At 70.7% G+C, this 57,671-nt stretch carries 52 protein-coding genes and 1 tRNA gene (1 of these 53 running past the window's edge); 24 read left to right on the plus strand and 29 right to left on the minus strand.

From position 1 onward, the window contains the following. The 11 genes from KSO97_RS10440 to KSO97_RS10490 form a co-directional block, all read right to left on the minus strand. Positions 1-645, minus strand: a 645-nt coding sequence (locus KSO97_RS10440) for a MerR family transcriptional regulator (protein ID WP_232678591.1), incomplete at its 3' end; no start/stop codon positions are given. A 184-nt stretch (positions 646-829) separates the two neighbouring features. After that, on the minus strand, positions 830-1,303 hold the full coding sequence (locus KSO97_RS10445; RefSeq protein WP_232678593.1) for a bifunctional nuclease family protein: 474 nt from the start codon (positions 1,301-1,303) through the stop codon (positions 830-832). 65 nt (positions 1,304-1,368) lie between these two features. Next, positions 1,369-2,160 carry a MerR family transcriptional regulator gene (locus KSO97_RS10450; RefSeq protein WP_374198494.1) on the minus strand — a complete coding sequence of 264 codons (792 nt, stop codon included), beginning with the start codon at positions 2,158-2,160 and terminating at the stop codon, positions 1,369-1,371. A 17-nt stretch (positions 2,161-2,177) separates the two neighbouring features. After that, positions 2,178-2,702: an FHA domain-containing protein gene (locus tag KSO97_RS10455; protein ID WP_232678595.1), complete on the minus strand. Its 525-nt coding sequence runs from the start codon at positions 2,700-2,702 to the stop codon at positions 2,178-2,180. 91 nt (positions 2,703-2,793) lie between these two features. Then, a complete protein-coding gene (gcvH, locus tag KSO97_RS10460) occupies positions 2,794-3,168 on the minus strand; it encodes a glycine cleavage system protein GcvH (protein WP_374198504.1) in 375 nt (124 codons plus the stop codon). Between the two features lie 168 nt (positions 3,169-3,336). After that, a complete protein-coding gene (locus tag KSO97_RS10465) occupies positions 3,337-4,128 on the minus strand; it encodes a DUF881 domain-containing protein (RefSeq protein ID WP_232678599.1) in 792 nt (263 codons plus the stop codon). Beyond that, positions 4,121-4,453 (minus strand): small basic family protein, encoded by a 333-nt coding sequence (locus KSO97_RS10470; RefSeq protein ID WP_232678601.1) that lies wholly within the window; start codon positions 4,451-4,453, stop codon positions 4,121-4,123. Before KSO97_RS10470 ends, KSO97_RS10465 begins: the two co-directional genes overlap by 8 nt. After that, positions 4,450-5,439 carry a DUF881 domain-containing protein gene (locus KSO97_RS10475; protein WP_232678603.1) on the minus strand — a complete coding sequence of 330 codons (990 nt, stop codon included), beginning with the start codon at positions 5,437-5,439 and terminating at the stop codon, positions 4,450-4,452. The genes KSO97_RS10470 and KSO97_RS10475 overlap by 4 nt, the downstream gene beginning before the upstream one ends. Then, positions 5,439-6,065 (minus strand): CDP-alcohol phosphatidyltransferase family protein, encoded by a 627-nt coding sequence (locus tag KSO97_RS10480; RefSeq protein ID WP_232678841.1) that lies wholly within the window; start codon positions 6,063-6,065, stop codon positions 5,439-5,441. Before KSO97_RS10480 ends, KSO97_RS10475 begins: the two co-directional genes overlap by 1 nt. A gap of 59 nt (positions 6,066-6,124) precedes the next feature. Then, positions 6,125-7,195, minus strand: coding sequence for a hemolysin family protein (locus KSO97_RS10485; RefSeq protein WP_232678605.1), 1,071 nt, complete (start codon positions 7,193-7,195; stop codon positions 6,125-6,127). Beyond that, the gene (locus KSO97_RS10490) at positions 7,192-8,601 is read right to left on the minus strand and encodes a hemolysin family protein (RefSeq protein ID WP_232678607.1); all 1,410 of its coding nucleotides are present in this window, start codon (positions 8,599-8,601) and stop codon (positions 7,192-7,194) included. The genes KSO97_RS10485 and KSO97_RS10490 overlap by 4 nt, the downstream gene beginning before the upstream one ends. Before the next feature lie 343 nt (positions 8,602-8,944). Between KSO97_RS10490 and KSO97_RS10495 the strand changes: the two genes are divergently transcribed. Both KSO97_RS10495 and KSO97_RS10500 read left to right on the plus strand, forming a co-directional pair. After that, the gene (locus KSO97_RS10495; RefSeq protein WP_232678609.1) at positions 8,945-10,432 is read left to right on the plus strand and encodes a DUF1800 domain-containing protein; all 1,488 of its coding nucleotides are present in this window, start codon (positions 8,945-8,947) and stop codon (positions 10,430-10,432) included. Between the two features lie 8 nt (positions 10,433-10,440). Beyond that, positions 10,441-11,721 carry a DUF1501 domain-containing protein gene (locus KSO97_RS10500; protein ID WP_232678611.1) on the plus strand — a complete coding sequence of 427 codons (1,281 nt, stop codon included), beginning with the start codon at positions 10,441-10,443 and terminating at the stop codon, positions 11,719-11,721. Between the two features lie 41 nt (positions 11,722-11,762). On the opposite strand, the gene KSO97_RS10505 is transcribed toward KSO97_RS10500, so the two are convergent. After that, a complete protein-coding gene (locus tag KSO97_RS10505; RefSeq protein ID WP_232678613.1) occupies positions 11,763-13,346 on the minus strand; it encodes a sulfatase in 1,584 nt (527 codons plus the stop codon). A gap of 169 nt (positions 13,347-13,515) precedes the next feature. Between KSO97_RS10505 and KSO97_RS10510 the strand changes: the two genes are divergently transcribed. The 5 genes from KSO97_RS10510 (at position 13,516) to KSO97_RS10530 (ending at position 18,565) form a co-directional block, all read left to right on the plus strand. Continuing rightward, the gene (locus KSO97_RS10510) at positions 13,516-14,568 is read left to right on the plus strand and encodes an SGNH hydrolase domain-containing protein (RefSeq protein WP_232678615.1); all 1,053 of its coding nucleotides are present in this window, start codon (positions 13,516-13,518) and stop codon (positions 14,566-14,568) included. A gap of 25 nt (positions 14,569-14,593) precedes the next feature. Beyond that, positions 14,594-15,550, plus strand: a complete 957-nt coding sequence (locus tag KSO97_RS10515) for an SGNH hydrolase domain-containing protein (protein WP_232678617.1) — start codon at positions 14,594-14,596, stop codon at positions 15,548-15,550. Between the two features lie 92 nt (positions 15,551-15,642). Beyond that, positions 15,643-16,017 carry a nuclear transport factor 2 family protein gene (locus KSO97_RS10520; RefSeq protein WP_232678620.1) on the plus strand — a complete coding sequence of 125 codons (375 nt, stop codon included), beginning with the start codon at positions 15,643-15,645 and terminating at the stop codon, positions 16,015-16,017. A 90-nt stretch (positions 16,018-16,107) separates the two neighbouring features. Continuing rightward, the gene (locus KSO97_RS10525) at positions 16,108-16,821 is read left to right on the plus strand and encodes an enoyl-CoA hydratase (RefSeq protein ID WP_232678622.1); all 714 of its coding nucleotides are present in this window, start codon (positions 16,108-16,110) and stop codon (positions 16,819-16,821) included. A 19-nt stretch (positions 16,822-16,840) separates the two neighbouring features. Then, a complete protein-coding gene (locus KSO97_RS10530) occupies positions 16,841-18,565 on the plus strand; it encodes a metallophosphoesterase (protein ID WP_232678624.1) in 1,725 nt (574 codons plus the stop codon). A 29-nt stretch (positions 18,566-18,594) separates the two neighbouring features. Here KSO97_RS10530 and KSO97_RS10535 read toward each other — a convergent pair whose 3' ends face one another. From KSO97_RS10535 to KSO97_RS10545, 3 genes are read right to left on the minus strand one after another with little or no spacing between them, the layout of a single operon-like run. Further along, entirely contained in the window at positions 18,595-19,353 is a 759-nt protein-coding gene (locus KSO97_RS10535) for a CPBP family intramembrane glutamic endopeptidase (RefSeq protein WP_232678626.1), read from the minus strand. A gap of 35 nt (positions 19,354-19,388) precedes the next feature. Continuing rightward, on the minus strand, positions 19,389-21,035 hold the full coding sequence (locus KSO97_RS10540) for a GAF domain-containing sensor histidine kinase (RefSeq protein WP_232678628.1): 1,647 nt from the start codon (positions 21,033-21,035) through the stop codon (positions 19,389-19,391). 12 nt (positions 21,036-21,047) lie between these two features. After that, positions 21,048-21,686, minus strand: coding sequence for a response regulator transcription factor (locus tag KSO97_RS10545; RefSeq protein WP_232678630.1), 639 nt, complete (start codon positions 21,684-21,686; stop codon positions 21,048-21,050). Positions 21,687-22,125: 439 nt separating this feature from the next. On the opposite strand from KSO97_RS10545, the gene KSO97_RS10550 reads away from it, so the two are divergent. The 3 genes from KSO97_RS10550 to cydD are packed head-to-tail and all read left to right on the plus strand — an operon-like array spanning position 22,126 to position 28,035. Beyond that, on the plus strand, positions 22,126-23,616 hold the full coding sequence (locus tag KSO97_RS10550) for a cytochrome ubiquinol oxidase subunit I (RefSeq protein ID WP_232678632.1): 1,491 nt from the start codon (positions 22,126-22,128) through the stop codon (positions 23,614-23,616). A gap of 31 nt (positions 23,617-23,647) precedes the next feature. Further along, complete coding sequence (cydB, locus tag KSO97_RS10555) at positions 23,648-24,664, plus strand: cytochrome d ubiquinol oxidase subunit II (RefSeq protein WP_232678634.1); 1,017 nt, start codon at positions 23,648-23,650, stop codon at positions 24,662-24,664. Continuing rightward, positions 24,661-28,035, plus strand: coding sequence for a thiol reductant ABC exporter subunit CydD (gene cydD / locus KSO97_RS10560; RefSeq protein ID WP_308188285.1), 3,375 nt, complete (start codon positions 24,661-24,663; stop codon positions 28,033-28,035). The genes cydB and cydD overlap by 4 nt, the downstream gene beginning before the upstream one ends. Positions 28,036-28,069: 34 nt before the next feature. On the opposite strand, the gene KSO97_RS10565 is transcribed toward cydD, so the two are convergent. Together KSO97_RS10565 and KSO97_RS10570 are read right to left on the minus strand one after the other, a co-directional pair. Then, entirely contained in the window at positions 28,070-28,816 is a 747-nt protein-coding gene (locus tag KSO97_RS10565; protein ID WP_232678638.1) for a glucose 1-dehydrogenase, read from the minus strand. A gap of 46 nt (positions 28,817-28,862) precedes the next feature. After that, positions 28,863-29,942: a diacylglycerol kinase gene (locus KSO97_RS10570; protein WP_232678639.1), complete on the minus strand. Its 1,080-nt coding sequence runs from the start codon at positions 29,940-29,942 to the stop codon at positions 28,863-28,865. Between the two features lie 322 nt (positions 29,943-30,264). Here KSO97_RS10570 and KSO97_RS10575 point away from each other — a divergent pair, with 322 nt between their 5' ends. Together KSO97_RS10575 and KSO97_RS10580 are read left to right on the plus strand one after the other, a co-directional pair. Further along, entirely contained in the window at positions 30,265-31,161 is an 897-nt protein-coding gene (locus KSO97_RS10575; protein WP_232678641.1) for a DUF1295 domain-containing protein, read from the plus strand. Then, a complete protein-coding gene (locus KSO97_RS10580) occupies positions 31,158-32,279 on the plus strand; it encodes an FAD-dependent oxidoreductase (protein ID WP_232678643.1) in 1,122 nt (373 codons plus the stop codon). Before KSO97_RS10575 ends, KSO97_RS10580 begins: the two co-directional genes overlap by 4 nt. 29 nt (positions 32,280-32,308) lie before the next feature. Here the strand turns inward: KSO97_RS10580 and KSO97_RS18300 are convergent, their stop codons facing one another. After that, entirely contained in the window at positions 32,309-33,526 is a 1,218-nt protein-coding gene (locus KSO97_RS18300; protein WP_232678646.1) for an MFS transporter, read from the minus strand. 293 nt (positions 33,527-33,819) lie between these two features. Further along, complete coding sequence (locus KSO97_RS10590; RefSeq protein WP_232678648.1) at positions 33,820-34,575, minus strand: SDR family NAD(P)-dependent oxidoreductase; 756 nt, start codon at positions 34,573-34,575, stop codon at positions 33,820-33,822. Positions 34,576-34,664: 89 nt separating this feature from the next. Between KSO97_RS10590 and KSO97_RS10595 the strand changes: the two genes are divergently transcribed. From KSO97_RS10595 to KSO97_RS10625, 7 genes are all read left to right on the plus strand, one after another. Continuing rightward, positions 34,665-35,513, plus strand: a complete 849-nt coding sequence (locus KSO97_RS10595) for a hypothetical protein (protein ID WP_232678650.1) — start codon at positions 34,665-34,667, stop codon at positions 35,511-35,513. Continuing rightward, positions 35,510-37,111, plus strand: a complete 1,602-nt coding sequence (locus tag KSO97_RS10600) for a DNA polymerase Y family protein (protein WP_232678652.1) — start codon at positions 35,510-35,512, stop codon at positions 37,109-37,111. Before KSO97_RS10595 ends, KSO97_RS10600 begins: the two co-directional genes overlap by 4 nt. Before the next feature lie 12 nt (positions 37,112-37,123). Then, positions 37,124-40,585, plus strand: coding sequence for an error-prone DNA polymerase (locus KSO97_RS10605; protein WP_232678654.1), 3,462 nt, complete (start codon positions 37,124-37,126; stop codon positions 40,583-40,585). An 80-nt stretch (positions 40,586-40,665) separates the two neighbouring features. Next, positions 40,666-41,538 (plus strand): ABC transporter permease, encoded by an 873-nt coding sequence (locus KSO97_RS10610; protein ID WP_232678656.1) that lies wholly within the window; start codon positions 40,666-40,668, stop codon positions 41,536-41,538. A 67-nt stretch (positions 41,539-41,605) separates the two neighbouring features. Further along, positions 41,606-42,331 (plus strand): ABC transporter ATP-binding protein, encoded by a 726-nt coding sequence (locus tag KSO97_RS10615; RefSeq protein ID WP_232678657.1) that lies wholly within the window; start codon positions 41,606-41,608, stop codon positions 42,329-42,331. A 104-nt stretch (positions 42,332-42,435) separates the two neighbouring features. Continuing rightward, complete coding sequence (locus KSO97_RS10620) at positions 42,436-43,425, plus strand: ABC transporter substrate-binding protein (RefSeq protein WP_232678659.1); 990 nt, start codon at positions 42,436-42,438, stop codon at positions 43,423-43,425. Between the two features lie 66 nt (positions 43,426-43,491). After that, positions 43,492-46,275 carry an FAD/NAD(P)-binding protein gene (locus KSO97_RS10625; protein ID WP_232678661.1) on the plus strand — a complete coding sequence of 928 codons (2,784 nt, stop codon included), beginning with the start codon at positions 43,492-43,494 and terminating at the stop codon, positions 46,273-46,275. A gap of 134 nt (positions 46,276-46,409) precedes the next feature. Here the strand turns inward: KSO97_RS10625 and KSO97_RS10630 are convergent, their stop codons facing one another. Beyond that, the gene (locus KSO97_RS10630) at positions 46,410-46,772 is read right to left on the minus strand and encodes a thiol-disulfide oxidoreductase DCC family protein (protein ID WP_232678663.1); all 363 of its coding nucleotides are present in this window, start codon (positions 46,770-46,772) and stop codon (positions 46,410-46,412) included. Positions 46,773-46,799: 27 nt separating this feature from the next. Between KSO97_RS10630 and KSO97_RS10635 the strand changes: the two genes are divergently transcribed. After that, positions 46,800-48,173: a hypothetical protein gene (locus KSO97_RS10635; protein ID WP_232678665.1), complete on the plus strand. Its 1,374-nt coding sequence runs from the start codon at positions 46,800-46,802 to the stop codon at positions 48,171-48,173. A gap of 23 nt (positions 48,174-48,196) precedes the next feature. On the opposite strand, the gene KSO97_RS17945 is transcribed toward KSO97_RS10635, so the two are convergent. After that, positions 48,197-48,331, minus strand: coding sequence for a hypothetical protein (locus KSO97_RS17945; RefSeq protein ID WP_269782325.1), 135 nt, complete (start codon positions 48,329-48,331; stop codon positions 48,197-48,199). A gap of 134 nt (positions 48,332-48,465) precedes the next feature. Between KSO97_RS17945 and KSO97_RS10640 the strand changes: the two genes are divergently transcribed. Continuing rightward, on the plus strand, positions 48,466-48,753 hold the full coding sequence (locus tag KSO97_RS10640; RefSeq protein WP_232678667.1) for a DUF1330 domain-containing protein: 288 nt from the start codon (positions 48,466-48,468) through the stop codon (positions 48,751-48,753). Between the two features lie 8 nt (positions 48,754-48,761). On the opposite strand, the gene KSO97_RS10645 is transcribed toward KSO97_RS10640, so the two are convergent. Beyond that, positions 48,762-50,003 carry an NADH:flavin oxidoreductase gene (locus KSO97_RS10645; protein ID WP_232678669.1) on the minus strand — a complete coding sequence of 414 codons (1,242 nt, stop codon included), beginning with the start codon at positions 50,001-50,003 and terminating at the stop codon, positions 48,762-48,764. A 135-nt stretch (positions 50,004-50,138) separates the two neighbouring features. Between KSO97_RS10645 and KSO97_RS10650 the strand changes: the two genes are divergently transcribed. Further along, positions 50,139-50,564, plus strand: coding sequence for a protease inhibitor I42 family protein (locus KSO97_RS10650; protein WP_232678672.1), 426 nt, complete (start codon positions 50,139-50,141; stop codon positions 50,562-50,564). A 75-nt stretch (positions 50,565-50,639) separates the two neighbouring features. On the opposite strand, the gene KSO97_RS10655 is transcribed toward KSO97_RS10650, so the two are convergent. Both KSO97_RS10655 and KSO97_RS18465 read right to left on the minus strand, forming a co-directional pair. Next, entirely contained in the window at positions 50,640-51,659 is a 1,020-nt protein-coding gene (locus KSO97_RS10655) for an NADP-dependent oxidoreductase (protein WP_232678674.1), read from the minus strand. 58 nt (positions 51,660-51,717) lie between these two features. Beyond that, positions 51,718-52,185, minus strand: a complete 468-nt coding sequence (locus tag KSO97_RS18465) for an HNH endonuclease signature motif containing protein (RefSeq protein WP_374198497.1) — start codon at positions 52,183-52,185, stop codon at positions 51,718-51,720. Between the two features lie 499 nt (positions 52,186-52,684). Here KSO97_RS18465 and KSO97_RS10660 point away from each other — a divergent pair, with 499 nt between their 5' ends. Then, positions 52,685-53,236, plus strand: a complete 552-nt coding sequence (locus KSO97_RS10660; protein WP_232678676.1) for a DUF6318 family protein — start codon at positions 52,685-52,687, stop codon at positions 53,234-53,236. Positions 53,237-53,484: 248 nt separating this feature from the next. Continuing rightward, a complete protein-coding gene (locus tag KSO97_RS10665; RefSeq protein ID WP_232678678.1) occupies positions 53,485-54,039 on the plus strand; it encodes a hypothetical protein in 555 nt (184 codons plus the stop codon). Positions 54,040-54,094: 55 nt separating this feature from the next. Here the strand turns inward: KSO97_RS10665 and KSO97_RS10670 are convergent. The 5 genes from KSO97_RS10670 to cmk form a co-directional block, all read right to left on the minus strand. After that, positions 54,095-54,168: transfer RNA gene (locus tag KSO97_RS10670), tRNA-Pro, on the minus strand. A 91-nt stretch (positions 54,169-54,259) separates the two neighbouring features. After that, positions 54,260-54,865: a hypothetical protein gene (locus tag KSO97_RS10675; protein WP_232678679.1), complete on the minus strand. Its 606-nt coding sequence runs from the start codon at positions 54,863-54,865 to the stop codon at positions 54,260-54,262. A 76-nt stretch (positions 54,866-54,941) separates the two neighbouring features. Continuing rightward, entirely contained in the window at positions 54,942-56,360 is a 1,419-nt protein-coding gene (gene der, locus KSO97_RS10680; RefSeq protein WP_232678681.1) for a ribosome biogenesis GTPase Der, read from the minus strand. After that, positions 56,357-57,142 (minus strand): 1-acyl-sn-glycerol-3-phosphate acyltransferase, encoded by a 786-nt coding sequence (locus KSO97_RS10685; protein ID WP_232678683.1) that lies wholly within the window; start codon positions 57,140-57,142, stop codon positions 56,357-56,359. The genes der and KSO97_RS10685 overlap by 4 nt, the downstream gene beginning before the upstream one ends. Beyond that, positions 57,139-57,671, minus strand: the 3' portion of a protein-coding gene (cmk, locus tag KSO97_RS10690) for a (d)CMP kinase (RefSeq protein ID WP_232678685.1). The gene runs 145 nt beyond the window's last position; the window shows 533 of its 678 coding nt (coding positions 146-678); its start codon lies beyond the right edge, outside the window — the gene reads right to left on this strand; it ends in the stop codon at positions 57,139-57,141. Before cmk ends, KSO97_RS10685 begins: the two co-directional genes overlap by 4 nt.

The raw sequence follows: 57,671 nt of genomic DNA on the forward strand, positions 1-57,671 counted from the left end.
ACCCGCAGGCGCGTACCACCGGGCGGCGTGGCGGGCCGCTCGCCTGGCGGCGAGCTCGTCGCCAGGTGAGAGCTGCCCGGCAGCGGCGACGTCATCGGCACGCTCGCTCGGCAGCTCGGCGAGCGTGCCCTCGATCTCGCGCCACACACCGCCGATGGCGATGCCGAAGACACCCTGACCGCCCTGGAGGAGGTCGATGACCTCGTCGTTGGAGGTGCACTCATAGACCGAGGCGCCGTCGCTCATCAGCGTCACACGGGTCAGGTCGTCGGTGCCGCGCTCGCGCAGGTGGGAGACGGCGGTGCGGATCTGCTGGAGGGAGATTCCCGCGTCGAGCAGCCGTTTGATCACCTTGAGGATCAGGATGTCGCGGAAGGAGTAGAGACGCTGCGAGCCCGACCCCTTGGCGCCGCGGACCTCGGGCTCGATCAGGCCCGTCCGGGCCCAGTAGTCGAGCTGGCGATAGGTGATGCCGGCGGCGTTGCACGCCGTCGGACCGCGGTAGCCGCGATCGTTCGGCAGCGGCGAGACGTCGTCGGTGAAGAGGAGGCCCTGCTCATCGGCTGCGACCTCGGCCTGCTCGTGCGCGGCGATGCCCTCGGCGTCGAGGCCGGTCTGGGTCTGCTGATCGTTCACGGAAGACATCTCCTGCTGCGGCTACTTCGCATGATCGTAGCTCCTGGGGAAGGACGAAGGCGGTGGAAACCGCATCCGTGGTGCTACTGCGAAGACGGGTTCAAGGTACGGCGCGGCATAGGGGCGGTCAAAGGTCTCCGCGGCGTGTCGCAGCCTCAACCTCAACTTGAGGGTTGGGGTTGAGGCTGAGCAGCTAGCTCTCCTCGGCGCCGAAGTCCTCGGGACTGACGTGATCGAGGAACTCGCGGAACTTCTCCACCTCGTCCTCCTGTTCGGCGGGCACGGCCAACCCGGCCTCGTCCAGGACTCCGTCGGCGCAGAGGATGCGTGAGCCCGTGCGTAGCGCCAGCGCGATCGAATCGGAGGGCCGCGCGGATACCTCGACACCGTCGGCAAGGAACAGCGTCGCGAAGAAGACACCGTCCTGGACGTCGGTGATGTGCACCTCGGACAACGGATTGCCTGTCGCGTCGAGCACGTTCTTCAACAGGTCGTGGGTCAGCGGCCGCGGGGGGATGACGCCCTGCTGGGCGAAGGCGATCGCCGTGGCCTCCACCGCGCCGATCCAGATCGGCAGATACCGCTCGCCGGTCACCTCACGCAGCAACACGATCGGCTGGTTCGAGGGCATCTCGACCCGGACTCCGAGGACCTCGACTTCGCGCACACCGCCACCCTACTCGGGGCGCGTCAACCGATGGATCCGCGTCGACCCTCCCCGCCCGCGATGCGTCAGCGGCGGCGGAGGCCGATCTTGACCAGCGTGGCGTGCAGACGGACGGCGAGCGCGGCGAGCTCTGCAGCGGTATCGTCGGCGCGCGCCGAGGCCGCCGCGTCGCGACCCCGACGCAGCGGCGCCACCACCTGGTCGACCAGGCCGACCTCGCGGTCGGCGGCCGCCCGGAACGCGCGCAGGTGTCGCGGTTCCAGACCGAAGGCGGCGAGTTCGCGCGCCGTCTGTGCCACGACGAGGGCGTCGGTGTCGAAATGCCCCGTGCCGGGCCGCGCCGCCACCAGCCCGAACTCCTCCAGCTGGGCGAGCACACTCTCCTCGATCTCGGCGATCTTGAGCAGTTCCCGGCGCGAGAGGCGCACGGAGTCCGTGCGGGAGAAGGAGTCGGCGCTCGGTGTGCCGTCGGCGGCGAGCGCGACGGCGGGGACCGTCGGCACGACCGGCTCGATCGGCGGCGGTTCCAGTCCCCGGTCGATCGCGTCCAGGTGCTCGCCGATCACCTTCAGCGGCAGATAGTGATCGCGCTGCATCGTCAGCACGTAGCGCAGCCGGGCGACGTCGTTCTCCGAGAACTTGCGGTAGCCCGCGGGGGTGCGCTCGGGCTTGATCAGCCCCTTGTCCTCGAGGAAGCGGATCTTGGGGATCGTGACCGCGGGGAAGTCGCGGCGCAGCAGGTCCAGCACCTGGCCGATGTTCATGAGGCCGAGCTCCGGCCCCTGGCCGATGTCGGCGCGCAGAGCCGCCACGGACCCGGTGGCGGGTCCGCTGCCCGAGGGAGTGTTCGCGGACATCGTGGTGCTCGGCCCGCTCAGCGCAGCTCGTGACCAGAGAAGAAGACGAGCCGGTACTTGCCGATCTGAACCTCGTCGCTGTCGTTGAGCCGGACCGACTCGATGCGATCGCGGTTGACGTAGGTGCCGTTCAGCGAGCCGGCATCACTGACAGTGAAGGCATCGCCCTCGCGCTGGAAGACCGCGTGCCGGCGCGAGACCGTCACGTCGTCGAGGAAGATCTCGCTGTCCGGGTGACGCCCGGCCTGGGTCACGTCGACGTCGAGCAGGAACCTGCTGCCGGCGCCGGGCCCCTTCTGCACCACGAGCAGCGCGCTGCCCACGGGCAGGGCGTCGACGGCGGCGGCGTCGACGACGCTCAGCGCACGGTCGGAGGTCTCGATCTTGTCGACCGAAGCGCCGATCTGGATCGTCGCCGTCGACTCCCCCACCGGGTCGGTGCCCTGGGGAGGCGTGCTCAGGTCGACCAACCGCGTGCCGCACTGCGCGCAGAAACGCGCGTCGTCGGGATTCTGCCTGCCACACGAGGTGCAGAACGGCATGAGGTGATCCTCCGGCTGAGGTTGACGGTTGAGGCGAACCTATCAGCAGACCAAGGCGTGCGTCCGGCCGATCAGCGCCGCCCGCACGCCGTCAGGAAGCGTCGATGGTGGCCGTGTAGTCGGCCGCCGCGAGCAACGTCGCCAGCTCCTCGGGGTTGCCCGGGACGATCTCGAAGAGCCACCCGCCGCCGTAGGGGTCGTTGTTGACCAGCTCCGGAGTGGCGTCCAGCGACTCGTTGCGGGCCACCACCTCGCCCGTGAGCGGGGCGTAGACGTCACTGACCGACTTGGTCGACTCCAACTCACCACAGGTCGAACCCGCCTCGAGACGAGTACCCAGCTCGGGCAGCGAGACGTAGACGATGTCTCCGAGCGCGTCCTGCGCATAGTGCGTGATGCCGACGCGGACCGAGCCGTCGTGCTCGCCGGGGGTTCGCACCCACTCGTGCTCAGCGGTGTACTGCAGGTCCTCTGGGTACAAGGGTCGCTCCTGGTGATGGCGTCGGTACGCGGATTCGCGGACGCGTGCAGGTTACAGGGAGCTCGACCTCGCTGCGGCCGTCGCCTCGCCCCGGCTGCAGTCGCTCGGTGCCGCGATCGGCGAGGTTGACGGACGGTCGGCGCCGAGATGGCGCTAGGACGTCGGCTGTGCGAACTCGGGCACCACCGGTTGGCGGACGGCATCGATGTCGAGCGAGGTCAGGACGTCGACGGCGATGTCGCCGCCGTCGCGGCGGATCTGCTGGCGCGGGCCCAACGGGAAGAGCACGGCACCCCTCAACGTGTTCGCGACGCCGATGGCGTCGACCACGTAGGGAGGTTCGACCAGGGTCCCGTCGACGACGAGCCCGCCGACACCGAGCTCGAACGAGGTCTGTGCGACCACCCGCACCGTGCCGTTGATCTGGATCGCCTCGGCGCCGACCGTGCGCAGTTCCTGGATCAGGTCGAGCATCGACCCGATCCGGACCGTGCCGGTCACCTCAGTGATGGTGACCCGCACCCCCGGCCCCGTGACCGGCACGAGCCCGGCGAGCACGTTGAGACTGTCGACCTCCTGCTGGGCCTGGTTCAGGGCCGCCTCGCGACGACTGCTCTCCGAACGCAGGTCGGAGCGGGTCTCGGTGAGTTGGTCGATCTCGGTCTGAGTGCGTTGGGTCGTCCCCGCCAACCCGTTGAGCACGTCGATGAGGTCCTGCTCGCGCAGGGAGGAGTAGGTGGAGTCGTCGCGCGTGGCCTGGACCTGGACGACGAAGGCGAAGCCGAGCACGGCCAGCAGGACGCCGACCACGGTCTGGGTGCGCGACGGCCGGAGCAGAGCCTGGCCGAGTCGCGACCGTCCCGACGTGACCGCCGAGGCGCGCTCGGACTCCGACCCCTGGTCCGGAACCGGGTCGGGAGTCTGGTCCGGCGTCGCGTCAGGCATGGAAGAGGTGGCGTCGGATCGCGGCGACGTTGGAGAAGATACGGATTCCCAGGACGACGATGACCCCGGTCGAGAGCTGACCGCCGACGCCGAGCCGGTCGCCGAGATAGACGATTCCGGCGGCGATGAACACGTTGCTGACGAACGACACGACGAAGACCTTGTCGTCGAAGATCCCGTCGAGATAGGCACGCAGGCCGCCGAAGACGGCGTCGAGTGCGGCCACCACCGCGATCGGCAGATACGGCTCCAGACCCAGGGGGACATCGGGTTGCAGCACGAGCCCGAGCGCCACACCCATGAGCAAACCGAGTGCGGCGATCATGAGATGAAAGGCTCCTCGCGGTCGGGGCCGGGGCGCTTCTCGCCCGGGACGTACACCTGCGCCGACCCTAGTCGTAGATAGGTCGCGGGGGCCGCAGGCAGGCTGAGACGCTCGACATTGTCGACGGAGTAGGTCATGCCGTAGTCGCGCGCGACGTCGGCGAAGGCGAGACCGGTCGTGGTGTCGAAGAAGCGTGCGGCCAACGTGCGCGTATCGCCGATCGCCTCGATCGTGAACGGCGGTGCGACGCCCACCTTGTTGACCAGGATCGCCGTGCCGGTCGCGCTGATCCCGCTCTGTGCGGTCATCCGCAGGCCGTTGACGGAGATCGCCTCGGCCCCGGCCTGCCACAGTCCGTTCACGACGAGGGTGAGGTCGGAGTCTCGGATCTGCTGGTTGAGGTCGGCGTCCTCGACCTGCTCGATCAGGACGCGCACGCCCGGACCGGTCACCGCGACGAAGCCTGTACGAGTCTGCAGGCGTCGGTTCCGCACCTGCGCCGCCTGCTCCTCACCGGTCAGCCTCGTCACCGAGCGCTGCAACGAGATGTTGCGGTCGCGCAGCGCCGCCACCCGCTCCTGCTGGCGAGCGACGCGGTCGCGCTGTGCCTCGATCCGTCGGATCAGCGTGTCGCGGCTCGCCGTGGCGACGTCGGCGTTGCGTGAGGTCTGCACGAACGCGATCGACACCATCAGCCCGAAGATCGCGATCACGACGGCCGCCACGCGGGGAGGCCGGCCGATGGGTGCGCGCGGAGCCCCGGCCGCGCGACGCTCCGCGGCGTCGAGGTAGTCCTGGTCCAGCGACTGCTGCGTGATCAGAGTCAGCAACGGCATCCGCACACGGGCCGGGACCTTGTCGTCGGCACCGTGCTCATCCGGGCGACCGGCCGGGAGGTGGCGGTCGGACAGGTCGACCTCCTCGGGCCCGTCGGTGACGAGCTCGGTGTCGGTACGGAGTTCGTCGCGGTCGGCCTCGGAGGACATCACACCTCGCCGGCGGCTCGACGGTCCGGACGGGGGCGGCGTTCGGTGCTCGCGAGCAGGCGCCGCACCTGCCAGGCGTAGAGCAGGCCCGCCCACCAATAGAGCCCGATGCCCCAGAGAGCGAACGCCCAACCGAAGACCTGAGCCAGGGTCGCGACCGTGCCCTCCCCGTCGCCGAGGAGCAGCAGCGGGAAGGCGTAGAGCAGGTTGAACGTGGCCGCCTTGCCGAGGAAGTGCACCGGCAACGAGCTGTAGCCACGGGTACGGAGGAGCGGTACGAGCCCCCACATGAGCAGGTCGCGCAGCGGCAGCGAGATCGCGATCCACCACGGGATGACGTCGCGCATCGCCAGGCCGACGACGACGGCCAAGATGTAGAGCCGGTCCGCGACCGGGTCGAGGATCTCCCCGATCACCGAGGTCTGACCGAGTCGTCGCGCCAGCCAGCCGTCGAGGAAGTCGGTGAAACCGGACACCACGAGCACGGCGAGAGCCCAGAGGTCGGCCTCGGGCCCGAGGACAAGCCACAGGAAGAGGGGGACACCGAGCAGGCGCAGGGCACTCAGCCCGTTCGGAATCGTCCAGACCAGCGACTGCCCTGCGTCGGTCGCCGACTCCGGGGAGATGTCGACGGACTCAGGCGCCTCCTCGGGCCCGGGGTCTGCCGCGTCGCTCACCACGGTCGTCAGGGTAGTGGCCCCGCCACGGCCTCGGCCGTCACCTCATGGTGCGCCGCGTCGCGGATCTCACCGACGAGCTCCTCGATCACGTCCTCCAGGGTCGCGAGTCCGATGGTGTTGCCCTCGCCGTCGACCACGCGCGCCAAGTGCGCGCCCCGGCGCTGGAGCATCTCGAGCGCCTCGTGCAGCGGCGCGTCGTCGCGCACCGTCGCGAACGGGCGGATCCACTTGTCCTCGATCGGACGCTCCCGACGCTCCTCGTCGGTCTCCAGCACGTCCTTGATGTGGAGGTAGCCGATCAACTGACCGTCGGCGGCGACCGGGAAGCGCGAGAACCCGGTGGACGCGCAGAGCCCCTCGATCTCGGCTCCGGTCGCTCCACGCGTCACCGTGCTGAGCTCGGACTCGGGCAGGATCACCGCGGCGACGCTCTTCTCGGTGAAGTCGAGCGCTCCCGCGAGCCGGTCGTACTCGTCGTCGGCGATCAGGCCCTCACCGCGGGACTCCTCGACCAACGCCGCGACCTCCTCGCGCGTGAAGGTGGAGTTGATCTCGTCCTTCGGCTCGATGCGGAGCATCCGCAGGATCGCGTTCGCGATCGCGTTGAGAGCGACGATCAGGGGACGCAGGATCGTGACGACGCCGAGCATGGGCGGGCCCAAGATCAACGCCGAGCGTTCGGGCCCGGCGATCGCGATGTTCTTCGGCACCATCTCGCCCAGCACGACGTGGAGGAACACCACGACGACGAGGGCGAGCGCGAAGGCGACGGGGTGCACGAAGTCGTCGGGCACCCCGAGATCCTCGAAGATCGGCTCGATCAGGTGGGCCAGGGCAGGTTCCCCGACCGCGCCCAGACCGAGGCTGCAGATCGTGATGCCGAGCTGGGCGCCGGCCATCATCAAGGAGACGTTCTCCATCGCGCGCAATGTGGTGCGCGCCATCCGCGACCCGGCTTGGGCCCGCGGTTCGATCTGGCTGCGGCGCGCGGAGATCAGGGCGAACTCGGCGCCCACGAAGAAGGCGTTGAACGCCAGCAGGAAGACCGCCAGGATCAGGGCCGAGGTGTCGCTCATCGGTGCCCTCCTCGGGCCGAGCCCTGCTCCGGGTGAGCGACCGGGGCCGATTCGGCAGGAGCGTCGACGTCCTCGAGGACGGGCAGGCTCAGGTGGAGTCGGTCGATCCGAAGACCGTCCATGTGCTCGACCGTCAGGAGGGCGAGTCGCTCCGTGGTCACCTCGGGATCGGTGCGATCAGGTACCGCGATCTCGGCGACGTCGCCGACCTCGGGAATCCGGCCGAGGACCTTCAACACCAAGCCCGCGACCGTGTCGTAGTCCTCGCTCTCGGGAAGCTCGATGCCACTGAGGTCCTCGACCTCGTCGGGGCGCAGCAACCCGGAGAGCGTCCAGCTGCCGTCGCGGCGCTGACGGCCACGGGCTCCGAGCCGATCGTGCTCGTCGGAGATGTCGCCGACGATCTCCTCGATCACGTCCTCGAGCGTGACGATGCCCGCGTAGCCGCCGTACTCGTCCAGGACGACGGCGAGCTGGAAGCCGTCGCCGCGGAGCAGCGACATCAACGGATCGAGACGGAGTGAGTCCGGCACGACGATCGGCTTGACCATCAGGTGCTTGACGCGCGTCGTGGTCCGCTCCTGCAGCGGCAACGCGACGGCGTGCTTGACGTGCACGGTGCCCACGACGGCGTCGTCGTCGCCGAGCACGGGGAACCGCGAATGTCCCGTCGAGCGAGCCAGCTCGATGACAGCGAGTGCACGGTCGGTCGCGTCGAGGGCGTGGGTGCGCACCCGAGGAGTCATGATCTCCCCCGCGGTGCGGGTCCCGAACTCCACCGAGCGCTCCATCAGCTCGGCGGTGTCGGCGTCGAGCGTGCCTTCGGTGGCCGAACGCTGGATCAAGGACGCCAGCTCAGCCGAGGTGCGGGCCGACCGGAGCTCCTCCTGCGGCTCGACCCCGAGCCGGCGGACGATCGCGTTCGCCGATCCGTTGAGGAGCCGGATCGGGCGGCTCATCACCGCGGTGAACAACCGCATCGGGCCCTGAGTCAGCCGCGCCGTCACGAGCGGGACGGCGATGGCGATGTTCTTGGGCACGAGCTCGCCGATGATCATCGTCGCGACGGTGCTGAGCACCAGCGCGATGATCAGCGCCGTCGGCGACACCGCCGATGCCGGCACGCCGACGTCGCCGAGTGGCCCGCGCAGCAGCGTGGAGATCGCCGGTTCGGCGAGGAAACCGATGCCGAGATTGGTCACGGTGATGCCGACCTGAGCGCCGGAGAGCTGCGTGGAGAGCGTGCGCAGCGCCGACTGGACCCCCTGAGCACGGACGTCGCCGGAGGCCGCGGCCCGCTCGACCGCGTTGCGGTCGACCGTGACGAAAGCGAACTCGGCGGCGACGAAGACGCCGCAGGCGGCCACGAGCAGCAGCGAGACCGCGAGCAGGATCCATTCGGTCATCGCGTCTCACCGCCGATCAGGAGGCGGATGCCGACCTTCGATGCGCCCGAAGGCGGGAGCAGACAGGGTGACGCGGGATGTTGAGAGCCGTCCATCGGGCGGTTCTGGTGTCCTTCACTCGAGGGGGATGCGAAGCCACAGCATAGCGGCCCTCCCCTGCGGGGACCCGGCCGTGGGCGGCCGGACAGTCCGGCACGCGGCGCGCCGCTCGTCGCGCTCGGCGCCGAGGCGCCGCTGCCCCATGGCCAGGTTCGCCTCAGTCGAGGCTCAGATCTCGCCGGAGGATGCCGATGACTCCAGATCCGGCATCCGCCGTCCCCCTTCGACTTGCCCGGAGCCTCGATTGACCGCACGGCCCACCTCGCGCCAGCGCCGGTACGCAGGCGCACCGCTGCTCGGAACCTCGGCGCTGCACCTGACCCGCCGCTTCTCCTACGGCGTCACTCCCGCCTTGTCGCGCGAGGTCCGTGCGGCGTCGGGTGCGCCTGCCTGGTTCGCCCGGCAGCTCCGGCCCGCGGCCATCGCCGATCCCGCGGCCGAGGCCCTGAGCACGTGGTGGCCCAGTCTCACGCTCCCACCGGGCGAGCTCTGGCAGCGCCAGATCGAGGAGATCGAGGGCGGCTGGGAGGTCATGGGCAACTACCAGCGATGGCTCTTGATGCGTCGGATCACGTCGCGGCGCCAGGTGCACGAGGTGATGACCGAGTTCTGGATGAACCACCTCCACGTCTCGGTGCACCACGACGCGGTGTTCACCTACCGCTTCGACTACGACCGCGTCGTGCGGAGCCACGCGCTCGGGCGCTACGTGGATCTCCTCCAAGCGGCGATCGTCCACCCGGCCATGGGGATGTACCTCGACAATGCGGTGTCCACGAAGACGCGGATCAACGAGAACCTCGGACGCGAGCTGCTCGAGCTCCACACCGTCGGCCGTGGGGCCTACACCGAGGACGACGTCAAGGCGTCAGCACGCATCCTCACCGGGCATGTCGTCGACATGTGGCGCACCTGGCAGGCGCGCTACTCCCCCGCAGACCACTGGACCGGCCCTGTTCGGGTCATGGGCTTCAGCCACGCGAACAGCGATCCCGACGGGCGACCCGTGCTGGCGGCCTACCTCGCCTATCTGGCTCGCCACCCGCGCACGGCGGAGAGACTGGCTCGCAAGCTCTGCCTCCGGTTCGTCAGCGACACGCCGTCGGCCCGCCTGGTCGCTCAGCTCGCGCAGGTCTACCTGGCACACGACACCGCGATCGGGCCGGTGCTCAGCGCACTGGTCGCCTCGCCGGAGTTCGCGGCCTCGGTCGGCACCAAGGTGCGCGATCCCGGCGAGGACATCGTGGCGACGTATCGCGCGCTCGGGGTGACCGTGGCCCCACCCCCGTCGGGCGAGAACGGCGCTGCGGCGACCGCGCTGCTGTGGCAGTGCGACGGACTCGGGGCCGTGCCGCACGCCTGGCCGCGCCCGGACGGCCAACCGGTCGACAACGCCTCGTGGGCGTCTCCGTCCAGGATGCTGGCCTCCTTCGAGATGCACTGGTCGATGAGTGGACGGTGGTGGCCGTCCGAGGGCATCACCTACCGCACCCCCCGCGCGTGGCTGCCGCGGGCGAGAGTGCGTTTCGACGTCCTGATCGACCACATGGCCCAGCAACTCCTGGGCACCCATGCCTCGCCGGCTCTGCTCAGCGCCTGCGTCATCGCCTGTCCCGACGACCTCGGCATCACGCCGTCCACGCTGATCGGCGCGGATCACCCGCTGATGCAGTGGTCCTTCCATCGCGTGATCGCGACGATCCTCGACTCCCCCGCCCACCTGACCCGATGAGGCCCACGATGACGTCGTCCACCGAGTCCCGGCAGACCTGTTGCGCCGAGTTCGCCACCCGGGCGCGAGCCCGGCACCTGGGCCGTCGAGCGGTGCTCGGCGGCGCTCTGGCAGGTGGCGTCACGGCAACCTTCGGGTCGGCCGTCCTCACAGCGTCGCCGGCACTCGCCGCGAGTCCGGTCAGCAGGTCCGGGGGCGGATCGGTGCTCGTGGTCCTCTCGCTGCGCGGGGCAGCCGACGGGCTCTCGCTCGTCGTCCCCTACACCGATCCCGTCTACTACGCCGCGCGACCGGCCATTGCGATCCCCCGCGAGCGACTCCTCGCGACCGACGGGACGTTCGGACTTCATCCCGAGCTGGCTCCCTTGCTGCCGCTGTGGCGTGCCGGTGAGCTCGCCGCCGTCCACGCCACGGGCCTGCCGGCACCCAACCGCTCGCACTTCTCCGCGATGGAGGAGGTCGAGGATGCCGATCCCGGCGGGGCGGCGCGGGTCGGCTGGCTCAACCGGCTCCTCGGCGGCCTGCCGGGAACGTCCGGCCTCGAGGGCTTCAACCTCGGCGGTGGGGTCCTGCCCACCTCACTCGTCGGTCCCGAGCCGGTGATGGCCGGCCGCGACGTCGACGCCGTCGGTTTCGCCGGTCAGGACGAGTGGGACGACGGGAGCCGGGTCGCCTCGCTCCGTCGGCTGTGGAGCGGACAGGGCGGCGCACTCGGGGCGGCGATGCGTTCGACCTTCGACTCGGTGGCCGCGTTCCAGCCCGCGAAGGACGCCGTCGACCGACGCGGGCAGTACCCGGACTCCGATCTCGGCCGAGCACTCGCCGGTGCTGCACGCATCATCCGCGGCGACGTCGGCGTCGGAGTCCTCACGGTCGACCACGGCTCGTGGGACATGCACGCCGGTCTCGGCACCCTCGAGTGGGGGGACATGCGCACCAACGCCCGTGAGCTCGCAGGCGCCGTGGCATCGTTCTTCACCGACCTCGGGTCCCGGCGCGACCGCGTCACACTCGTCGCGCTCAGCGAGTTCGGCCGACGTGTGGCCGAGAACGGCAACTACGGACTCGACCACGGCTACGGCAACGTGATGCTGCTGGCGGGCGCAGGGGTGCGAGGTGGGCGCTACTACGGCCGCATGCTGCCGCTCGCGCGTGGCGAGGACGCCGACGTGACGGTCACGACGGACTATCGCAGCGTGCTCAGCGAAGTCGTCACCCGACGCTTCGCCGTCTCGCGTGCCGCTGTCTTCCCCGGCTTCCAGCCCGAGGCGGTCGGCGTGATGGCCTGACCCCACCGCTGATCACGCTGCTCGCCGGAGTGGATCGAGGCTCAGGAGGTCGACGGAACCGGATCGGGCCCGAAGTCCCGACTGCACTCCGCGGGCCCGATGCAGTCGACGAGAGCGAGCGTGCGTTCGCGCATCTCGGCGACCACCGCGGCGTAGCGCGGATCCTCGGCCAGGTTCACGTTCTCCGCCGGGTCCGACTGACGGTCGTAGAGCTCCTCCAACCGATCGCCGTAGAAGTAGGCGTAGGTGTAACGAGGGGTGGTCACGCCGCGCCACCACCAGCCCGCGCCGCCGTCGTCGGTCTGCTTGGACGGCCCGGCCTGGATCAGCACCGTGGTGCGCAGCGGGGCGTCGCCCTCGATCGCGGGCAGCATCGACTCGCCGTCGACCTCCACCAGAGGTGTGGCCCCTGCGATGTCGGCGAACGTCGGCGCGAGGTCGATCATCAGGGCGCGTTGCTGGCGCACTACCCCGGCCGGCACGTCCGGACCGCGCACGATCATGGGCACGCGGATGGACTGGCGGTACGGCACGTTCTTGGTGACCAGGTGATGCTCTCCGACGAGGTAGCCGTTGTCGGAGGTGAAGAAAATGTAGGTGTTGTCGAGCTCGCCGGTGGACCGCAGCGTCTCGATCAGGTCGGCGATCCCGTCGTCGACCGCCTGCAGTGTGCGGATCCGCGAGCGGAAGATCTCATTGATCTTCTCGCGCGGCGTCTTGCTCTTCGACTGGACCAGCGAGTTGTTGTCGGAGACATCGTCGTCGGTGTAGCCCGGGTCGCTCAGCGACGGCGACTCCACGTTCGCGAAGTCGTTCTCATAGCGCTTCGGCGGGAGCGCGATCGCCGAGGAGGGGAACCCGTTCGCGGCGTCGAAGCGCCCGTGCGGCGCCACGTGCGACGCCCAGATGAAGAACGGCGCGTCCTGCCCCGCCCACTCCTCGACCAGCGAGGACGTGCGCTGGTTGATGTAGTCGATGTTGTTGATGTTGGGGTACCAACGCCGATCGCCGTCGTTGTACATCTGGAACGGGGTGTAGGCGTAGTGGCCGATCATCGTGGGGTCCCAGTACGTCCAGCCCTCCTGCCGAGGCCCGTCGGTGCCGAACCCGTTGAGGTACTTGCCGGTGAAGCCCGTCTTGTAGCCGGCGTTCTCCAGCCACACGGGCAGCGCCGTGGCGCTCTGCAGGGCCTGGAAGTTGTAGGGCGGTTGGTTCGACTTCACGCCGTTGTTCTGGGCGTACTGACCGGTCAGGATCGCCCCGCGTGCGGGACAGCAGAGCGGGTGCGGCGAGAGCGCACGATCGAAGGAGACACCCGCACGGGTCAGGAGGTCGCGGGCGACCGGCATCCACCGCAGGTCGGTGACCGTCATGTCGTCGGTGGTGATCAAGACGATGTTGGGGCGATCCACGACCTCGGCCGGGGCGGTCTCCTCGTCCGTCGCCTCGCCGGATGAGTCGCCGGACTCACTCGCCGACGGCGTCGCCGAGGCGAGCAGGCCACCGATGTTCGAGCCGTATCCACCCACCGTGGACAGGACGAGCGCGACGACGCACATCACGATCACGGCGACGGTGGCGAGAATGCGTTGCGACGGCCTCGGCAGAGGACGGGAGAACAGCATCGATCGCTTCCGGTCGGGGGCAGTCGGAGCGGTCAGAGTACGGGACCGCGCGACGCACCACGGCATCGGGGCGAGGCCCCCCGAGGCCCACCGGGGCTACGCGTCGTCGCCGCGTACTGGGTCGTGTTCGGCGGATCTGCGTGGCTCCCTATGCGAGAATCGCCGCATCATGCGCACGCTCCTGCCTTCCCTCTCGGTCCGCCTCGTCAGCCTCCTCCGACGCGAACCCGGTCGCGCGGGGGCTGTCGTCGCCGCTCTCGTGGCGACGCTGGCGCTGTTCGCGACGCTGGTCGCCGTCACCGCACCCGGCGCGGCGCGGGCCGACCAGACCTCGCCGGTGATCTCGGACGGCGGAGCCCGCGGCAGTGAGTTCGCCGCGCCGCGTCAACGGGCCGACGGCGAGCGCGACTACGCGCGGGTGCCGAAGAAGTGCTTCGCCCCGGGCCAGGAGATCCGCACCCCGGGTCCGTGCTACCTCACCAAGTACCAGAAGTCGCGTCGCACCCTGATCCTGTGGGGCGACTCCCACGCGTGGCAGTTCATTCCGGCACTGCGCCGCGCTGTGAAGGGCAAGCCGATCAACCTGATCTCCTTCGCCTCCGGCAGCTGCCCGCCGGCTCAGGTGCTGATCGCGCCGAAGTACGCCGGCAAGTGCGAGGAGAACGACGCGCTCGCGCTTCAGTTCATCAAGAAGCAGCGCCAGTCCAAGGCGCGTTTCAAGGTCATCCTCGCCTCGAACTGGGGCGGTTTCCGCCAGGGCTACCGCAAGGTCCTGCTGGACGAGGTCGTGTCGACGTCCGGCTACACCGACTTCGTCAAGCAGATGGTGCGCCTCTCCCACGACGGCACGCCGCGCCTGTTCACCACGTTGGGCAAGCTCCGGGTCGACGTCGACGTGATCGCGCAGGCGGCCACCGTCCCCGACCGCGTCCCCGCCTGCACCCCCGGCCAGGACCCCTATCTCTGCGAGATCCCGCGCTGGCGCGCGATCCCCGAGGAGTCGGAGACCAGGAGCTGGCTCAAGGGTCAGATGCGGAAGCTGGCGAACAACCCTCGCTACATCGACGCGTCGCCGTCCTACTGCGACGAGACGACCTGCTTCGGCCTCGTGAACGGCATCCAGACCTTCTACGACAACCTGCACCTGAGTGCCACGCGCACCCGCAACCTCGCTCAGTACTTCAACTGGTCGATCAACGACCTGCTGCGCAAGCGCGGTTGAGATGCGTGCTCCACGACGGCGGCCCGTGAGCCGCAGGATCCGCCTGGGTGCCCTCGGTGCCATGCTCGTGCTCGGCCTGCTCGCGACGCTGATGCCCGCAGCGAGCAGCGCAGCGGCGTCCGAGTCGCCCGTCTCCGGTGGGTCCGCCACAGCGCAGGCCGAACGCGGCGGCCAGGATCCCGCAGCCGACTTCCCGCTGCTACCGAGCCGCTGCTACGACTCGGCGAACTCGCGCCCGGTGACCCCCTGCCGGCTCGAGATCTACCCGCGGCGCCCCACGGTGTTCCTCTGGGGCGACTCCCACGCCTGGATGTACCTGCCGGCAGTGCGCAAGCTCGCCCAGCGCAACCAGCTCAACCTCACCATCATGTTCGCCGGAGGCTGCCCGCCTGCGCGCGGTGAGCGGGCCGACCGCACGCGTTACTGCGAGGCCCACAACGAGCGCGCCCTCGCGATGGTCACCGAGTATCAGCAGCTGGGCCGCGACTACACCGTCATCCTCGCCTCGTGGTGGGCCGGATACCGCCAGGCCTACCGACGCCTGGGGCGCCCCGGCTCGTCCTTCACCGCCTACGAGACCCACCAGATCATGTTGGCGCACAACGGGACCTCGCCGCTGTTCACCGCGTTGCGCAACCGCAAGATCAGGGTCAACGTCGTCGCTCCGTCGGCCTACGTGCCGCTCAACGCCCCCGCCTGCCCCGCCGGGGAGTCGCCGTACGCCTGCCCGCTCCCGCGATCGGCCGCGCTCAACGCCGAGGTCCGCAACCGGCAGTGGCTCAAGTCGTTGATCCGCCCGCTGGCCGGAAGCCCGCGCTACATCGACCCGACGTCGGTCTACTGCACGACGACGACATGCCTGCCGAGCGTCGGCCGCCACGCGACGTTCTTCGACGCGATCCATCTCGGTGCGGGACTGACGTCGACGATGACCTCGTACTTCGCGCCGGTCTTCCGCGACCTGATCCGTCGTAGTCGCTGAGCAAGTCCTCCCTCGCGCGTCGGCACCGGCCCCGGAGACACTCCGCGGGACGGCACGCGCGCCGCGGCACGCGGTGAGGTAGAACACGTTCTATGACGATCGACAACGACCGCGCTATCGCCACCGTCCGCCAGTACCTCGACCTGGTCGCGACCGGTACCGCCGCGGAGATCACCGCGCTCTTCGCCCCGGACGCCACGCTCGAGGACCCGGTCGGCTCCGAGGTGCGTTCGGGCATCGAGGCGATCTCTGCCTTCTACGAGACGGTCGCTCCGTTGGAGGCGACCACGGAGCTCCTGACCGTGCGCGCGTGCGGCGGCGAGGCCACCTTCCACTTCCGGATGATCACCAAGGCCGGCGATGCGAACCTCACGCTCGAGCCGATGGAGCACATGGTGTTCGACGACGAGGGCCGGATCCAGGCGATGCGCGCGTGGTGGAGCGACGCGGACATGACCTGGAGCTGACGGCGCTCGACCCGGGACGCGACCGCGTGGTCCACCGCGGAGCGGGTGGTCTCGGCACGACGCTGCCGCACGCCCCGCTAGCCTCGGCCCATGCTGGCTACCACTCGGCACGGCGCTGTCGCCGTCCTCGAACTGCAGCGCCCCGAGCGCCGCAACGCCCTCGACCTGACGTTGTGCCGCGAGATCGACGCGGCGGCGCGGGCAGCGGTACAGGACGGGGCACGGGTCCTGGTCGTCACTGGGCAGGGTTCCTCCTTCTGCTCCGGCGCGGACCTCACCGGGGTGTACGGCGATGAGTTCCTGCAAGCGCTCTACGGCATGTTGCACGGCCTGACCCGCCTGCCGGTACCGATCATCGCCGCGGTCAACGGGCCGGCGATCGGTGCAGGGACCCAGCTGGCCCTCGCGTGCGATCTGCGAGTCGCCGACGAGTCGGCCAAGTTCGCCGTCCCCACCGCCCGCAACGGCATGGCCGTCGACGCCTGGACGATCCGGACGTTGGCCGCAGTCGCCGGGCACGGCCGGGCACGCCGGGTGATGCTCGCGGCGGCGACGATCGAACGCGACGAGGCCCTTGCGTGCGGACTCGCCGATCGCCCCGGAACCCTCGACGACGCCCTGGCCTGGGCCCAGGAACTGGCCGCACTGGCGCCGTTGACGCTGGCGCACAACAAGCTCGTGCTCAACGGGGGCGAGGACGACGCTGTCGACGCGACGTTCGCCGCCTGCTGGGCCAGCGACGACGTCCGCGAAGCGGCGGCGGCGCGCAGCGAGAAGCGTGCGCCCGTCTTCGCCGGTCGCTGAGTAGCTGAGAGTGCCGACGATGCCGACAGCCGCGCGCCTCGGCTCCGCCACGCGGACCATGCGAACGCGACTCCGGCCAGCCGGCCCGGTTCTGGTCCGCGCTGCGGTCTGTCTCGGCATCGCCGTCCTGCTGTCACTGCCGTTGGCGTTCACCTGGGCCGTCACCCACACCGAGGTGCGCGAGCAGATCGGGACCTCCCCCACGACGTTCTCCCTCACCACCGGCGGCCACAGCGAGCTCCGGCTCGGTATCGCGGGCACGGTGTACGTCCCCCAGTCGTGGGGTCCTGTCGGACTGATCGCGCAGGTCGAGGGCCCCGGCGACCCGGGTGCCGGTGACGGCGACCTCGCGAACTACGTGCGACCCGAGATGCTCCAGCTCTACACGGGTCTCTTCCACGACCCTCAGGCCGCCGTCGACCAGTACATCGAGAGGGTCGAGCAGGAGTTCCGGCGCCAGATGGTCGTCTCCTGCCTGGTGCTGGGCTGCCTCGGTGGGGTGGTGCTCTTCGGCCTGTCCTACCTCCTTCCGCTACGCCACCAGCGGGCCCACGACCACTGGCGTGTGCGCATCGCCGGCTCGGTCGTCGTCGTGCTCGTCGCCACGACCGGACTCGCATGGGTCCAGGTCACCTCGGCAGAGGGGAACGGCAGACCGTCGGACGGCGCCTACGCCCTCACCGTCCTCGACGGCACCCTCGCTGCGGGGAGCACGACCAACAGCCCGCTGCTGCGCGCGCTTCTGGGCGGCGCGCTCGCCAAGTCGCAGGTGCTCGTGGATCGCCAGGAGGCCGCCGACAGCGACTACCGCACCCGCGCCGAAGCCGCACTGCGCGGCCAGGCCTCGGCGATGAGCGGGCCTCGGGAGGGCGAGCTCGCGGTGTTGATGCAGTCGGACATGCACTGCAACACCACGATGATCAAGCTCCAGCGCCAGGTGCGTTCGATGCTGACCGAGGAGTTCGGCGCCGAGGTGCCGGCGGCCCTCGCGATCGCGGGTGACCTGACCACGAACGGCACCGCCGCCGAAGGCACGTGCATCCGCGACGAGGCGGCGATCGCGGGCGATCGTCCGGTCGCGGCGATCATCGGGAACCACGAGAGCGACACCAGCCTGGCGCAGATGAAGGACGCCGACATGACGGTGCTCGAGGGCGAGACCGAGGACGTCGGCGGCGTGCGCATCCTCGGCGACGGCGACCCCGCGCGCACGGAGCTGTTCGGCCCGACGGCGTTGCGCGGTACCGAGACCCAGGCCGATGTCGGCACCCGGCTCTTCGACGTCGCGTCCGAGGCAGGCGACGACCGTCCTGATCTCGTCCTCATGCACGAGGCCTACTCGGCGGCCGCCTTCCTCGACGTCGGCGACATGCGCGAGTTCCTCGACGGGACGCCGCGTGATCTCACCACCCCCGTCGAGGACGACGTCCGCGACCTCCCCGCGGGCGCGATCTTCTACGGCCACTGGCACCGCGACGTGCCGCCCGCCGTGGTGTGGAACAGCGACGGCACCTGGACGCTGGTGATGGAGCTCGACACCTCCGGTGGCGCGGTCGCCACACCGACGCTGACCGACTTCTCGACGCCGTGGACCAGCCCGGCACAGGCTGCCTCGTTCCCGGTGATCTTCCTCGACGAGGAGACCCGGCTCGTCACGGGCTACCAGCTCTACCGGTTCACACCCGCCGGCGAGGTCGAGGTCGAGCCGCGGGTGGAGGTCGGGGTGCCGCCGTCCACCGCCTGAATCCAGGCACGACGACTCCCCGAGCCGCCTCACGTCGGCAGCCAGTCGACCTTGCCCGCCAACGCGGCGTAGCCGACGAAGGCACCGATGTCGAGGAGCCAATGCGTGATCACGAACGGCATCACGCGACCCCAACGACGGTAGAGCCATCCGAACAGCAGGCCCATCACCAGATTGCCGACGAATCCACCGATGCCCTGATAGAGGTGGTAGCTCCCCCGCAGCACGGCGGCCCCGCCGATCGCCGCGGCATCGCCGAACCCGAGCTGGCGCAGCCGCACCAGCACGTAGCCGAGCACCACGAACTCTTCCAGGACGGCCTGTTCGAGAGCCGAGAGGATCAGGACCGGCGTACGCCACCAGACGTCGTCGGCAAGACCGTTGGCCGCGACGGTCAGGTTGAGGCCGAGCGCGTGCATGAGCAGGTAGAACGCCAGGCCCACGGAGCCGACGGCTGCCGCCAGCGCCCCGCCGTAGCCGACGTCCCGCCACGAGCCGAACCGTCCGCCGCCGAACCACACCTCGTGCAGCCGCACGCCCGAGTGCACCAGGAGATATCCGGCCAGGAGCACCGGCATCACGCCGAAGCCGATGCCGAGCAACTGCAGGGTCAGGTCCAGCCAGGGCCGGTCGGGCGCGAGGCTGCGGTTCATCGTGGTGGTCTGAGCCGCGAGGCCGCCCGGTGCCGTCGCAGCCGCGATCAGGCTGACCACGGAGTAGACGGCGGAACGCCCGAGCGAGAGTGAGAGCACCACGACGAGCTCCACCACGATGAGACGCCTGTCCATCACCGGGAGCCGGTGATGCGCCCAACCAGGCGCCGTCATGGCGTCGCCGCCGCTGGCACCGACCACGACAACGTGGTGCCGCCGGAGTCGCGACGTGCGACGTGCGTCGTGCCACCGTGGCGAGCAGCACGCTCGGCGATGTTGCGCAGTCCGCTCTCGACCACCTGGTCGGGGATCCCGACGCCGTCGTCGTGGACCTGCAGGAGGATCGCGGCGCCGGCGGAGACGACGACGTCGACCTGGTCAGCGGAGGCGTGCCGTGCGGCGTTCGACAACGCCTCACCGAGCACGGCCAGCAGGTCGGGAGCCACGGAGGCCGAGATCAGCGTGCGAACGGGCCCGTGGAAGGTCACTGTGGTGCGCACCTTGAGGGAAGCGCGTGCGCGGTCGACCAGGCGCGTGATCTCGGACTGGATGTCTTCGGCGTCCTCCGGCGTCGCCAGTGCGAAGATCGACCGTCGGATGTCGCGGATGGTGCCGTCGAGCTCATCGACGGCGCTCGTGAGCCGCTCGGCAACGTGAGTCTCGGCCGTTCGCCGGGTGGTGCTCTCCAAGCTCAGGCAGACCGCGAAGAGCCGCTGGATCACCAGGTCGTGGAGGTCCCGGCCGATCCGATCTCGATCCTCCAGGACGGCGAGACGTTCGTGGTCCTCGCGAGCCCGGGCGATCTCCAGTGCGAGGCTCGCCTGCTCGGCGAAGCTCACGGGCAGGGCGATGTCGATGCCCCAGCACCGTTCGTCGCGTTCAGGTGCCCAGGCGAGGGCGAGCACCCCCTCGACGCGGCGTGGCGACCGTAGGGGAACGGCGATCACCGCTCCGAGCGGCGGCATCACCGCGCCCGGCACCGGGTTCTCGGAGTCGACGCGTTGTTCGACGTCGGTCCACGTGACCGGCTCGCCGGTGACGAAGACCTCGTTCGTCAGCGACCCGTTCAGGTCCACATGTGCGACGTGCCCGATGTCGATCCTCTCCCCGGAGACCACCCGCAGCCTCACGGGTGACTGATCAGCTCCATCCGCACCCGATCGTGTCGCGATCCAGGCGACATCGGCGTCGGCGACGCCGCGTGCCCGGTCGGCGACCAGTTGGAGCGGGTCTCCCTCCACGGGGTCCCCGACCAGACGGGTGGTGATGTCGGCGGAGGCCGCGAGCCACTGCTCGCGCCGGTGCGCCTCCTCGTAGAGCCGGGCGTTCTCGATGGCCGCGCCCGCCGCCGAGGCGAGCGCCACCACCACCGTCTCGTCCTGCTCGGTGAAGTCGGTTCCGCCGGCCTTCTCGGTGAGGTAGAGGTTGCCGAAGACCTTGTCCCGCACGCGGATGGGGACGCCCAGGAACGACGTCATCGGAGGATGGTGGGCCGGGAAGCCGTAGGACTCGGCGTGCTCGGCGATGTCGTGCAGGCGCAGCGGCCTCGGCTCGTCGATGATGTGTCCCAGCAGGCCGTGCCCTCGGGGCAGCTCGCCGATGCGCACCACCTGCTCGTCGTCCATTCCGTGGTGGATGAACGTACGCAACCGGCGTGAGTCGTCCCGCGTGGAGGTGAGGACGCCGAGCGCGGCGAAGCGAGCATCGACCAACTCGCACGCGGTGCGGACGATCCGGCTCAGCACACTGTCCAGCGAGAGATCGCTGGAGATCGCGATGGCCGCATCCAGCACCCCCCGCTCGATGCGATTGGGCATCGACGACCCCTCTCAGCGTGCCGGCGGATGCTTGACCGAGAACAGCGCAGCCTGGGTGCGACTCGAGAGCCCCAGTTTGGCGAGCAACGCCGAGACGTAGTTCTTCACCGTCTTCTCGGCGAGGAACATCTCGGCTGCGATCTGACGGTTCGTCATGCCCTCGCCGATCAGCGCGAGGATCCGCTGCTCCTGGGAGGTGAGCTGGTCCAGCTCCTCGTCGACCGGCGGACCACTGCGCATCCGCTCCAGCACGGTCGCCGTCACGTGTGGATCCAGTGTCGACTGACCCTCCGCCACACGGCGTACGGTGTCGATCAGGTCGTTGCCGCGCACCTGCTTCAAGACGTAACCCGACGCACCCGCCATGATCGCCGCGAACACCGCGTCGTCATCGTCGTACGACGTCAGGATCAGACTGCGCACCTCCGGATGGGAGGAGCGGATGTCACGGCAGAGGTCGATTCCCGAACCGTCGGGCAGCCTCCCGTCGAGGATGGCGACATCGGGGCGCAGGGCCGGGATTCGCACGGCGGCCTCCGCGATGGTGCCGGCCTCCCCGACGATCTCGATGTCGGACTCGAACTCGAGGAGGTCGCGGATGCCACGACGCACGACCTCGTGATCGTCGAGAAGGAAGACCCGGATGCTCACGAGACCAACGTAGCCAACCGAGGGCGCGCAGGCCGGACAGTCGGGGCCCCTGGCCCCCGGGACTTGGCCCCTGCGGAGGCAGGACCTTCGACCCTCCATCGGCATGGTCGGTCGGCGGATCGTTGAGCGATGAGCTCCACCTCGAGCGTCCCCAGACGCCCGGGTTCGGCCGCTGACCGCATCCCGTCGTCCGGGTCGGGTGGCAGTCGCTACGCACGAGGCGGGCTACCACCGATCGCGCGGCGCGATCTCGAGGACCTGGTCTGGTGACCGGTCCTGGTTCGCCACGCAAATCGAGGGGTCCATGGGCCCGGCCTCCCCGGACCAGCGACGCATGGGTCGATGACCACCGACCGTGTCGGGCGGCGCGGTCCCGCGCTTAGCGTCGGAGCAGGGCCCCAGCAGTGCCCGGTGGGGACCTCGACGAAGGAGCAACAACGTGGATCCGACCGACATCGCCCGGTGGCAGTTCGCCATCACCACCGTGTACCACTTCCTGTTCGTGCCGGTCAGCATCGGCCTGTCGGCCATGGTCGCCGGGTACCAGACCGCCTGGCGCCGCACGGGCAACGAGCAGTGGCTGCGCCTGACCAGGTTCTTCGGGAAGCTCTTCCTGATCAACTTCGCGATCGGTGTCGTCACTGGCATCGTCCAGGAGTTCCAGTTCGGGATGAACTGGAGCGACTACTCGCGGTTCGTCGGTGACGTCTTCGGCGCCCCGTTGGCGATCGAGGGCCTGCTCGCGTTCTTCCTGGAGTCGACCTTCCTCGGCCTGTGGATCTTCGGGTGGGGTCGGCTCCCCGCTCCGCTGCACAACGCGTGCATCTGGCTGGTGCATGCCGGCACGGTGTTCTCCGCCTACTTCATCCTCGCCGCGAACTCCTGGATGCAGCACCCCGTCGGGTACGGCTACAACCCCGAGACCGGTCGAGCGGAGATGAACGACTTCGCGGCGGTCATGTTCAACAAGGTCCAACTGGCGACCTTCCCGCATGTGATGTTCTCCGCCTACCTGACGGCGGCAGCGGTGGTCGTCGGGATCGGCGTCTGGCACCTGCGCCGGCTCGATCGGCCCGCGAGCGACGGCGGTGACGCGGTCGTCGTGCCGCGCAGTGCCGAGCAGCGAGCGGACGAGGTCTCCCTGTACCGCAAGGCCGTGCGAACGGGAGCGGTGCTCGCCCTCGTGGCAGGCCTCGGGGTCGTTCTCTCCGGTGACGTCCAGGGCAAGGTGATGACCGAGGTGCAGCCGATGAAAATGGCTGCGGCCGAGGGGCTCTACCGCTCCGAGGAGGGCGCGGACTTCTCGCTGCTGACGGTCGGCACCCTGGACGGCTCCGAGGAGCGGTTCGCGATCACCGTGCCGAACCTGCTGTCGTTCCTGGCCACGGGCAGCTTCGGTGGTCGGGTCGAGGGGATCACCGACCTGCGGGAGACCTACCGCGCGACCTACGGTCAGGACCCCGGGGCGGCGTACTACTCCCCCGGCGACTACACACCGACCATCCCGCTGACCTACTGGACGTTCCGTCTGATGATCGGCACCGGCATGGCCGCCCTGGCGATCGCCGGCTGGATCCTGTGGGCGACCCGGAGATCAGCGGCAGCCCCGATCAACCGACTGACCATCGGGCTCGCCGTCGCGCTTCCCTTCCTGCCGCTGCTGGCCAACTCCTTCGGATGGATCTTCACCGAGGTCGGACGTCAGCCCTGGGCCGTCTTCGGACTGATGACCACCGAGAGCGCCGTCTCGCCCGGCGTCTCGGCCGGAGAGATGCTCACCTCGCTGGTCGTGCTCACCGCCGTGTACGGCGTGCTCGCCGTGATCGAGGGACGTCTGCTCCTCACCTACATCCGACGCGGAGCCGAGCCCGCGCCCGTGGACGCCGACGTCGTGCGGCCCGTCGACGCGCCGCTCGCCGTCGCGTACTGACCGCCCCCTCGTCGCGCTGAGGAGTCTGGACATGGAACTCACCACCATCTGGTTCGTGCTGATCGCTGCGCTGTGGATCGGCTACTTCACCCTCGAGGGCTTCGACTTCGGAGTCGGCATGCTCCTCCCGGTGCTCGCCGAGGACGATGCCGAGCGTCGGGTACTGATCAACACCATCGGGCCGGTCTGGGACGGCAACGAGGTGTGGCTGCTCGTCGCCGGTGGCGCGACGTTCGCGGCGTTCCCCGAGTGGTACGCGACGCTCTTCAGCGGGTTCTACCTGCCCCTGCTCCTCATCCTGGTCGCGCTCATCGTGCGCGGACTCGCGTTCGAGTACCGCGCCAAACGTGACGACGACCGCTGGCGCGCGCGGTGGGACGTCGCGATCGTCGTCGGTTCGGTCGTGCCGGCACTCCTGTGGGGCGTCGCCTTCGCCAACATCGTGCGCGGCGTGCCCATCGACGCCGACCTGGAGTACGCCGGAGGGTTCCTCACCCTGCTCAATCCCTACGCCCTGCTCGGTGGCATCACCACCCTCCTGCTCTTCCTGACCCACGGGGCGGTCTTCATCAGCCTCAAGACCGACGGCCGCATCCGACACGCCGCCCGCGAGCTCGGCATCGGACTCGGTGCCCTCGCCGCAGTCGCGGCCGTCGCCTTCCTGGCCTGGACCCAGGTCTCGACCGGCACCACCGCCTCCGCCGTCGTCTTCCTCGCAGCGGCCGCCGGGCTGGTCGCCGCGCTGCTGGCGCTGCTGCGCGGGAACGAGGGGTGGGCCTTCACCGGAACGTTCCTCGCGATCGCCCTCGCGGTCGCCGGTCTGTTCGTGGCCCTGTTCCCCGACGTCATGCCGACCACGCTCGCCGACGGCACGGCGCTGACCACGACGAACGCGGCGGCCACGGCCTACACGCTGAAGATCATGACCGTCGTCGCCGCGCTCTTCACCCCGGTCGTCGTGGGCTACCAGGCCTGGTCCTACTGGGTCTTCCGCAAGCGGATCAGCGTGCACCACATCCCCGTGGCCGCCGAGTCGGTGTCGGTGTGAGACCCACAGATCCACGGCTGCGGACGTTCCTCGCACCCGCACGCACTGCTCTCGCGGGGGTCATCGTGTCCGGCACCGTGGGAGCGCTGCTCGTGATCGCCCAGGCGTTCCTCCTCACGGATCTGGTGGTGGCGATGGTCCGAGGCACCGACCTCCGCGTGCCCGCGGTCGCTGTGACCGTCGTCCTGGCCGCGCGTGGGATGGCGACGTGGGCCGGTGAGGTCGCGGCTGCTCGCGCCGCAGCACGCGTCGGTACCGACCTGCGCCGCAGGCTGCTGGCGTCGGCGTTGGAGCGCGGTGGCCCGGCGGACGCCGTGCTGGTCACGCGCGGCGTCTCCGCCGCCGAGCCGTACCTGACCCGGTACCTGCCCGCCGTGGTCCTGGCCGGAGTACTGCCACTGCTGACGGTCGCTGTCATCCTGACCCAGGATCTCCTCAGTGCCCTCGTGGTGCTGGCCACGCTCCCGCTGGTCCCACTGTTCGGGGCGCTCGTCGGGCTCGCCACTCGTGACCGAGCGCAGGATCAATGGCGTGCTCTCGACGTCCTCGCCGGTCATTTCCTCGACGTAGTGCGCGGCCTCCCGACACTGGTCGCGCACCGCCGCGCGCGGGCGCAGTCCGCACAGATCGCAGCCATGACCGACCGCTACCGGACGGCGTCGAGTGCGACACTGCGCCTGGCCTTCGCCTCGGCAGCGGTGCTCGAGCTCGTCGCGACGCTGTCGGTGGCGCTGGTGGCCGTCATCGCCGGGGTGCGGCTCGCCTCCGGCGGCCTGGATCTCTCCACCGCGCTGGTGGTGCTGCTGCTCGCCCCAGAGGCGTACTGGCCGCTCCGCCGGGTCGGAGCGGAGTTCCACGCCGCTGCCGAGGGCGTGGCCACGTTCGAGCAGGCGGTCGCGCGACTCGGCGAGGGTCGTGCGGCCACGCCGACGGCACGCGGCGTCGGCACGGCGCCCGTCCCCCTCGACGCGCCGCTCGTGCTCCACGACATCTCCGTCACCTATCCCGATCGCTCCGAGGCGACGCTGTCGGGCATCAACGCCGTGCTGCCGGCTCGGGGAATCACGGTGATCACCGGCCCCAGTGGTTGTGGGAAGACGACGCTGCTGCGCGCGATCGCCGGCCTCGCCCCTGCCCGCGGAACACTGACGCGCGACGGAGTCCCCGCCGCCGGTCCCGCCTGGGAGTGCCAGATCGCCTGGCTCCCGCAGCGCCCCCGTTTCGTGGTGGGAACGGTCGCCGACAACCTCCTACTCGGATCGACCGAGGTCGAGGAGGCGGAGCTCTGGACCGCATTGCGGCGGGTCGCCTTGGAAGAGCGCGTGCGCGCTCTGCACGACGGGATCGACACGCGACTCGGCGAGGACGGAGCCACCCTCTCCGCCGGCGAACGGGCGCGTCTCGCGCTGGCGCGTGCCGTGCTCGGCGTCCGCGCGGGACGCACCTGGGTACTGCTCGACGAGCCGACAGCCCATGTGGACGACCTGACCGAGCGTGTCGTGGCCGACACCCTGGTCGAACTCGCTCGGGACGCAGCCGTCGTCGTGGTGGCGCACCGGCCAGCCCTCGTCGGGCTCGCCGACCACGAGATCCGGATCCGCCCGCAGAGCGCGACCCGCCCGAGGGGGGTCGCGACCGCGGGCTCGACCTGCACCTCCGCAGGTGCGGGCGCGGACAGGTCGGGTTCCACGGTGGAGCGTCCGAGCGCCCCGTCGTCCACCGCAGGGCCCGAGGGTCGGCGCGGCCCCTCTCCAGCGGGCCGGTCGGGCTGGTTCGCGACCCTGCTCGCCACCGCGGCCTCCACCTCCGGCGTCGCCCTCACGGCGACGGCCGGATGGTTGATCGTGCAGGCATCCGGACACCCGCCCGTCCTCACGATGCTGGTCGCCATCGTCGGCGTCCGTACGTTCGGTCTCGCTCGGCCCCTGCTGCGCTACGCCGAGCGTCTGACGTCCCACGACCGCGCCCTGCGCCTCCTGGCACGTCGCCGCGTCGAGGTCTACGACGCCCTCGTGCCACTCACGCCCGCACGACTCGGTCGGCGACGCGGCGACGTCCTGGCGTCGGTGGTCGACGACGTCGACGCCGTGGTGGACGAGGAACTGCGCGTGCGTCTGCCACGACGCACAGCACTGCTGGTCATCGCGACGGCGACGGTGACGACCACGCTGTTCGAGCCGCGCGCCGGGCTCGTTGCCGGCGCGTCCGCCATCCTCGCCTGCACGACCGCGTGGGCGACGGCGCGGTACGTCGCACGACGTTCAGAGCGACGCCTGGTCGCACTGCGTGCCGCCCTCGGCACTCGTGTCGTGGACTCCCTCGAGGCCCGCGACGAGCTGTGGCTCTGGCAGGGTGCGGACCGTGCGGTCGGCCGTGTCGTCGAGCTCTCGGCGGAGATCGGGCGAGCAGGCTCGCTGAGTGCGCGCGGCGCCGGTGCGGCCAAGGCGCTCGTGTTCGGCATCACCGGGGCTGCCATGGCCGGTGTCGCCTTGATCCTCGGCCCTGCGGTCGCAGCCGGTGAGATCTCCGCTGCCGTGTCGGCGCTCGTCGTGCTCGTGCCGCTGGCCCTCAGCGAGGTGATCCTGCCCGTCGCCGACGCCGCCGTCCTGTCGGCCCGCACCGAGGCGGCGGCGGGCCGGCTGCGTCGACTGGAGACGACTGCTCCCGCAGTGCGCGACACGGTCAGTCGAGCGGTTCGACCACACGATCACGCGCTCTCCCTGGACGCAGCGACCGTGCGCTGGGAACGCGGCGGTGCTCTGACGGCCGCCATCACGCTGCGTGCGTCAGCCGGGTCCAGGATCGCGCTGGTCGGGCCGAGCGGATGCGGCAAGAGCACCGCCGCGGCGTTGCTGATGAGATTCCTCGACCCGGTCGATGGGCGGGCGACCCACGGCGACGTCGACCTCCGCGACCTCGGTCTCGACGACGTGCGGGCGATGACGGGCCTCGTGGACGACGACCCCCACCTGTTCGCCACCACCGTCGTGGAGAACGTGCGGTTGGCCCGGCCCGACGCGAGCGACGCCGACGTGGAGGAGGCGGTGCGCCACGCACGCCTCGGCGACTGGCTCGACTCGCTGCCCGCCGGCCTCCACACCTGGATCGGCGCGGGCCACGCCGAGGTGTCAGGAGGTGAACGGGCCCGGCTCGCGATCGCGCGGTCGTTGCTGGCAGCCCACCCCGTGCTGGTTCTCGACGAGCCCACGGCCCACCTCGATCATGGCACCGCCGTCGCGCTCGCGGAGGAGCTGCTCACCGGCGAGCGGGGACGCACGGTCGTGTGGATCACCCACGCGGAGGCCGGCCTCGACCTCGTCGACGACGTCGTCCGGCTCGGAGGCGGGCAACCCGCACTGGCCGGTCGCTGACCTCCGCCCGAGCCGCGACCCGGCGCAGCGCGCGCTACTTGTGGGGAACGCCCTGAACCGTTCCGCCGTCGACGACGAACTCGGCGCCGGTCGCGAACGAGGACTCGTCGCTGGCGAGGAACAGCACGAAGGCAGCGACCTCCTCCGGCTGACCGGGGCGGCCCAGCGGGATCGGGATCATGTCGTCGGGGATGATCTCGGTCATCGGCGTACGGATCAGGCCGGGGTGCACGGAGTTGCACCGCACCCCCTGCGCCGCCAGCTCCATCGCCACGGACTTGGTCAGGCCGCGCACCGCCCACTTCGTGGCCACGTAGCCGTGGGCCCACGGGGTGCCGCGAACTCCCTCGATCGAGGAGATGTTGACGATCGACGCGCCCGTGCCGGAGGCGGCGGCCTTGATCAGCTCGTCGGTCGCGGTGCGGATGCCCAGGAACGTGCCGGTCAGGTTGACGTCGAGCACCCGCTGCCACTGATCGAGGTCGAAGTGCTGGATCATCGCGCCGTTCGCGACCCCGGCGTTGTTCACCAGGACGTCGAGGCGGCCGAACTCGGCGATCGTGGTGGCGAGCGCCGCCTTCCAGTCATCGTGACTCGCGACGTCGAGGTGCACGAAGCGGGCGGCGTCGCCGAGCTCGGTGGCGAGGGCCTGGCCCTGCTCGTCGGAGACGTCGCCGATGACGACGCGCGCCCCCTCACTGACCAGCAGTCGCGCGCTCGCGGCGCCGATACCGCTGGCGGCTCCGGTGATGAGGGCGACCTTGCCGTCGACGCGTGCCATGAGGGGTTCCGTTCTCTCGGGTCAGTGGGTGTCGCAGGAAGCCGCGTCAGGCGGGCGGCGCGTAGACGCCGCGGCCGGTGGCGACCGGAAGGTCCAGGGTGGTGCGGATACCAGGAGCCGCGGCGACGACGTCGGGGATCGCGTTCACCACGCGGCCGGCGCCGACCAGGATCGCGGCGTGGTTGTGGTCGCCCTCGGCGCTGGTCGGGCAGATGTCGACGACGTAGGAGGGCTCGCCGGTGATCTCGATCCGGTAGGAGCCACCCTCCTGAGCGGGTCGGGCCCAGTCGGGGCGCTGGTCGTCGGCTGTCCTCGTGACGTGCTCCACCACGATCGCGGGGTGGCCCGCGACCATGCCGCGCACCTCGAACCTCAACGCCGACTGGGTGCCCGCGTGGATGGTGCCGACCGCGACCTCGAGGTCCTCGGTGGCCCATTCGCGCTCGTAGGACTCCTCGATGTCATCGACCTCGATGCCGAGTCCGGCCGCGATCTGGTGGATCGTCGTCCCCCAGGCGGACTTGAGCACGCCCGGCGTCAGCAGCATCGGGATCTGGTCGGGGCCCATGCCGAAGCCCATGACGTCGATCATCACGGGCGCGCCGTCGTAGGTCGCGTAGTCGGCGAGCTCGAGCACCCGGATCTGCTGGACCGTGCGACAGGTGCTGAGCACCGAGAACGCCATCAGGTCGTTGGCCCACCCGGGGTCGACCCCGTTGATGAACAGACTGCTCCGGCCCTCGCGGCAGGCGTCCTCCATCTGCTCGATGAACGAGGCCGGCAGCACCTTCCACGGCCAGGCGTAGCTGCCCGGCGAGGTGCCGCAGACGTCGACGCCCGCAGCCAGCAGCTTCTTGACGTCCTCGATGGCCTCGAAGAAACGGACCTCGCCCAGGGCGCAGTACATGACGCAGTCGGGTTCGGTGGCGAGCAGCGCGTCGAGGTCGCCGACCGCGCTGATGCCGGTGACGATGTCGAGACCGGCGAGCTCGCCGGCGTCGCGCCCGAGCTTCTCCTCGGTGGAGACGCAGAGCCCGGTCAGCTCGAAGCGGTCGTCGAGGATCAGGTGCTTCAGCGCCAGTCGCCCGACGTTGCCGGTGCCGACATGAGCCACGCGGATCGCCATAGCGGGCACCGTACTAGAACACGTTCTACCTGCCAAGGAGATCCGGACAGAAGTCTGGACACCCGTCCAGGCCCGTGCGACGGCGACCGGCCGCACCTGCGGACGGGGCACCGCGACGCCACGGACGTCGTCACGCGAGACCGGCGACGGCGGCGACGCCCGCCGCAGCCAGCGTCGTCGCCGGACGGCCGAGGAGTCGCGCCAGATCCCCACTGGTCACGTGGAGATCGCCGTTCTCGGAGCCCGACCTCCGCGGACTTGTTCCCACGGATCCGGACTACCTCGCCACGGATGCGACGTCGGTCACCTACTGTGTGCGCCCGTGAGCAAGCAGCAGTCACTCGTCCGGGTCACCGTGGCCTACGTCATCGCCATCGGCGTGGGCGCCGCCTGGTTCTACGCCGGCCCCGATACCGACCATCTCTGGCTGGACGGCCTCATCGCCGACCTGCTGGCGACGCTCGTGATCTTCGGTGCGAGCCGGATGCACCGCAACTCCAGCTTCTACGACGCCTACTGGAGCGTGCTGCCGCCGCTGCTCGCACTCGCCTGGTGGTTCGAGGCGGGTCGCGACGGTGGCGACCAGGGAGATCCTCTCCGGTTCGCGCTGCTGATGCTGGTGGTGTGGCTCTGGGCCATCCGTCTGACCGGCAACTGGGTCTACGGCTTCCCCGGACTCCACCACGAGGACTGGCGTTACGCCCGCCTGCGCGACAACGCAGGACGCTTCGAACTGCCCGTCGATCTCGTGGCGATCCACGTGATCCCCACCCTGCAGGTCTTCCTCGGGATGATCCCGGTCTACATCGTGGCCACACGTCCGGGCGAGGTCGGCTGGCTCGACGTCGTCGCCGTCACGGTCGGTCTCGGTGCCGTTCTCCTGGAGACCGTCGCCGACGTGCAGATGCACCGGTTCGTGGCCGAGATCAAGCGCACCGGCGCCCAGGGAGCCGTGATGGATCGCGGCGTCTGGTCGTGGTCGCGGCACCCCAACTACGTCGGCGAATTCGGGCTGTGGGTGTCCCTCGCGATCTTCGGCACCGCCGCCGACGCCGGAGCCTGGTGGCAGTGGGTGGGCGTCCTCGCGATGTATGCGATGTTCCAGGGCGCGAGCATCCCGCTCATGGAGGAGCGCAGCCTGGCGCGCCGTCCGGAGTACCAGCAGGTCATCGACCGGGTCGCGCGCTTCCTCCCGCGGCCGCCACGGGCCCGCACGTGACGACGCGCGTGGTCATCGCCGGCCTCGGGGACGCAGGCCTGCTGACCGCGATCCACCTCGCCCGAGACCCGGGGATCGAGGTGGTCGGCATCTCGGCCAAGCCCGGCCTGGTGAGTGGCCAGGAGCTCGGCATGCGGCTGGCCCGACCGCAGCGGTGGGCGCGCGACTACCGACTCGGCTTCGACCGGTTCCGCGGTCTCGATCGGGTCCGCACCGTGCACGCCTCGATCGACGGCGTCGATCTCGCGGCACGACGTCTGCAGCTGACCCTCGCCGACGGAACGTCGTCGACCGAGCCCTTCGACATGCTGCTGATCGCCACCGGCGTCCGCAACGGATTCTGGCGACGCCCCGACCTGCAGAGCACGGAGGAGATCGACGCCGAGATCGACGCGACGCACGCTCGCCTGGCAGAGGCCGGGTCGATCGCCGTCGTGGGCGGCGGTGCGGCTGCGGTCAGCAGCGCCGCACAGCTCTCAGAGGCGCTGCCGCACGTCGCGGTCGACCTCTACTTCCCCGGCGAGCGGGCGCTCCCCCACCACCACGTCCGCGTCTGGGACGCCGTCCGGGCCCGGCTGCGTCGCTCCGGCGTCGGCCTGCATCCGGGCCATCGCGCCGTGCTGCCCGATGCGCCGGACGCGCTCCACGAACTCGGGACCGGGCCGATCACCTGGAGCACCGGTCAGCCGCAGACCTCGGCCGATGTCGTGCTGTGGGCGATCGGACGAGTGGCTCCGAACACCGACTGGCTCCCCGACGACCTCCTCGACGACGACGGCTTCGTCCGCGTGGATCCCGACCTCCGGGTGCCGGGTGCGCCCGAGGGCGTCTTCGCCGTCGGCGACGTCGCCGCCACGGATCCACTGCGCACCTCGGCCAGGAACCAGGGTCACGCCCTCGCCGCTGCCAACATCCGCGCGCACCTGGCGGGCTCGCCGCTGGCCACCTACAGCCCTCCACGCCGCCGCTGGGGCTCGGTGCTCGGCGTCCTCGACGACGGCTTGGTGGTGTTCGCACCGAACGGTCGCGGGTTCCGCTTCCCGGCCTGGACGATCGACGCCGTCCTGCAGCGGCTGATCGTGCGACGCGGCATCTACCGCGGCGTCCGCCGTCGTTGACCGTTGACCCGTCTTCAAGAAGAGACGGGTCAACGCTGCGGGCCGGGAGGCGCGAGGCGCGAGCGGTCCAGCCTGAGCGTCCAGTGTCCGACCCAGCCGGTGCCCACGGTCAGGATCGCACCTACCACCACCAGGGCGGCGGCCAAGGGGGCGACGGCGGCGACGGCGCTGACCAGGAGCGGACCGATGGCGTTGCCGAGATCGGCCAGGAGGCGCCACCCGCCGAGGAACTGGGCACGGCCCAGCGCCGGCGCGGAGTCGGCACCGAGGGTCATCACGACACCCGAGCCCAGACCGTTGCCGACGGCGATCAGCAGCGCGGCGAGCGTCACCGTCACCACGCCGCCGGTGAGAGGGAGCAGCAGGCACGCGGCAGCGACCGTCGCGACGACGGGGACGGCCACGACCGCGCGTCCGCGTCGGTCCATCAACCAGCCGCCGGGCAGGAAGAACACCAGGTCGACGGCGGCGGCGACGGCGAGCATCAGCGAGATCGCGCTCGCCTGGATGCCCAGCTGCTCGGCCCACAACGGCACGACGATCGGACGGATCGACCGGGAGATCCCGATGATCAGGACGGCCACCCCGACGGTCGCGAAGGCCCGGCGCTCCGAACGCAGCACCGAGCCGACCGACAGATGGCCGTGAGCACGAGCGTCGGCGCGGTGCTCCGCCCCGAGGTCGGGCACGGTCCAGGCGAGCAGGGCGGCGCCGAGGGAGAGCGCGGCGGCGAACACGAAGACGGCGCTCAGGCCGCGCCAGTGGATCAGCGCCGCACCCGCGAGAGGGCCGAGCAGCATGCCGATGCGCAGGGTGGCCCCTAGGCCTGAGAGCGCACGGGCTCGGTGCGTGATCGGCACCGCGTCGATGATGAAGCCCTGGCGAGCGATCATGAAGACCGTCCAGGCGGCGCCGGTGGTGGTCACGGCGAACCCCAGGGCGACCACGGAGGTGGTGAGTGCCGCACCGAGCAGGGCGGCGGCGTCGACCAGGCCCGCGACCACCAGGGCTCGACGCTCGCCGATCCGGGCGATCAGTGCGCCGCCGGGCAGCGAGGTGAGCAGCGATCCCAGGCCGAGCAGCGCCACCACGAAGGCGGCCGTGGAGACCGAGGCGCCCAGCTCCCGAGCGTGGAGAGCGAAGACCGGCAGTGCCGCGCCGCCGCCGATCGAGGCGAGCACCGAGGGGCCGTAGGCCGCGACGGCGATGTCGCGGAAGCGGAAGCTCGATGCCCCGGTCGACGTCACCGAGCCATCATCGCCCCGACTCGCGCGATCGTGGCGGGCGGGTTACCAGCGGTTGTGCTCGTGAGTGGGACGACGCAGCATGCGCACGCCCGCCCACGTCGCCAGCGGCAGACCGATCACGAGGATCGCCAGCACGAGCCACTCCGAACCGCTCATGCCGGTGCCCCCGTGATCAGGCGGGCGAGCAGCAGGCGAAGGGTGGCGTGGAGTGGCATGACATCGGGATCCCCCCACGTGATCCCGGCGAATCCACCCGAAGGGAGAGGGCCACCCGAAGGGCGGCCGGGGACGGCTCAGTGCTGGCAGATCAAGCCGCCGTCGACGACGATCTCGGTGCCGGTCACGAACGAGGCAGCGTCGGAGAGCAGGAAGGCCACGACCTCGGCCACCTCCGCGGGCTGTCCCATCCGACGCAGGGGCGCTGCCTGTTCGAAACCGGTGCGGATCTCGTCGATGTCGAGGGCAGGCTGGATCATCGGCGTCACGATGAAGCCGGGGCAGACGGCGTTGACCCTGATGCGCTTCTCTCCCAGCTGAGCCGCCATCGAGCGCGTCAGCCCGAGCAGCCCCGCCTTCGAGGCGCAGTAGGACGGGATCCAGGGGTTCGCGGCCAGGCCCTCGATCGAGGAGATGCCGACGATCGAACCGTGTCCGGCCCGCTCGAGGTGGGGCAGCATCTCCTGAGCCAGGAGGGCGTGAGCGCGCAGGTTCACGTCGACGACCGCGTCCCAGCTCTCGGCGCTGAGGCCGCCGACCGGCGTGGGGTCGACCCGTCCCGCGGCATGGACGAGCCCGGTCAGCCCGCCCAGCGTCTCGGCGGCCTCCGCGACGGGGACGACGAGGTCTGCGGTGACGTCGACGACCTGGCCGTGGCAGCCGATCCGGGCGGCGACCTCCACGACGTCCGGGGAGACATCCCAGAGAGCGACGGATCCGCCACGCTCCATGATCAGTTCGGCACTGGCCAGACCGATACCGGAGGCGCCCCCGGTCACGATGACCTGCAGGTGCTCCAACGAGCGTCGGTCGAGGTGGGCGGTCTCGGGCATGCTGCCTCCAGCAGGAGTGGATCGGACACCGGCACCGACAGCGTAGGACAGCACTTGCGTCGTTCGAACATGTGTTCGATCATGACGCGGTGACCAGTCCTCCGGCGCTTCTCCCGCAACGATCGGTGATCGAGCAGCTGCGACGGCGGGTCTCGGCCATGCAGGGCAGTCCGGCGACCCTGGGAGTCGCAGAGGAGTCGAGTCGAGCCGATCAGCGCCCCCGCCGAGAGACCGGCCAGAAGCTCGATCGGGATCTCGACGAGAGTGCCGGTGCCGGCCGGGGCGTCGGCCGTGCGGTCCCGCTGCCGATGCATCCGGCACTGGCCGGGCTCGTCCCCCTGCGAGCCGGAGGAGTCCTGGCCGTGGACTCAGCCGCGCTGGCGCTCGCGCTGGTGGCCGGGGTCTCCCGCGCCGGCGAGTGGATCGCCGTCGCCGGGTGGCCCGATCTCGGTGCGCAGGCGGCCGCCGACCTGGGCATCGCGCTCGATCGCACGATCTGGGTACCGCACATCGCCGGCGAGCACTGGCTCGAGGTCACCGCCGCACTGGTCGACGTGGTACGCATGCTGGTGCTGGTACCACCGCGTGGAGCACGAGGCACGTCGATCATCGATGCCCGCACCGCCGGCGTGGTGGAGGCGCGCCTGCGCTCGCGCGGGGCTGCCCTGGTGGTGTGGGGCGACTGGCCCCGCTGCGGGCTGCGGGCGAGCCTGGAGGATTCGCGGTGGTCTGGCCCCGACGACGGGCTGGGTCGCCTGCAGCGGCGGCATGCCACGCTGGTGGTGCGTCGCAGTGCCGGCCAGGCGGTGCGTGCCGATCTCCAGTTCGCCGACGACGTCGCGCTGCGACGCGTGGGTCCCGAGCCGTCCGCCGTCGCCACCGGTGGCGTGCACGGTTCTGTCGGTGCTGCCGATCTGCCCCGGGTCGCGGCCCGATGAGGATCCTGGTGGGCTGGTGTCCGGACTGGTCGGTCGTCGCCGCGCTCGGGGAGGCCGGCCTCCCCCCACTCGCACCCGCGGCAGTGCTGAGCGCGAACCGGGTCGAGGTCTGCAACGCGAGTGCGCGAGCCGAGGGTGTGCGACGCGGGCAGCGTCGACGCGACGCCCAGGCGCGATGCCCGGAGCTGGCTCTGCTCGGCGCCAACCCCGATCGCGACGCCCGCGCGTTCGAGCCGGTGCTCGCCACCGTCGAGGAGCTTCGCCCCGGCGTCGCCGCGCTGCGGCCCGGGCTGCTCGCCGTCCGGGCGCCGGGGCGGTTCTTCGGCGGCGAGGAGCACGCGGCGGCGATCCTGGCCGAGACCTTGGTCGACGCGGGCGTCCGTGACTGCCGCTTCGGCGTCGCCGACGATCTGTTCACCGCCGAACAGGCCGCACGGATGGCGCCCACCCAGGAGGCACGCGTGGTGCGTGCCGGTGGCTCGGCCGCCTTCTTGCGCGATCTCCCCCTGGAGGTGCTCACCACCATTCCCGACCTGCCCCAGGCCTCCGAGCTGGTGAGCCTGCTGCGGCGACTCGGGCTGGACACCCTCGGAGAGTTCGCCGCGCTGCCTCTCGAGGCGATCACCCAGCGGCTGGGGCGCCCGGGCGTGGAGGTCTGGCGCCGCGTGCGTGGCGAGGACGCGACGCAGTCCGCGGGCGTCAGCGAACGCACCCCGCCCCCGGACCTGGTGGCCGAGGTCGCCTTCGAGCCACCGCTCGACTCCGTCGAGGCGGTCTGCTTCAGCACTCGCACCACCGCCGAGCGGTTCCTCGCGGAGCTGGCGAGTCGGCATCTGGTCGCCACCGAGGTGCGTGTCGAGGCCGAGTACGACGGCGCCGACGGGCCGGGCATCTCCTCTCGCACCTGGCTGCATCCACGGTGCTTCTCCTCACGCGACCTCATCGATCGCGTGCACTGGCAGCTCCAGGCCCACACCAGCGGCAGCGGGCTCCGCTCGCGTCGCGGTATCGACGGCGGCGCGGTGCGTGCACCGATCGAACGGGTGCGCTTCGTGCCCGAGACGGTCGAGCCCGCGCACGCCCACGCCCAGGGGCTGTGGGGCGGCGGGGGTGACGACCAGGTCGAACGGGGGGTGGCGCGGGTGCAGGCGATGGTGGGTTTCGAGGCGGTCGTGCGCCCGGTCCTGCAGGGCGGTCGCTCCCCCTCCGCACGACAGGCCGCCGTCCCCTGGGGCGAGCGAGCCACCACGTCGACTCCCCGCGAACAGCCATGGCCGGGTCAGATACCCGGACCGGCACCGGTCCGGGTCTTCGCCCGACCGATCCCCGCCGAGATCCATGGCGACGACGGTCGTCCTGTCGCGGTCTCCGCCCGCGGCGCCGTCACCGGCATCCCCGCACGCCTGCGGATCGACACCGGCTCCTGGCAACCCGTCGCTGCCTGGGCCGGGCCCTGGCCGGTCGACGAGCAGTGGTGGGGCGCGGCGTCCTCCTCCGCGGGCCCGGCGGCCCGGTTCCAGATGGTCGGCGTCGACGGACGGGCCTGGCTGGCGGTGTGCCGAGCGGGCACCTGGCTGATCGAGGCCGGCTATGACTGACAGGGGCGCCTGATGGGGTGGGAGAACCCCCCGGTGCCCTGGCGGGAGCTGGAGCGCCGTCTCTCCGGCGTGCCTGCGCCTCCCGGAGCCGACGATGCGCCGATCTCGCAACGCAAGGTCTACTCCCGGGCCCGCTCGCGTACGCGCACGCAGCACGGGCAGGACCCGACGCCGGTGCCGTCCGGCGCGCAGGTGCCCTACGCGGAGCTCCACTGCCACTCCCACTACTCCTTCCTCGACGGCGCCAGCAGCCCCGCCGAGCTGGTGGAGGAGGCCGTGCGGCTGGGGCTGCACGCCGTGGCGATCACCGATCACGACGGCTTCTACGGGGCGCCGATGATGGCGGAGGCAGCCGCTGAGCATGAGCTCTCCATCGTCTACGGCGCGGAGTTGTCGCTGGGGCTCTCCGGTCCTCAGAACGGCGTCCCCGACCCGGAGGGGTCGCATCTGCTGGTGCTGGCGCGTGGCGTGGAGGGCTACCACCGACTGGCAGGGGCGATCACCGAGGCGCACCTGCGCGGCGATGAGAAGGGCCGCCCGGTCTACGACCTCGCCGAGCTCTCCGACCGTGGGCGCGACCACTGGGTGGTGCTCACCGGGTGCCGCAAGGGATGGGTCCGCCAGGCGCTCGACCTGGGTGGGGAGAGCGCCGCCGCCGAGCAGCTCGACCGGCTCACCGCGCTCTTCGGTCTCGACAACGTGGTGGTCGAGCTGTCGGCTCGACCCCATCCACTGGCCCAGGAGACCAACCGTCGGCTGGCCGATCTCGCCGGGGTGCACGGCCTGGCGACCGTCGCCACCGGCAACGTCCACCACGCGACCCCGGAGCGGCATCGGCTGGCGGCGGCGATGGCCTCGGTGCGGGCTCGCCGCAGCCTGGCCGACGCGAACGGATGGCTCGACCTGTCCGGCGGAGGCCACCTGCGCAGCGGCGCCGAGGTCGCGGCACTGCTGCGCGAACACCCGGACGCCGTCGCCCACAGCGTGCGCTTGGCCGACGAGCTGGCTTTCGACCTGCACCGGGCGTCCCCGCGCCTGCCCAAGCACCGCATCCCGGCCGGGCACACCGCCGACTCCTGGCTGGAGCATCTGGCCTGGGAGGGCTTCGAGCGCACCTACGTCGGCGCGAAGCACGAGGACGATGCTCGCAAGCGGCTGGAGCAGGAGCTCAAGATCGTCGCCGAGAAGGACTTCTCCGGTTACTTCGTGATCGTGCACGACATCGTCGCCGAGGCACGCCGTCGCCGGATCCTCTGCCAGGGGCGGGGCTCGGCCGCCAGCTCGGCGCTCTGCTACGCCCTCGGCATCACCGCCGTGGACGCCGTCTTCTACCGGTTGCCCTTCGAGCGGTTCATCTCCGCCCACCGCGAGGAGGAGCCCGACATCGACGTCGACTTCGACTCCGATCGGCGTGAGGAGATCATCCAGTGGGTCTATGACACCTATGGCCGTCGCAACGCCGCCCAGGTCGCCAACGTCGTGGGCTATCGGCCACGGATGGCGGTGCGTGACGCCGCCAAGGCACTGGGCTACTCCCCCGGCCAGCAGGATGCCTGGTCCAAGCAGATCGACGGCTGGAGCTCGCTGGTGGTGCCCGAGGTCGAGGGCGGGCCCGGCATCCCACCGCAGGTGGTGAGCCTGGCCGAGGAGTTCCTCGGCGCACCCCGGCACCTGGGAATCCACTCGGGCGGGATGGTGCTGACCGAGCAGCCGATCGGTGAGGTATGCCCGATCGAGCGGGCGCGGATGGAGCGCCGCACGATCCTGCAGTGGGACAAGGACGCCTGCGAGTCGATGGGGCTGGTGAAGTTCGACCTCCTGGGGCTGGGGATGCTCGGCGCTCTCGACCACATGATGCGGATGACCGAGCAGCATCTGGGCGAGCCCTGGACCACGCTGGAGTCGTTGCCCAAGGAGGAACCGGCGGTCTACGACATGCTCTGCCGGGCCGACTCCATCGGCGTCTTCCAGGTCGAGAGCCGTGCCCAGATCGGCACGCTGCCACGACTGCAGCCCCGCCGCTTCTACGACCTAGCGATCGAGATCGCGCTGATCCGCCCCGGCCCGATCCAGGGCGGAGCCGTGCATCCCTACGTCCGACGGGCCACCGGGCAGGAGGAGGTCACCTACGACCACCCCGACGTGATCCCGGTGCTCGAGCGCACCAAGGGGGTGCCGCTGTTCCAGGAGCAGCTGATGGCGATGGCGGTCGCGTTGGGCGACTGCTCCCGCGACGACGCCGACCTGCTGCGGCGGGCGATGGGCTCCAAGCGCGGGGTCGAGCGGATCGAGCGGGTCAAGGAGACGCTCTACGCCGGTATGGCCAAGCGCGGCATCATCGGCGGCCACGCCGACGCGATCTACCTGAAGATCCTCTCCTTCGCGAACTTCGGCTTCGCCGAGTCCCACGCGCTGAGCTTCGCTCTCCTGGTCTACGCCAGCTCCTGGTTCAAGCTGCACTACCCGGCCGCCTTCCTCGCCGGGTTGCTGCGCAACCAGCCCATGGGCTTCTACTCGCCGCAGTCGCTGGTCGGCGATGCCCGACGGCACGGTGTCGAGGTGCGTCGCCCCGACATCGTCTGGTCGGGGGTGCAGGCAGAGCTGGAGCTCCTCGACCTCGACGCCCGCGAGCCGGACACGGTGGCGCAGGCCACGCCGACCGGATTGGCGGCTTGCCGGGCACGACACTTCACCGCCACGGCGTGGGTGCCGGGAACACCCGATCCGACGCCGGAGCATCGCCGCGACGGCCGGCTCGCCGTCCGGATGGGGCTGGATGCGGTGCGCGGGCTCGGGGCCGAGGCAGCGGAGCGGATCGTGGCCGCCCGTCGCGAGCGCCCCTTCACCGACATCCCCGACCTCGCGCGTCGCACCGGTCTCACCTCGCCGCAGTTGGAGGCCCTCGCCACGGCGGGTGCCTTCGCGCCCTGGGGCCTGGATCGACGCGGGGCGCTGTGGTCGGCCGGCTTCGCCGAGAGCGCCGAGCACCTGCCGGGAACGACACCGGTCGCACCGGCCCCTGCGCTCGCGCCCCTCCGCGAGGCCGAGGTCACCCTGGCCGACCTCTGGGCCACCGGCGTCTCGCCCGAGCATCATCCGATCGAGCATCTGCGCGTGCAGCTCAGCAGGGCGGGGATCCGCTCGATCAGCGACCTCGCGCAGGTCGAGACCGGACGACGGGTGCACGTCGCGGGGTTGATCACCCACCGCCAACGACCGGGCACCGCGCGCGGTGTCACCTTCCTCAACCTCGAGGACGAGACCGGGATGCTGAACGTGATCTGCTCGGTGGGCGTGATGCGGGTGCACCGTCACGCCGCGCGCAACCGGGTCGCCGTCGTCATCCGCGGTCGACTCGAGCACCACGACGGCGCCACCAACCTGGTGGCCGATCGGGTCGAGGGACTGGATGCGATCGTGCCCGGGGCAGGCGACGTCCTCCAGGCTCGCCAGAGCTCCCGAGACTTCCGTTGAGACGACTCGTGGACGACCCGGGACACGCGGAGAGACGACCCCTGTTTATTTGTATTAATTCACTGGACTAACATGTACGCGTGACCCAGACACTGCTGACCCGAGAACCAGCCCTGGCGTCCCCGCGCTCCCACGACGCACGCCAGACCGGACGCTCCGCCACCCGACGACGTCGCACCACGCGGCCCGCGATCTCCCACCGCGCCCTCCAAGTCCTCCGGGCACTGAGCCCGGTGTTCGTGCTCGTGACGTGGCAGACCGCGTCCTGGACCGGCGTCCTGAGCGAGCGGACGCTCGCCTCACCCCTGAGCCTGATCGAGACCGCTCAGACCCTGATCGCCTCCGGTGAACTGCAGGAGGCCGTCCTGGTCTCCCTCCAACGCGCCTCGATCGGCTTCGTGCTGGGCGCCGGCATCGCCGTGACGCTCGGCACGATCGTCGGCCTGAGCCGAGTCGGCGACGCGCTGATCGACCCGCTCGTGCAGATGCTCCGCATGCTGCCGCTGTTCGGACTCGTCCCCCTCTTCATCATCTGGTTCGGGATCAAGGAACAGCCCAAGATCTACCTGGTCGCGCTCTTCGTCATCGTGCCGCTCTACCTCAACCTGGTGGCGTCGTTGCGCGGAGTCGACCGCGAGCTCACCGAGGTCGCCGACACGCTGCACCTGACGCGCGGCGAACGGCTGCGGCATCTCTACCTCCCCGCCGTCACGCCCGGACTCCTCGTCGGGCTGCGCCAGTCGCTCGGTATGGCCTGGATCGCGCTCATCGTCGCCGAACAGGTCAACGCAGGCGCCGGCCTGGGCTACCTGATCAACAACGCCCGTGACTTCATGCGCACCGACGTCATCGTGGTGGGCCTGATCTGCTACGCCGCCCTCGGGCTGCTGACCGACTCGATCGTGCGCCTCATCGAACGACGAGCACTGCGCTGGCGGGGGGTGCCGGCATGACCACCCCACGTCCTTCCTCGACTCCCCAGCTCCGCTCCTCCGCGAACAAGCCCGCAGGGACCCCGTCATGACCAGCCCCCAGAACTCCGACGTCGTCAGCGACCTGCGTCGTGTCTCCTGGAGCTTCGGCGACCACCAGGTCCTCCAAGACATCGACCTGACCATCCATCAGGGCGAGTTCATCGCCCTGCTCGGCCAGTCCGGCTGCGGCAAGTCCACCCTGCTGCGCATCGTCGGCGAGATCGTCACCGGCGCCGACGGCACCGTGCAGACCGATCCCGACACCGCCGTCGCCTTCCAGGACCCCCGGCTGCTGCCGTGGCGCACCGTCCTCGACAACGTGACCCTGGGACTCCGCGGTCGCGATGCCGACGAGCGCGGCCGCGCGATCCTCGCCGACGTCGGCCTCGCCGGCCGCGAGGATGCCTGGCCGCGCGAGCTGTCCGGGGGTCAACGACAGCGGGTCGCCCTGGCCCGCGCGCTCGTGCGTGAGCCGCGCCTGCTGCTGCTCGACGAACCGTTCAGTGCGCTCGACGCCCTCACCCGCCTCACCGCCCAGGATCTCGTCCGCCGTCTGCTCCAGGCCCACGGACCCGCCGTGCTGATGGTCACCCACGACGTCGAGGAGGCACTGCTCCTCGCCGACCGTGTGCTCGTGCTGGCCGACGGCGGCTTCATCCACGACGAGCAGCTCGACCTCCCGCACCCACGTCGTCGCGACGACGAGGAGATCGTCCGCCGACGCGCCCACCTCCTCAGCCTCCTCGGCGTCCAAGGCGCCGCGGTCGCCTGAGGAGCGGCCACACCACGCAACCCGCCATCCCCCACTCCCCGTCCCGCCGGCCCGACGGCGGGCACCGCGCGCTCGGGCGTGCCCACCGAAGACAAGGACTCCCCATGCCCATCACCTTCCGCTCGCTCCGTCGCCCCGGCATCGCCCGACGTCAGGCCGCCATGGCGTCGGCCGCGTTGCTCGCCGCGGCCGCCCTGACCGGATGCTCCGGCGACGAGGAGAAGGCCGACGTCCTGCGTGTCGGCGTCCAGAAGGACGGCGTGCGCTCGGTGCTCGAAGCCTCCGGCGTGCTCGACGACCTGCCCTACGAGATCGAGTACTCCGAGTTCACGGCCGGTCCGCCGATCATCGAGGCCGCCAACGCGGACGAGATCGACGTGGCGTGGGTCGGGGCCGCGCCACCGATCTTCGGCGCCGCAGCCGGCGCCCAGTTCAAGATCGTCGCCACCGTCGCCGAACGCGACGAGAAGCAGGACTCCATCCTGGTGCCCGCCGACTCCGACATCGGCTCCGTGGCGGATCTGAAGGGCAAGAGCATCGCCGTCGCCAAGGGCACCAGCGGGCACGGTCACCTGCTGCTCGCGCTGGAGGCCAACGGCCTGAGCCTCGACGACGTCGAGCCCCAGTACCTCGCCCCGGCCGACGGCCAGGCTGCCTTCCAGTCCGGCGCCGTCGACGCCTGGGCGATCTGGGACCCCTTCGTGACGCAGGCCGTGATGGAGAACGGCGCGGTCGACCTCACCGAGGACCAGCCCGAGACCGACCCGTACCTCCAGTTCGAGATCGCCTCCGTCGGAGCGCTCGAGGACGACGCGACGCGCGAGAAGATCACCGACTTCCTCACGCGCCTGCGCGACGCCTTCGCCTGGGCGGCAGAGAACCCGCAGGAGTTCGGCGCGGGCTGGGCCGAGGAGTCCGGTCTGTCCGAGGACGTGCTGGTCGCGGTCGCGGAGAAGAAGAAGAACGACGTGCGTCCCGTCTCTGAGGGGGACATCGCATCCATCCAGCTGCTCGCGGACAAGTTCACCGAGGCCGGCGAGCTGCCCGACGCGGTCGACGTCGCGGCGATCGTCGAGCCCGGGCTCATCGAGTGACCGGCTGAACCACCCGGTGCTCTGCGCCGCCGTCCGACCACGATCTCGACGTCCAGGAGTGTGTCCATGTCACGAAGCCCGAACATGACGCCGTGCGGCACCGCCGCACACCCGACGGTGATCGTGGTCGGCGGCGGCGCCGGTGGCGCGCTGACCGCTCTCCACCTGACCGTGGCCGCCGGCCGGCGCTCGACGCGGGTCGACGTCGTCGTCGTCGACCCGCTCACGCGGATCGGGAGCGGCACGGCGTTCGGCACTCCGGACGAGGACCACCTGCTCAACGTCCCCGCGGCCGGGATGAGCGCGCTGCCCGAGGATCCGGGCCACTTCGTCGCCTGGCGTCGGCGCACCAGCCCGACGACGGCGCGGCCGTACGAGTTCGCGCCACGACGCGACTACGCGCGCTACCTCGACGAGACCCTGCGAACGGCCACGGCCGAATCCGGCGACGTGACCATCACGCACGTGCCGCGGATCGCCGTCGGCGTCGACCCCGACGGGAGCGGCGTCCGGGTGCGGCTCGACGACGGTTCCGCGGTGCGTGGCGACGCGCTCGTCGTCGCCCCCGGCCTGCCCGCCCCGGCGTCGGAATGGGCGCCCACCGACCTCGCCGGCAGTGCGTTCTACGTGTCCGACCCGTGGGCCACCGGTGCGCTGGACGTCGTGGCGCGCGACCGGGTCGGGCCGGGCGAGGTGCTCGTCGTCGGCACCGGCCTGACGGCGGTCGACGTCGCCCTCACGCTCGTCCGATCCTCGCGCGAGGACCGCGTCGTCCATGCGATCAGCAGATCCGGCCGCCTCCCGCATCCGCATGCCGAGGCGATGCTGCCCCCCGCGACCCCCGACATCTCCGGTTGGGGGACGCCCCTGGTCGAGCTCCGCCAGCACGTGAGCCGCCATCTGCGCCAGGTCACCGACGACGGCGGCGACTGGCGCTCGGCCGTCGACGGCCTCCGCTTCCAGATCGGCACGCTCTGGGGGCGGCTGAGCGAGCCGGAGCGTGAGGAGTTCCTGACCACCGACGCGGCCTCCTGGAACCGCCTCCGCCACCGGATGGCGCCCGCTTCGCGCCGGCGGATGGAGTCCCTGGTCGCCGAGGGACGCGTGCAGCTCGCCGCGGCCTCGGTCTCCGGCGCGAGCCCGCTCCCGCGGGGCGGGCTGCGGGTCGAGCTGACCGACGGCACCACGCGCGACGTCGGCTGGGTGATCAACGCCACCGGGCCGCGCCACGACGTCCGGGTGCTCGGCAATCCGCTGATCGACGACCTGCTGCGTCGTCGTCCCGACGGGCGATGTCTCGCCGTCCCGGCCACGGCCGGGATGGGCGTGCTGACCCACGACGGCCGCGTCAGCGACTCCGCGGGCCGACCAGGTTTGCCGATCTGGGCCATCGGCGCGCTGCGCCGCGGCGAACTGTGGGAGTCGACCGCCGTCCCCGAGATCCGCAGCCAGGCTCTCGCCGCCGCGACCGCCGTGTTGGACGCCGTCGCGCCGATGCCCCGGCGCCTCGCAGACGGACGGGTCGTCAGTGGTCACCACCCGATCGCACGTCCGCGCGACCCGCTCGGCCTGCCGATCTCCACGACGGCCGAGGCCGCGCTGGCCTTCAACGCCGGTCTCGAGCAGATGATGCGCGTGCAGGACGGGGCCGCCGAGCGCTTCGCCGAGGCAGCGGCACTCGACCCGGGGTTCGCTCTCGCCTACGCGGCCCTGGCCCTGCTCGGGCACGAAGCCGGCGCACAGACCGACGTCGTCTCGTGTCTGGCGGCCGCGGTGTCGGCCATCGCCACCCGCGGAGACGATCGAGAGCGGAGCCTCGTCGAGGTGGTCCGCACCCGGATCGAGGACGCGCGTCCGGCCGGTGACGCGGCCTTGCTCAGTCACGTGGCCGCGTACCCACGTGACGTGCTGGCGGTGTCCGCTGCCGTGCCCACGATCGCGTTCTCCGGCGTGACCGACGTGCGCCGCGAGGCATGGGACCTGGTCGAGGGCCTGGCACCCGCCTACGGCGACCACTGGTGGTACCTGTCGTTGCTGGCATTCACCCGCCAGGACCAGGGCCGCTTCGAGGAGGCCGGTCTGCTCGCGGAGAGCGCGCTCGCCTGCGAGCCCGCATCGGGTCACGCCGCGCACGCACTGGCCCACGTGCTGTACGAGACCGGGCAGCACGAGACCGGCAAGGTCTGGCTCGACCACTGGATCGCGGAGAACGGTCGCTCGGCCAACCACCGCGCGCACTTCTCCTGGCACGCCGCCCTCCACGAGCTGGCGGCGGGCGACACCGAGTCGGTGCGACACCGCTACTACGCGGAGCTGGCTCCCCCGACGGTCACTGGGGTGCGTGCGCTCATCGATGCGGCCTCGCTGCTGTGGCGTTGGCGCGTCACGACGTCGATCTGCTGGGGGTTGGACGGCGACCCGGTGCCGCCTGTCGATCCCGTGCTCGCCGCGGTCGACGCCGACCTGCTCGATGCACCGGAGAGCCCCTTCACCGCCGTCCACGCAGCGATCGCGCTGACGACGGCCGGACAGGTGGATCGCCTCCGCGGCCTCGCCGACCACGTCCGATCGAGCCCGGACGCCGTCCTGTCGACGACGGTCGCGGCGATCTGCGACGGCCTGGTCCTGGTCGCGACCGAGGACTTCGCCGCAGCGGCCGACGTCCTCATGGAGGTGATGCCCCGGCTGGAGGAGGTCGGCGGATCGGCGGCGCAACGCGAGGTGATCGAGGAGACCCTGCTCTACTGCCTGCGGCGTTCGGACCAGGTGGATCCCGTGCGCGGCATCCTCAGCGATCGTCTCAGCCGCCGCCACTCGCCTCTCGACGACGCACGCCGCATCGCCGTCTGATTCGGTGGTCGAGGTGCCCGGCGCGCCCGCCTGCCGGTGGTTGAGGAGCCCCGCGCGCCCGCCCGCCGGTGGTTGAGGAGCCCCGCGAGGGACGAGCGGGGCGTCTCGAAACCCCGTGAGCCGACAGCCCACCCCTATCCAGGCGGTAGCCGACAGGCCTCCGTGCTCCCCGGCAACCGATACCGGTTCGCGGCGATCCATCGATACACCAACGCCGCCAGCGGCCGCACCCAGCGCATCCGCAGCACCCGCCCCACCGGACGCCGCCATCCCCCGCTGTGCTCGAGCCCGCGGGCGATCGCCATCGCGCCGGCATCGCGTGCCTCGCCGTCAGGACCCACCCAGTACGCCGCGGCCGTCACCATCTCCTCGGTGAGACCGACAGCCGCCAGGTCGGGGATCGCCTGCCAGGCGCGCACGGCAACACCCCGCCGCTCGGCCCACCGCGCGGCGTTCGTGCAGAAGCCGCAATCGGCGTCGTAGATCAGGTACGACATCGCTCCATCCTGACCTACATTCGCAGGATGCGTGTTCTCTCGGGCCTCATCGTCACCGTTCTCCCCCTTGCCGTCGCCACGGTCCCCCCGTCGGCCTCCTCGGCGTCTGCGGCGAGCGCGGTGACCGCCGTCGCCGGCACGAACGAGCGCGCGGCTCCTCGATCGACCGTGCCTCGCTGCCAGGGACGCCGTGCCACCAGGGTCGGCGACCCTGGCCGTCGGCTCACCGGAACACCCGGAGACGATGTCCTCGTCAGCAACGGTGCGATCGCGGTGCGTGGTCTCGGCGGCAACGATCTGATCTGCCTGACTCGGTCGGCAAAGGTCCGTCCGGACCGGACCATCGCTGTCGATGCCGGGCGCGGCGACGACCGGGTCCACGTCGTCGGCGCTGCCCCTCGTCGAGCCGAGGTGGTGCTGGGGCCGGGCTCGGACATGTTCTGGGGTGGTTCAGGCGCGGAGACGGTGTACGCACATGCGATGTTCGAGGGCGGCCGCGATGACGGCCGCGACGTGATCCGCGCTGGGGCCGGCGCCGACACCGTCTACGCCGGTGGCGAAGCCAACGTCGACCTGATCACCCTCGGCTCGGGCAACGACCGGGCCCTGCTTTCCTCGTCAGCGATGGCGCCCGCAGCGCATCTCGACGGCGGCAGCGGCATCGACGTCGTTCGTCTCACCCGCGCACTTGACGAGATCGACAACCGCACCGGCCGCGGCCTGGGCACTCGGAACGGCATCGAGGTGCTCCGCGCATCGGCCTTCGAGGACTTCGGAACCGTTGCGACGTTCCTGGGAGGGCCTGCGGACGAGGTCGTCGAGGCAACCGGGCGCGCCGACATGGGCGCAGGTGACGACACCGTCCGAATCTCGCTCCGGTTCGGCGCCGGTCCCGAGTCGGCCGCGCCCGTGCTCGACGGCGGCGCCGGACGAGACTTGGTACTCGCTACCGGCATCTACCTCGGTGTCGGATTGGCGCGACACGCCTCATTCGACCTGGACTCCGGCACCGCCGTCCTCGACGAACAGCAGGTGCAGTTATCCGGCTTCGAGGACGTGGCGGCCGCGGCGTACGACGAACTCGCGATCCTCGGCGATGCCGGGGACAACACGCTCTCCGGGCTGTCCTGCGACACGAGGATCGAGGGGCGTGGCGGCGATGATCGGCTGAGCTCGATGAGCAACCTCGACATCCGCGATGAAGGCGCCTTCTGTCCGGGACTTCCGTCTTTCGGCCATGGGCCCGCCGTTCTGCTCGGCCAAGACGGCGACGACGTGCTGCGGGGCGGTCGCGGGGACGACGAGCTCGTGGGCGGGGCCGGACTCGACATCGCCGATGGCCGAGAGGGCCCCGACACCTGCGAGGCCGAGACCGTGAGGAACTGCGAGACCGTCGGCTGAGCTACTGCACCGACCCGACGCCGTCAGTTGTAGCGGAGCAGGAACTCGACGTCGGTGTTCTTGCCGTTCTCAGGGTCGTGGGCGTCGACCGTCTCCTGGTGGGCGATCAGGTCGGCGGGATCGACAGGCTCTGGCAGGCGGTCGAAGCGTCCGGTCACGGTGATCCTCCTCGACGTGGTCGACGTCGACCCAGGATAGGCCGACGACGTCGCCGATCGCGAGCACGAATCCGGGCGACCTACCGACCGGTGGCGAGTTCCGCTGCCAAGCTCCGGACCGGCAGGATGGTCCTATGACCGCCTACTGGATCAACACCTACCGAGCGATCCACGACGAGGAGAAGGTCGCCGCCTACGCGGCGCTCGCCGGCCCCGCCGTGATCGCCGCCGGCGGGCGGTTCCTGGCCCGCGGCCTGCCGGAGAAGACCTACGAAGCGGGTCTGCAGGAGCGATCCGTGGTGATCGAGTTCGACGACGTCGCCGCGGCGATCGCCTGCCACGACTCCGCGCCGTACCAGGAGGCACTGGCCGCGCTCGACGACGGCGCGGAGCGCGACCTTCGCATCGTCCCCGGCGTCTGAACCAGCCGTCAACCCTGCGCGACGAGTCGCGCTCGGCGTCGACGTCCCGCCAACCCACGACCCATCTCGCCGCCCACGAACCGCGCCGCCGCCACGGCGGGGTGCAGCGCCGTCGTGGGTGCCTGCCCGGCGCCGATCCGCGCGATCTGGCGCTCGTACCACTCCGACTCCCCCGCCAGCCCTGCCACCGTGGGCAGGGTGTACCGCGGGAGCGCCGCGCCCTCGTCCCCGTCGAGGATCCGGCGCGTGTAGTCGGGGTCGATCGCCAAAGGCCGACCGAGACCGATCAGGTCCACGCCGTCGCCGGAGAGCAGCTCCTCCATGGCGCTGCGCGTCCGGATGCCGCCGCTGAGGATCAGCGGCACACTCGCTGCCCGGCTGCGTACGCGACGTGCGAAGCCGGCGAAGTACGCCTCCTTCTCACTCGTCTCGCCGCGCAACCCCTCGACCTCCCCGAACAGCGCGGGGTTCTCGTAGGTGCCGCCGGAGATCTCGATGAGGTCCACGCCCTCCTCGACCAGCATGCCGACCACCGCCTCGGCATCGTCCTCGGTGAATCCGCCGTGGCGGAAGTCGGAGGAGTTGAGCTTGACGGCCACGGTGAAGTTCGGGCCCGTCGAAGCCCGGACCGCTCGGACGGCGGACACCAACGCACGCGATCGCCCTGCGAGATCACCTCCCCACTCATCGGCACGACGGTTCACGTACGGCGAGAGGAACTGTGCGAGGAGGTAGCCGTGCGCGGCGTGCACCTGGACGCCGTCCATGCCGGCCTGCTCACAGCGGGCCGCCGCCTGACCGAACCCGTCGACGATGCTCTCGATCTCCAGTGGCGCCAGCGCGCGAGGGCGGGCGAACAGACCCATCATCCGCACCGCACCGGCATCCGCGCTCGGAGCGACGGGCCGGGAGGCCAGGAATCGATTGGTCTGCCGTCCCGGGTGGTTGAGCTGCGCGATCATCGGGGAGGACCGGCCCGCCTCCCGCACCGCGGCCAGCCGCGCGACGTCGAGATGCCGGTCGGCGACGATGTTGCGGCTCCGCTCGAGGTAGCGCCGGTCGACCATCAGATTCCCGGTGATCAGCAAGCCGCCGGCCGCGCCAGCGGCCCATCGCCCGTAGAGACGTTCGTGAGCGGCTGTCGGCTGGTTGTCGGCATCGGCGAGGTTCTCGGTCATCGGCGCCTTCACGACGCGGTGCGGCAGCACGAGACCACTGGGCAGAGTCAACGGGGCATCGAGGGAGACCACGCGACCAGCATGGCCTAGACGCACCTGACCGGCCGGCGCCGGTAGCGGTGACGGGCCACTTCGCACGCGGGGGCACCGCTCTCGCCTAGATTGCACGATGCGCCCCCACGACCTCCCTGCTCCCAGGAGACACCCATGAATCGCTCCAGGTCCTTCTCACGCATCGGGGCTTCGCTGACGTGCGTCGTCGCGCTGACGTCCGGGCTCCTCGTCGCGGGCTCTCCCGCGGGGACGGCCTCGACGCCGACCTACGGCCCGTCCTCCTCGGGCGACACCGTGAAGGTCCGGCAGGATGCGCGGATCCGGATCTTCCTGCCCAGCAACGCCAGCACGGGCTACCGCTGGGTGATCCGGTCCGGTGCCGACAGCGCGGTCTTCGACATCAAGGCTCGGCGCGAGGTCGGACCCAAGAATCCGATGCCGGGCGCCGGCGGGCGGACCGTCTTCGTCATCGAGGGTGACGACGTTGGCCGCGACACCTTCGTCGCCGTCTACCGCGGTCCGGGCCGCAACCCCGATATCGCGAAGCGCTACCGCCTGACGATCCGCGTCACCGACTGACCTCGGACCGCCGATCACGACCGCCGTCCGTGGCGGCACCGACGGATGTCTCACACGGCCGGCCCCGCCCGCGCGCTAGCGGCCGACCTTGATGACGACCTTGCCGAAGTTGCGGCCCGCGAGCATGCCGCGGAAGGCCTCGGGTGCGTTCGTGAGCCCGTCGACGACGTCCTCGCGGTAGCGCACCGAGCCGTCGGCGACCCAGGCGCCCATGTCGCGCAGGAACGCCTCGTGGTGGGTGGGGACGAACTCGCTCTGGATGAAGCCGCGCACGGTGAGGCTCTGGGTCAGGATGCGCCGCATGTAACCCGGCAGCCGGTCAGGACCGGTCGGGGCCTCGGTGGCGTTGTAGTCGGCGACGAGCCCGCAGACCGGGACCCGTGCGTAGGTGTTGAGGCGGCGCGTGACCTCGTCGGCCACGTGCCCTCCGACGTTCTCGAAGTAGACGTCGATCCCGTCTGCCGTCGCGGCGGCCAGGTCGGCGCGGAAGGTCGGAGAGCGGTGGTCGACGGCGGCGTCGAACCCGAACTCCTCGACGAGCGCCCTCGTCTTCTCAGCACCACCCGCGATGCCGACGGCGCGAGCGCCCTTCAGCCGGGCGATCTGACCCACGGCGGATCCGACCGGTCCCGTCGCCGCCGCCACGACGACCGTCTCCCCCGCCTGGGGGCGTCCGATCTCGAGGAGGCCGGCGTAGGCGGTGAAACCGGGCATCCCCAAGACACCCAGCGCGGTCGAGACCGGCGCCGAGGCAGGGTCGAGACGACGCGTGGCCCGCGCATCGGCCACGGCATGGGTCTGCCAGCCGGTGTAGGCCAGCACGACGTCGCCGACGGCGCGCCGATCCGACCGGCTCTCGATCACCTCGCACACGGTCTGGCCCACCATCACATCGCCGAGTGCGACGGGCTCGGCGTACGACTTGGCCTCGCTCATGCGCCCGCGCATGTAGGGGTCGAGCGAGAGGAACAGCGTGCGGAGGAGCACCTGGCCTTCGGCGAGGGCTGGAAGGTCGGTTTCAACGATGCGGAAGTCGTCGTCGGTCGGCTCTCCGACGGGGCGCGCGGCGAGGAGGACCTGAGTGCTCGTGACCATGGTCTCGACGCTACCGACCGGGCCGTCGTCGAGGTGCGTCGGCCCCGTGGAGCCCTGCTCAGGTCCTCCGCGGTGGGTCACGATGGGCCAAGGTGTGGTGCCGGGGGCAGAGAACCTGGGCGTTCGCGAGGCTGGTGGGCCCGCCGTGTCTCCACGGTTGCTCGTGGTGGATGTGGCACCCCGAGGCTGGTACCTGGCAGGTCGGGTGCTCACACGTTCGACGTTCGACCATGAGCGCGAGTCGCTGGGTGGGAGTGTGGAACCGGGTCTTGCGTCCCAGATCCAGCACCTGGGACCTCCCGCCCAGGACAGCGGGGACGATGCCGGCCTCGAACGTCTCGACGGCGCGGCGGTGCCGCGTACCGGTGGGGTGGCAGCCACCCTGGTGGTCACCATCGATCACCGGAGCCTGGCCGGGGAACTGCACCGGGCCGGGACGCTGGGGACACCGGAGAGCCTGATCGGGCAGCACAGCCCCGGCGGCGAACGTCCCGCAACGCGGGCCACGGGGCCAGTGCAGTCGCATCCCGGACCATCGCCTTCGCCACCCGCCGTCCCCGACGAGTCGCGTGCGCCAACCACGCAGCCGTCGAGACCGCCCCCGACTCGCCCTCCACCTCGACTGCGACCGCGTGCGCGAGCAACCGCCACTCCAAGGCCGCTGCCGGGGCCAGCACCCGCGTCAGGGACGTCAGCGCCTCCCTCGTCTCGTCGGCTCCCATGCTCCAGACCGGCGCACCGGCTACCGCCGACAACGCTCGCGCCAGCGTCTCCACGCACTCCGCCACCGGGTGCATCGAGGGTGAGACCGGCGCTGCTGTCATGTGGTCTAGTCAAGCCGTCGGCACCGACATTCACGGCTGCTATCCCCATGTCCACATGCAAAAGGTCACGACAGAGCCACGATCGTCGACCCCCTTCGGGGGCGTCGTGCTCTGCGTCTCCACAGCTGCTGGTGCAGCACCCTGGCCGGTCGGCTGCTGCCTCGCTATGGTCGAGCGGTCGTCTCTCGGGAGGTTCTGACGATGACCATCGACTCACGGTCGCGGCGCACTGCTCGTCGCATGGGAGCACTCGTCGGTGCACTGGCCCTCGCCGCCCCTCTCGTCGGCTGCAGCGGCGATCCCGAGCCCCGCGTCGCCGACCCGACCCCGTCTGCCACGCCGAGCACGTCCGCCCCGGCCACCACCGCTCCCCCGGCCGACGAGACGCCGGAGGAGTTCGTCCGCCGTTGGCAGGCGGCGGCCGACCAAGCCCAGACAACTGGCGATGTCGAATACCTACTATCGATCAGCCCTACGTGCCGGCCCTGCGCTGAAGCGATGGCGGCGGTCCGTGAGATCTACAGTGACGGTGGTTCAATTGATGTCGGGCCATCGAGTATTCGGCGCGTGAAAATTCTCGGCACTTCAGAGCGCGCCGCCTCCATAGAGGCAAGCGTGCGCGTACCGAAGACGCTGGTCTACGGGTCGCGCGGTCAGTCGCCACAGGAGATGCCCGCTGGGGAACAGCGTGTGCGCTTCTCTCTTGTCCGCGAGCAGGGCCGCTGGCTAATGGCTTCCTATGCGAGGCTGTAATGCGGCGGCTCCTTATACTCAGCTTCGCTTTCACGGCAGCAAGTCTCGCGCCACCCGGCACGGCAAGCGCTGATTCAGATTGCAGCGCCGGTATCGGAATCATCTACGCGGAAGCGACCTGCTGGGCTCCGGAGTTTGCCTCAAATCCAGGGAACCCGGCTTCAGGTAACGCCACAACCAATCCTGTTGATCTGGTGCCGACTTGCGGACTCGGCGGCCTCGCATCCTGTCATCAAGCGCAGCCCTGCGTGGAGGGAGACGCCGAGGGCCAGCTCTACGACCTCGTCCGCGCCGGCGAGGTGATCGGTCAGACCTGCATCACCGACGGCGACGACGACGAGCCCACGATCACGCCGGCGCTGGTCGAGCGCGAGTTCCGGCGCTTGGCGTGGCCCGAGTCGGTGCTGACGGTCCAGCCCCGCGGCGGTCGGGTGCTCGTGAACTTCCCGACCAACGTCTTCACCACCAACACCGCACCCTCGCGACGCGAGGTGACGCTGCTCGGGCGGCGCGTGACCATCGAGGCGCAACCGGCCACGTATCGCTGGCGGTTCGGCGACGGCACGGTCCGAGCGACCTCCTCGCCCGGGAGCCCCTATCCCGGCCTCGACGTCACGCACGAGTATCGCGACCTCGGCCCGGCCCGGGCTCGGGTCGACACCGAGTACGCCGGGCGCTACCGGGTCGCCGGTGGCCCCTGGATCCAGATCGTCGGCACCGCGATCATCACCGGGCCCGCCGTCGATCTCACCGTCATCGAGGCGCGCCCGAAGCTCACGGGTCGTTACGCCCCCGGCGCATAGACCGAGGCCGGTCCTCCATCGTGGAGAACCGGCCTCTGGCCTGCGGATTCATCGGTCGGGCTGACAGGATTTGAACCTGCGACCCCCTGACCCCCAGTCAGGTGCGCTACCAAGCTGCGCTACAGCCCGATGCCCTCCGAAGAGGGCGCGTGAACACTATCGCAGCCACCTGCCGAGGCTGGAATCAGGGCAGGTGAGCGGCGCGACGGCCCTCCCCCACTCAGGCCTTCGACGCCACCAGTTCGAGGATCCCGGTCGTGATCTCGGTGATCCGGTCGGTCGACAGGTCGCTGCCCGGCAGGACCCAGACGCGGACGACGTCCTCGCCGAGCAGCACGAGCCCCACGCCCATCGTTCCGGCGTTCGTCGAACCGGCGATCACGACCGCGCCGTCACCGATGCCAGGGACGTCGCTCGCCGTGCCGTCGATGGTGCCCGCGCCCACGACGTTGGCGATGTTGGCCTTCGCACCGTCGAAGCCGTCGGCGTAGTCGTTCACGGTCAACTGGCTCAAGGCCGCCGTCGGCAGCGAAGGGTCGTCGAGACTGTAGGTGCAGTTCCCACCGCCCGGAGGCACCTCGGCGGAGCCGACGCCGTCGCCCAGCAGCGGAGCCATCTCCTCTGCGGTGATCGCCGAGCAGTCCATGACGTTCAAGGTCGCCGTGGCGCCCGACCCGTCGGAGTCGCCCTCGCCGGAGTCGACCGGCGCCGACTCACTCGAGGAGCCGCCAGGGGCACTGGACGGCTCGGTGTCGTCGTCGCCGCAGGCCGAGAGCAGCAGCGCCAGAGGCAGGATGAGGGTGATCAGGCCACGATTCGCACGCACGCGCATCACCGTAGCCACGCCGTGCCCCGTCGTGCTGTACGTGATTCCGCGTATCCCGGGGGCCGGCTCATCCATCTCAGGAGCGCTTGCGCTTCTCCCGGACCCGCTGCTGCAGCACGATCGGCGTGCCGACGAAGCCGAAGTTCTCGCGCAGACGACGTTCGATGTACCGCTCGTAGGACGCGTCGAGGCGGCCGGAGGTGAACAGCACGAAGGACGGCGGCGCCGAGCCGACCTGGGTGCCGAACATGATCTTGGGCTGCTTGCCGCTGCGCACCGGGTGCGGGTGCTCTGCCACCAGCCGGCCGAGGAACGCGTTGAGCTGGCCCGTCGAGACACGGGTCTCCCAGCCCTCGATCGCGCGCTCCAGCGCGGGTACCAGGCGGTCGATATGCCATCCGGTACGCGCAGTGATGTTGATCCGCGGGGCCCACTGCACCTGCACGAGATCGCGCTCGATCTCACGCTCCAGGTAGTAGCGACGCTCCTCGTCGACCAAGTCCCACTTGTTGAACGCGATCACCAGCGCCCGGCCCGCCTCGCGCACGGTCTGGATGATCCGCAGGTCCTGCTCGGACAGCGACTGGCCGCCGTCCACCACCAGCACGGCGACCTCGGCCCGGTCGATCGCGGTCGTCGTGCGCAGCGAGGCGTAGTACTCGTGCCCCGAGGCCTCCTTGACCCGCTTGCGGATGCCGGCGGTGTCGATGAACCTCCACACGCGCCCGCCCAGCTCGACGAGCTCGTCGACCGGGTCGACGGTGGTGCCCGCGACGTTGTCGACCACGACACGCTCCTCGCCGGCGAGCTTGTTCAGCAGCGATGACTTCCCGACATTGGGCTTACCGACGATCGCGATGCGGCGCGGACCACCGACCTCCTTCTCCGCCATCGGCGGCGGCTCCGGAAGCGCCTTCAGGACGGCGTCGAGCAGGTCGCCCGATCCCCGTCCGTGCATCGCCGAGACCGGCCACGGCTCACCGAGGCCGAGGTTCCACAACCCGTAGGCCTCCGCCTCGCCGCGCGCGTCGTCGACCTTGTTCGCCGCCAGGACGACCGGCTTGCCCGAGCGGCGCAGGATCTTCACGACCTCCTCGTCGGCGTCGGTGATGCCGACCGTGGCGTCGACCACGAAGAGCACCGCGTCCGCGAGGGTCACGGCGACCTCGGCCTGGGCGGCGATCCGCTGTGCCAGCCCGCGGGCGTCGGGGTCCCACCCGCCGGTGTCGACGACGGTGAAGGCCCGGCCGTTCCAGTTGGCGTCGTAGGGCACCCGGTCGCGGGTCACCCCCGGCACGTCCTCGACGACCGCCTCGCGTCGGCCGATGATCCGGTTCACCAGGGTCGACTTGCCCACGTTCGGCCTGCCGACGACAGCGAGGACCGGCACCGGACCGGTCTGGCTCTCGTCGATGTAGTCGTAGCCGTCAGCGGCCGCGGGAGCGTCTCCGAGGTCGGATCCACCGCCGATCGATCCGTTGCTGGGGTCGTTCATGCCGATTCCTCCGTGAGCTGGTCCGGCTCGTCGCCGTCGATCTTCTGCCGCACCACGTTCTCCTTGTCGCCCGCCGGAAGGGGGCCAGGGAGGGAACGCCCGAGCAGGGTCGTTGCTTCCTCGATCTGGTCGAGCATGTGGTCGCGCAGTCGTGCCGACGTGGCGCCCACGTCGTCTCGTCGCCGCGGCCAGGGACGACGCTCGACGGCGAATGGCTCGCCGTAGACGAGGTCGAGCGTCTCACCGCGCGGTGGCAGCGACGACGACGTCGCGCCGGGAGCGCGCGTGCCGAGCATGGTCACCGGCACGATGGGGGCACCCGTGACGGCTGCCAGGTACGCCGCGCCGCGATGGAACACCTCGAGCGTCCCCGCGCCGCGCGTGCCCTCGGGGAAGATCCCCACAGCCCGACCGGCGCGCAGCGCGCTCAACGCCGACTTCACCGCTCGCGGGTCGGTCTGGAGGCGGTCGAGGCGGATCTGACCGCTCAGCGACAACAACGGTCCGAGCGGCCCGGCGAAGAGCTCGCGCTTGGTCAAGGCGTGCGCCGGCCGCGGGGAGAAGATCGCCAGCAGCGGACCGTCGATGACGCCGATGTGGTTGGCCGCCAGGATCACCGGCCCGGTCGACGGAACCCGTTCACCGTGATGGATCCGTACGCGGTAGCGCCGGCGGATCAACCAGCGGGCCCACCACCGGTTGCTCCACAGGAACCAGAGCCGCGGCGCGCGCACGCCGTCGGTTCGTGGGAGATCGACGGCACCGTCCCGCAGGCCGCTCACGGCGCGCTCGATGCGCGCTCCACGAGCTCGACGACGAGGTCGATCACCTCGGCGAGTGCATAGGGCGTGGTGTCGAGGTGAACGGCATCCTCGGCCATGGTCAGCGGTGCAGTCGTCCTGCCCGAGTCGATGCGGTCGCGCTCGCGCAGCGAGGCCTCGGTGGCGGAGAGATCCGATCCGCCCTCCTCCTGGGCGCGGCGGGCGGCGCGCGCGGCCGGATCGGCGGTCAGATAGAGCTTCACCTGGGCGTGGGGCCACACGACCGAGCCGATGTCACGACCCTCGACGACGATCCCACCGCCGTCGATGATCGACCGCTGGAGTTCGAGCAGCTTGGTCCGGACCGCAGGCACCGTGCTGACGGGCGAGACCGCCGAGGTCACAGCCTCGGAGCGGATCGCAGAGGAGACGTCGATGCCGTCGACTGTGATCGTGGGGTCCCCCGGGTCGGTACCGGAGACGATGACGACCTCGTCGACCCGTGCGGTGATCGCGTCGGCATCGTGGACGTCGACGCCGTTCTCCAGGC

The organism is Nocardioides sp. R-C-SC26, from assembly GCF_021246465.1.
GTDB lineage: Bacteria > Actinomycetota > Actinomycetes > Propionibacteriales > Nocardioidaceae > Nocardioides.

Coding starts and splice junctions, on each gene's coding strand:
- KSO97_RS10625 (WP_232678661.1), top strand. CDS start 43,492: ATGTCACGAAGCCCGAACATGACGCCGTGCGGCACCGCCGCACACCCG.
- KSO97_RS10660 (WP_232678676.1), top strand. CDS start 52,685: ATGACCATCGACTCACGGTCGCGGCGCACTGCTCGTCGCATGGGAGCA.
- KSO97_RS10605 (WP_232678654.1), top strand. CDS start 37,124: ATGGGGTGGGAGAACCCCCCGGTGCCCTGGCGGGAGCTGGAGCGCCGT.
- KSO97_RS10630 (WP_232678663.1), bottom strand. CDS start 46,772: ATGTCGTACCTGATCTACGACGCCGATTGCGGCTTCTGCACGAACGCC.
- KSO97_RS10640 (WP_232678667.1), top strand. CDS start 48,466: ATGACCGCCTACTGGATCAACACCTACCGAGCGATCCACGACGAGGAG.
- KSO97_RS10510 (WP_232678615.1), top strand. CDS start 13,516: ATGCGCACGCTCCTGCCTTCCCTCTCGGTCCGCCTCGTCAGCCTCCTC.
- KSO97_RS10500 (WP_232678611.1), top strand. CDS start 10,441: ATGACGTCGTCCACCGAGTCCCGGCAGACCTGTTGCGCCGAGTTCGCC.
- KSO97_RS10470 (WP_232678601.1), bottom strand. CDS start 4,453: ATGATCGCCGCACTCGGTTTGCTCATGGGTGTGGCGCTCGGGCTCGTG.
- KSO97_RS10520 (WP_232678620.1), top strand. CDS start 15,643: ATGACGATCGACAACGACCGCGCTATCGCCACCGTCCGCCAGTACCTC.
- KSO97_RS10465 (WP_232678599.1), bottom strand. CDS start 4,128: ATGCCTGACGCGACGCCGGACCAGACTCCCGACCCGGTTCCGGACCAG.
- KSO97_RS10455 (WP_232678595.1), bottom strand. CDS start 2,702: ATGCCGTTCTGCACCTCGTGTGGCAGGCAGAATCCCGACGACGCGCGT.
- KSO97_RS10590 (WP_232678648.1), bottom strand. CDS start 34,575: ATGCCCGAGACCGCCCACCTCGACCGACGCTCGTTGGAGCACCTGCAG.
- KSO97_RS10490 (WP_232678607.1), bottom strand. CDS start 8,601: ATGACCGAATGGATCCTGCTCGCGGTCTCGCTGCTGCTCGTGGCCGCC.
- KSO97_RS10565 (WP_232678638.1), bottom strand. CDS start 28,816: ATGGCACGCGTCGACGGCAAGGTCGCCCTCATCACCGGAGCCGCCAGC.
- KSO97_RS10615 (WP_232678657.1), top strand. CDS start 41,606: ATGACCAGCCCCCAGAACTCCGACGTCGTCAGCGACCTGCGTCGTGTC.
- KSO97_RS10655 (WP_232678674.1), bottom strand. CDS start 51,659: ATGGTCACGAGCACTCAGGTCCTCCTCGCCGCGCGCCCCGTCGGAGAG.
- KSO97_RS10475 (WP_232678603.1), bottom strand. CDS start 5,439: ATGTCCTCCGAGGCCGACCGCGACGAACTCCGTACCGACACCGAGCTC.
- KSO97_RS18465 (WP_374198497.1), bottom strand. CDS start 52,185: ATGCGACTGCACTGGCCCCGTGGCCCGCGTTGCGGGACGTTCGCCGCC.
- KSO97_RS10635 (WP_232678665.1), top strand. CDS start 46,800: ATGCGTGTTCTCTCGGGCCTCATCGTCACCGTTCTCCCCCTTGCCGTC.
- KSO97_RS10650 (WP_232678672.1), top strand. CDS start 50,139: ATGAATCGCTCCAGGTCCTTCTCACGCATCGGGGCTTCGCTGACGTGC.
- KSO97_RS10535 (WP_232678626.1), bottom strand. CDS start 19,353: ATGGACAGGCGTCTCATCGTGGTGGAGCTCGTCGTGGTGCTCTCACTC.
- KSO97_RS10505 (WP_232678613.1), bottom strand. CDS start 13,346: ATGCTGTTCTCCCGTCCTCTGCCGAGGCCGTCGCAACGCATTCTCGCC.
- KSO97_RS10540 (WP_232678628.1), bottom strand. CDS start 21,035: ATGCCCAATCGCATCGAGCGGGGGGTGCTGGATGCGGCCATCGCGATC.
- der (WP_232678681.1), bottom strand. CDS start 56,360: ATGAACGACCCCAGCAACGGATCGATCGGCGGTGGATCCGACCTCGGA.
- cydB (WP_232678634.1), top strand. CDS start 23,648: ATGGAACTCACCACCATCTGGTTCGTGCTGATCGCTGCGCTGTGGATC.
- KSO97_RS10530 (WP_232678624.1), top strand. CDS start 16,841: ATGCCGACAGCCGCGCGCCTCGGCTCCGCCACGCGGACCATGCGAACG.
- KSO97_RS10600 (WP_232678652.1), top strand. CDS start 35,510: ATGAGGATCCTGGTGGGCTGGTGTCCGGACTGGTCGGTCGTCGCCGCG.
- KSO97_RS10525 (WP_232678622.1), top strand. CDS start 16,108: ATGCTGGCTACCACTCGGCACGGCGCTGTCGCCGTCCTCGAACTGCAG.
- KSO97_RS10570 (WP_232678639.1), bottom strand. CDS start 29,942: ATGGCGATCCGCGTGGCTCATGTCGGCACCGGCAACGTCGGGCGACTG.
- KSO97_RS10450 (WP_374198494.1), bottom strand. CDS start 2,160: ATGTCCGCGAACACTCCCTCGGGCAGCGGACCCGCCACCGGGTCCGTG.
- KSO97_RS10485 (WP_232678605.1), bottom strand. CDS start 7,195: ATGAGCGACACCTCGGCCCTGATCCTGGCGGTCTTCCTGCTGGCGTTC.
- KSO97_RS10620 (WP_232678659.1), top strand. CDS start 42,436: ATGCCCATCACCTTCCGCTCGCTCCGTCGCCCCGGCATCGCCCGACGT.